The following is a 42,863-nucleotide window of genomic DNA, read 5'->3' as shown; positions in this document are numbered from 1 at the left end:
CTCTTTCCCCCCCCCCCCCCGGGGGGGGGGCGGGGGTGGGGGCACGCGCGCGCTCCATGGGCCGCGGGGTTGGATGGGGGCCGGTGCGTGCCCCCACCCCAACCCTCCCCCGGTGGGGGAGGGAGCAGAGAGATGAACCTCTCCGCCCCCTTCGTCCGCCGCCCCGTCGGCACCGTCCTGCTCACGGTCTGGATCGCGCTGGCCGGCATCGCCGCGTTCTTCAAGCTGCCGGTCGCCTCGCTGCCGCAGGTCGACTTTCCCGTCATCACGGTCAGCGCCAACCTCCCCGGCGCCAGCCCGGAGACGATGGCGACGAGCGTCGCGCAGCCGCTGGAGCGGCGGCTGGGCGTGATCGCGGGCGTCAACGAGATGACGTCCAGCAGCGGCGTCGGCTCGACCCGCATCAACCTGCAGTTCGACCTCAACCGCAACATCGATTCGGCCGCGCGCGAAGTGCAGGCCGCCATCAACGCGTCGCGCGCCGACCTGCCGGCCAACCTGCGAAGCAACCCCACCTACCGCAAGGCCAACCCGGCGGCCGCGCCGGTGTTGATCCTCGCGCTGACCTCGCCGCGCCGCACGCCCGGCCAGATCTACGACGCGGTCTCCAACGTCGTGCAGCAGAAGATCGCCCAGGTGCAGGGCGTCGGCGACGTGGAGCTGGGCGGCGGCTCGCAGCCGGCGGTGCGGGTGGAACTGAATCCCTTCGCGCTCACCAGGTACGGCATCGCCACCGAGGACGTGCGCGCCGCACTGCAGGCCGGCAGCGCCAACCGGCCCAAGGGCGACGTGCAGGATGCGAGCGGCCGCCGATTGCAGATCTACACCAGCACCGGCAGCAGCGCTCCAGGCGCCGACGGGCTGATCGCCATCGGGGCGGGCCGCCTTTCGGCCGCCGACTACCGAGGCCTGGTGGTGGCCTGGCGCGATGGAGCGGCGGTACGGCTGGGCGACATCGCGACGGTCAGCGACAGCGTGGAGAACGTCAACACCATCGGCCTGTTCAACGGCGAGCCCGCGGTGGTGGTGCCGATCACGCTGCAGCCCGGCGCCAACGTGATCAAGACCGTCGACGCGGTGAAGGCCCTGCTGCCCGAACTGCAGGAGGCGCTGCCGCCGGACATCCGGCTGGTGCTGGCTTCGGACCGAACGACCTCGATCCGCACCTCGCTGCACGAGGTGGAGCTGACGCTGGCGATCGCCATCGCGCTGGTCGTGCTGGTGGTCAGCGTGTTCCTGCGCAGCGCGCGGGCCACTTTCATTCCCGCCGTGGCCACCGTGGTCTCCTTGCTGGGCACCTTCGGCGTGATGCTGCTGATGGGCTTCTCGCTCAACAACCTGAGCCTGATGGCGCTGACGGTCGCCACCGGTTTCGTGGTGGACGACGCCATCGTGGTGCTGGAGAACATCAGCCGCCACCTGGAGCGCGGCATGAACCGCTTCCAGGCGGCGCTGCTGGGCGCGCGCGAGGTCGGCTTCACGGTGCTGTCGATCAGCCTGTCGCTGGTGGCGGTGTTCATCCCGCTGCTGTTCATGGGCGGGCAGGTCGGTCGGCTGTTCCGCGAGTTCGCGGTCACGCTGTCGGCGGCCGTGATGATCTCGCTGCTGATCTCGCTGACCACCACGCCGATGCTGTGCGCCTGGCTGCTGAAGCCGCACGACGCGTCCGGCAAGCCGCCCGGCCGCCTCGCACGTTGGGCCGAGCGCAGCTACGACGCGATGCACCGCACGTACGCCTGGACCCTGGACTGGGCGCTGCAGGCGCGCTGGATGGTGCTGGCCATCCTGCTGGTCGTGATCGGGCTGAACGCCTACCTGTTCGTGAAGATCCCCAAGGGCTTCTTCCCGCAGCAGGACACCGGCCAGATCACGGGCGGCCTGCGCGCCGACCAGAGCATCTCGTTCCAGGCCATGCAGGAGAAGCTGCGCCAGCTGGTGGACATCATCCGCGCCGATCCCGCAGTGGACACGGTGGTGGGCTTCACCGGCGGCGGCCGTGCGGGCGGCGGCTTCATGTTCGTCACGTTGAAGCCCGCTTCCGAGCGCGCGCAGGGCGAGCGGGCGCAGGCGGTGATCGCGCGGTTGCGGCCGCAGCTGCAGAAGAACGTCCCGGGCGTGAGCCTGTTCCTCAACCCGGTGCAGGACCTGCGCATGGGCGGCCGGCAGAGCAGCTCGACCTACCAGTACACGCTCAAGAGCGACAACGTCGAGGACCTCAAGCGCTGGGCCACGCGGCTGGCCGACTCGATGAAACGGCAGCCGGCGCTGGTGGATGTGGACACCGACCAGCAGGAGAACAGCGTGGAGCTGTTCGTCGAAGTCGACAAGGACAGCGCTTCGCGCCTGGGCATCACCTCGCGCGACGTCGACAACGCGCTGTACAACGCCTTCGGCCAGCGGCAGGTGGCCACGATCTATGGCGAGCTGAACCAGTACCGCGTGATCCTGGGCGTGGCGCAGCGCTACATCCTCAGCCCGCTCGCGCTGCGCGACGTCTACGTGCCGGCGCGCAATGCGGTCGCGTCCCCGGCGGCGACCGGCAGCACGGCTTCGGCCGGCACGACCACGACGGCGACCAGCACTACCATCAACCCCGCACTGCGCGACCAGGCGACGGGGCAGGCGCTGAGCGGGTCGGCGCGGAACATGGTGCCGCTGTCGGCCATCGCGAAGGTGGTCGAGCGGCCCACCGCCACGTCGCTGAACCACCAGGACGCGGAACTGGCGACCACGATCTCGTACAACCTGGCCGAAGGCAGCACCATCGTCGAAGGGCAGGCGGCGGTGAAGGCGGCGGAGGCCGCGATCGCGATGCCGACGAATGTGCGGGGCAGCTTCCAGGGCACTGCGCGCGCGGCGCAGGAGTCGCAGTCGCAGCAGCCGCTGCTGATCCTGGCGGCGATCGTCGTGATCTACCTCGTGCTGGGCGTGCTGTACGAGAGCCTGGTGCATCCGATCACCGTGCTCTCCACGCTGCCCTCGGCCGGGGTGGGCGCGGTGCTCGGGCTGATGCTGTTCCGCCTGGAGCTGTCGATCATGGCGCTGATCGGGCTGTTCCTCCTGATCGGCATCGTGAAGAAGAACGCGATCATGATCATCGACTTCGCCCTCGACGCCGAGCGCTCGCGCGGGCTGTCGCCGGTGGCGGCGGTGCGAGAGGCGTGCCTGCTGCGCTTCCGGCCGATCCTCATGACCACGCTGGCTGCCGCGCTGGGCGCGCTGCCGCTGGCGATCGGTTTCGGCGAGGGCGCGGAGCTGCGCCGGCCGCTGGGGATCGCCATCGTCGGCGGGCTGATCGCCAGCCAGCTGCTCACATTGCTCACGACGCCGGTGGTGTACCTGCTGCTGGACAAGCTGCGGCGCAGAAGCCCGCACGAGCGCGCGCTGGCGCGCAGCCACGTGCCGGAGGCGGCGTGAGCATGCGGCCACCCCAACCCTCCCCCGGAAGGGAGGGAGCAAGACAGCCCTCATCCTGCCCTCGCGCGTCGCCATGACTCGATCGTTGCTCCTCAAACCCCTCTGCCTGGCCATCTGCCTCGCGCTCACCGCCTGCGCGTCCATCGGCCCGCGCTACGACACCCCGCCCGTCGTCGACACGCCCGTCGCCTTCAAGCAAGGCCAGGGCGAATGGGTTCGCGCCGCGCCGGCCGATACCCTGGAGCGCGGCCCGTGGTGGCAGCTGTTCAACGACCCCGTCCTCAGCGACCTGGCCGCGCGGGTCGAGGTGTCCAACCAGAACGTGGCTGCGGCCGCAGCCGCGTATGCCCAGGCGCGGGCCCTCGTCGCGCAGCAGCGGGCCACGTTGTTCCCCGTCGTCGGCCTCGACGCCAGCGCCAATCGCAGCGGTACGCGCGGTGGCGGCACGACGACCACGACCACGTCGACCGGCGCGACCGTCGTCACCGGATCCGGCGGGGGCAGCACGCGCAGCAGCTACCAGTTCGACATCGGCGCGAGCTGGGAGCCCGATGTGTGGGGGCGCCTCTCGCGAAGCGTCGCCGGCGCACGCGCGGGCGAGCAGGCCAGCCTCGCGGACCTGGCAGCCGCGCGTCTGGCCGCGCAGGGCGAGGTGGCGGCCAACTACTTCGGCCTGCGCGAAGCCGACGCGCAGCGGCACCTGCTGTCGCAAACCGTCGCCGGCTACGAGCGGGTGCTGCAGATCACCAACAACCGCTACAACGCCGGCATCGCCGCGCGCACCGACGTGCTGCAGGCGCAGACCCAGCTGGCCAACGCGCGCGCCGACCTGCTGACGGTGGAGCGGCAGCGCGCGCAGCTCGAACACGCGATCGCGGTGCTGGTCGGGCAGGCGCCCGCCAGCTTCTCGCTGAAGGCCGAGCCGAACTGGCCGATCACCGTGCCCGACGTGCCGCTGTCGGTGCCCTCGACCCTGCTGCAGCGCCGGCCCGACATCGCGTCCGCCGAGCGCCGCGTGGCGCAGGCCAACGAGGAGATCGGTATCGCGCAGAGCGCCTGGTTCCCCAGCCTTCGCCTGAGCGGCTCGCTGGGCGCGGGCGCGGCGAGCATCGGCGACCTGTTCAGCGCCTCCTCGCTGGTGTGGGCGCTCGGCGCTTCGGTGGCTCAGACGATCTTCAACGCCGGCGCGACCGGCGCGCAGGTCGACGCCGCGCGGGCCGGTTTCGAGGAAGCGGTGGCGCGGTATCGCCAGACCGTGCTGACCGCCTTCCAGAACGTCGAGGACCAGCTGGCCGGCGTGCGCGTGCTGTCGCAGCAGGTCACGCTGCGCGAGGAAGCCTCGCGCGCGGCCGACCTGGTGGAGCAGCAGGTGCTCAACCGCTACCAGGCGGGGCAGGTGGGCTTCACCGAGGTGGTCAATGCGCAGGCGACCGCGCAGAACGCCCGCCGCGCGCTGGTGCAGCTGCAGTCCGACCGGCAGGCGGCGGCGGTGGCGTTGATCCAGTCGTTGGGGGGTGGTTGGACCGGGCTGGAGACGACGGCCGGCCGCTGATCAGGCCTGGTGCTTTCCCAGCAGCGACAGCATCCCCGCTTCCAGTCCTTCCATGCGGCTGGCGAGGTTGGGCGCGGAATCCTTGGCCACCTTCATGTAGCGCTCGAACGCGGCGAGCACCGCCTTGCGGTCGGGATGGTGCATCAGCGCGCTGGCCAGGGCGGCCTGCAGCACCTGCACCTGCGCCACGAGGGCGAACTGGTTCTCCTTGAGCGCGTCGACGTTCTGGCCCATCTCGGCCAGTGTTTGCTGGAGGTCCTGGATTTCCATCCGGCCAATGTAGCAGGCGGGTGCCGCTACTGAGCCTGGGCGGTGCCGGGCCTGCCGGCGGAGGGCACGGAGGAGATGCTGCGCGAAGGGATGAGCCTCAAACCGCTGCCTTCGCCTGCCGGTCGGGCCGTGTTTTGCGCGGCCGGCTGGGGGAGCGGATGCGACAGCGGCTGCGCGCGCTTGGCGGTGGGCGCAGGGGCTTGTCGCGCTCGCAGCCCGGCCAGCACGGCCAGGCCGGACACCACCACGACGGCGACGCCCGTCAAGACCCACTTCAGCCGATAGCGCTTGCGGTCGCCGGGCAGCACGACGCGCCCCGGCTTGCGAGGCGCGGGCTTCGGCGCGTCGAGGCGTTCGTCGTAGCGGGCCCGCCGGTCGGGGTCGGACAGCACCTCGTAGGCCTGGTTGATGCGGGCCATGGCGGCGCCGTCGGCCCCGGCGCGGTCGGGATGGTGCTCCCGGGCGAGCCGCCGGTAGGCCGAGCGCACGTCCTCGAACGACGCGGTGCGGGGCAGATGCAGCTCGTCGTAGAAAGTGGAGTGAAGCTCTCCGGCCATGGGGCGGGACGATACCACCGCAGGGCTCGGCTGCCCATGAGTTCGACCCCCGAGCGCGGGGCTTCGACGGGCTCAGCCCGCACGGTCGCCAGGCGGCGGCGTCTTCGGCTCGTAGTCGCAATACGCCCGCACGGCGCAGCGCCAGCACTGCGGCAATCGCGCCACACAGACGTAGCGCCCGTGCAGGATCAGCCAGTGGTGCGCGTCGTGCAGGTACTTGGCCGGCACGCGTTCGAGCAGCTTGTGCTCCACCTCGAGCGGGTCCTTGCCGGGCGCCAGCCCGGTGCGGTTGCTCACCCGGAAGATGTGCGTGTCGACGGCCATCGTCGCCTCGCCGAACGCCACGTTCAGCACCACGTTGGCCGTCTTGCGGCCCACGCCGGGCAGCGCCTCCAGCGCATCCCGCGTGCGCGGCACCTCGCCGCCGTGCTGGTCGACGAGGATGCGGCAGGTGGCCAGCAGGTTGCGTGCCTTGGTGCGGTACAGCCCGATGGTCCGGATGGACTCCTCCAGCCGCTCCAGCCCCAGGTCCAGGATGGCCTGCGGCGTGCCCGCCACCGGGAACAGCCGCCTGGTCGCCTTGTTGACGCCCGCGTCGGTCGCCTGCGCCGACAGCAGGACGGCCGCGAGCAGCTCGAACACGCTCGTGTACTCGAGCTCGGTTTCGGGCGACGGGTTGGCCGCCTGCAGGGTGGCGAAGAAGGGCTCGACGTCCTGGTCTCTCACGGGGCGGGAGTGTAGGGCTGCGGCAGGATGCCGCTTGCCAGGGAGCGGCCCGACGAAGACCGGGATCCCCGCCCGGCGGCCGACATGCGTCAAGTCCTTGATGGCGTGTGGGCCATCGCGCGCGCGCCCCGCGTCGGCCCGTTGCTGCGTTCACGCTAACCCGTATCTCAAGGAAAGTGCGGATACGGTTCACGTGCCCCGGGGGTAATGTCTTCGTGTTCGCATGCCAACAGGAGACATGAGTTGAACCGCTTCCTCAAAACCCTGCTAGCGGCCTCGCTGGCCGCAGTGTCCTTCGGCTCCGCCGCCCAGGGCGCGTTCCCCGAGCGCCAGGTCTCGCTGGTCGTGCCCTTCGCCGCCGGCGGGCCCACTGACGTGGTGGCCCGCATGATCGCCATCCCGATGGGCAAACACCTGGGGCAGACCGTGGTGGTGGAGAACGCGGTCGGCGCCGGCGGCACCATCGCGGCCACGAAGGTGGCGCGCGCACAGCCCAACGGCTACACCATCTTCCTGCACCACATGGGCATGTCCACCGCGCCGGCCCTCTACAAGAAGCTGCAGTTCGACCCGCTCAAGGACTTCGAGTACATCGGCCAGGTGGTCGACGTGCCCATGACCCTGCTGGCGCGCAAGGACTTCCCGGCCAACACCTTCCAGGAACTGCAGGCCCACCTCAAGCGGGAAGGCAACAAGGTCTCGCTGGCCAACGCCGGCCTGGGCGCGGTGTCGCACCTGTGCGGCCTCTTGTTCATGAGCGCTATGGGCGTGGAGCTGACCACGGTTCCGTTCAGCGGCACCGGCCCCGCGATGAACGCGCTGCTGGGAAGCCAGGTCGACCTGCTGTGCGACCAGACCACGCAGACCGTGCCCCTGATCAAGGACCAGCGCGTCAAGGTCTATGGCGTCACCGTGCCCAAGCGGCTGGACGTGCTGCCCAACGTGCCCACGCTCGACGAGCAGGGCCTGAAAGGCTTCGAGGTCAAGGTGTGGCACGGCATGTATGCGCCCAAGGGCACGCCGCAGCCGGTGATCGAGAAGCTCAATGCGGCCCTGCGCGTCGCGATGCAGGATCCCGAGGTCAAGAAGCGCCTGACCGACCTGAGCTCCGACATCGTTCCGATGGACAAGATCACCCCGGCCGGTCTGCGCACGCACCTGGAGGCGGAGATCGCCAAGTGGGGACCGGTGATCCGCAAGGCGGGCGTGTACGCCGACTGACGCTTCGTTCACCCAAACCGTCATCCCCGCGCAGGCGGGGGTCCAGAGGCCGCAAGGAAAGCCCTGGATCCCTGCCTCCGCGGGGATGACGCCTTCAAGGAGGTTTTCCCATGCTCGAACTCAGCACGGTCCGCATCGCCAAGGACCCCGCCAACCCGCGCATCGCGCGCCTGCTGCTCAATCGTCCCGAGCGCCTGAACGCCATCAACGAGGACACGCCGCGCGACATCCGCAAGGCCGTCGAGTGGGCCAACGCAGACGAGGAAGTCCACGTCATCGTGGTCGAAGGCGCCGGCAAGGGCTTCTGCGGCGGCTACGACCTCACCTTCTTCGGCCAGGGAGAAACGGACCATCCCTGCCAGCAGGAGCGCTTCCCCTGGGACCCGATGGTCGACTACGCCTACATGAAGGGCAACACCGAGGACTTCATGGCGCTATGGCGCAGCCCCAAGCCGACGATCGCCAAGGTGCACGGTTACGCGGCGGCGGGCGGCAGCGACATCGCCCTGTGCTGCGACCTGCTGGTGATGGCCGAGGACGCGCGCATCGGCTACATGCCCACGCGGGTCTGGGGCTGCCCGACCACCGCGATGTGGACCTTCCGCCTCGGGCCCACGCGGGCCAAACAGCTCATGTTCACCGGCGACACCATCGACGGCCGCACCGCCGCGCAGTGGGGGCTGGCCAACGAGTGCGTGCCGGCCGACCAGCTGGACGCCGCCACCATGAAGCTGGCCGCGCGCATCACCGGCGTGCCCCGCGGGCACCTGGCCATGCACAAGATGGTGGTCAACCACGTGATGCTCACCATGGGGCTGGAGCAGACCCAGCAGCTGGCGACCGTGTTCGACGGGATCACACGCCACAACCCGGAAGGCATGTGGTTCCGGCGGTACGCGCAAACAGAAGGCTTCAAGGCCGCCGTGCAATGGCGCGACAGCGGCAAGCCGATCCCGGAAGGCGACGAGGCACGCGAACTGGTCCGGCGGATGGACCAGAAGCGCAACAGCGGCTAGCTCCCTCTCCCTCTCGGAGAGGGTTGGGGTGAGGGCACGCGCGCAGCCGGTGCAGCCCCGCGGCCCGGTTCCCCCGCCTACTCATCCGTTTGCATGCAACCACCCCACCATAATCCCTCCATGAGCACACGCCGCACCCTCCTGCTGGCCGCCTCGGCGGCCGCCGTCGCGCCGTCGTGGGCGCAGAGCGCCTATCCGAACAAGCCGATCCGCCTCGTCGTGCCGTTCCCGGCGGGCGGGGCCACCGACATCTTCGCCCGCGCGGTCTCGGCCAAGCTGGGCGAGCGCCTGGGCGCCGCCGTCGTCGTGGACAACAAGCCCGGCGCGGGCGGCTCCATCGGTTCGGACATCGTCGCCAAGGCGGCGCCGGACGGCTACACGCTGCTGCTGGCCACCAGCAGCACGCACAGCATCGGGCCCAGCTTCGCCACGGCCAGGCTGCCGTACGACGCGGTGGCCGACTTCACGCCGATCTCGCACGTGGGCAGCGCGCCCAGCATCATGCTGGTGCCCAATTCCGCGCCCGCGAAGAACGTGAAGGAGTGGGTCGACTACGCGCGCAAGAACCCGGGCAGGCTCAATTACGCGAGCAGCGGCAACGGCACCATCGTCCACCTCGGCGCCGAGTACTTCAAGGCGCAGGCCGGCCTGTTCCTGGTGCACATCCCCTATCGCGGCACGGCACTGGCGATCCCCGACCTGATGAGCGGCAAGATCGACGTGCTGTTCGATTCGCTGCCCAGCGGCCTGCCGCACGTGCGCGAAGGGCGGCTCAAGGCGCTGGGCATCACCAGCGCGAAACGTTCGCCGCTGCTGCCCGACCTGCCCGCCATCTCCGAGACCGTGCCGGGCTACGAGACCGTCACCTGGTTCGGCCTGTACGGCCCCAGGGGCCTGCCCGCCGACATCGTGGCGCGCGTGAACACCGGCATCAACCAGGCGCTGCAGGACGCCGAGGTGAAGGACCGCCTCGCCCGCCTGGGCATCGAGCCGGCCGGCGGCACGCCGCAGCAGTTCGCCACCATGGCCGCGGCCGACCGCGCCAAGTGGAAGAAGATCATCGACGAGCGCAAGCTGACGGCCGACTGAGACACACCATGCATTTCGATTTCCACAACCCCTATCCGACCACCCGCATCCCCGTCTTCGCGCGCAACGTGGTCTCCACCTCGCACCCGCTTGCGGCGCAGGCGGGGCTGCGCATCCTCTGGCAGGGCGGCAACGCCGTCGATGCGGCCATCGCCGCGGCGGCCGCGATGACGGTCTGCGAGCCGGTGAGCAACGGCATCGGCAGCGACGCTTTCGCCATCCTGTGGGACGGCAAGCAGCTCCACGGCCTCAATGGTTCCGGCCGCGCGCCCGCCACCTGGACGCCCGCCTACTTCAAGAAGAAGCACGGTGACGGCGCGAAGACCCCGCCCAAGCGCGGGCCCGATTCGATCACCGTGCCGGGCGCGGTCGGCTCCTGGGTGGCGTTGTCCGAGCGCTTCGGCAAGCTGCCCTTCGGCGACGTGCTGGCCCCCGCCATCGAGATCGCCGAGCGCGGCTACCTGCTGCCCATCGTCGTGCAGCAGAAGTGGGAAGCGGCCATCCCCGAGCTCGGGCGCAATCCCGGTTTCGCGCAGGCGTTCCTGCCCTGGGGCCGCGCGCCGCGCGTGGGCGAGCTGTTCCGCTTCCCCGCCGCCGCGCGCGGCCTGCGCAGGATCGCGGACACCACGGGCGCCGCGTTCTACGGCGGCGAGATCGCGCACGCCATCGAGCGCTTCGCCGGCGAGCATGGCGGCACCATCACCGCCAAGGACTTCGCGGCCTACCAGCCCGAATGGGTGACGCCGCTCGCGCGCAACTACCGCGGCCACACGCTGCACGAGATCCCGCCCAACGGGCAGGGCATCGCCGCCCAGATCGCGCTCGGCATCCTGGAGAAGTTCGATCTCGCCGGCATGAAGGTGGACGGCGCCGATTCGCAGCACCTGCAGATCGAAGCCATGAAGCTCGCCTTCGCCGACGTCTACAAGTACGTCGCCGAGCCCTCGGCCATGACCGTGACGCCCGAGCAGATGCTGGACGACGGCTACCTGGCTTCGCGCGCGAAGCTGATCGACATGAAGAAGGCGCAGGACTTCGGCGCCGGCACCCCGGCCAAGGGCGGCACGATCTACCTGACCGCTGCCGACGAGGACGGGATGATGGTCAGCTTCATCCAGAGCAACTACATGGGCTTCGGCTCCGGCGTGGTCGAACCCGAGTTCGGCATCAGCCTGCAGAACCGCGGCCACGGCTTCAGCCTGGAGCCGGGCCCCAACCAGGTCGCGCCGGGCAAGCGGCCGTTCCACACCATCATCCCGGCGTTCCTCACCCGGAACGGGCAACCTGTGATGTCGTTCGGCGTGATGGGGGCGAACATGCAGCCGCAGGGCCACATGCAGACCGTCGTTCGCATGCTCGATTACGGCCAGAACCCGCAGGCCGCGTGCGACGCGCCGCGCTGGCGCTACAACCACGGGCTGGAGATCAACGTGGAGCGGCAGATGGACCCGGCCACGGTGCAGGAGCTCACCTCGCGCGGACACCGCATCGAGGTGATCCGCGACAGCTACCAGGACTTCGGCGCCGGCCAGTTCATCTGGCGCGCGGGCGACCCGAAGGTGGAAGGCTACGTCGCCGCTTCCGATTCCCGCCGCGACGGCCTGGCAGCCGGCTTCTGACGGTTTTCCTCCCTCTCCCCCTGGGAGGGGGCTGGGGTGAGGGCTCTCCCTCCCGGCGAATCAGTCCCGCGCGTGTCGCGCCAGCGTGCCGACCTGCTGCGCAAACTGCCGCGCCGCCTCCGCCTGCCCATACAAACGCCGCCACCGGAACAGGTCGATGAAGCCGTTGCCGCCCAGTGCGCTGGTGGCGATCTTCACGCTCTCGTACATCGCGTCGTCCAGCTCGCCCGCATGGGCGCGGACGGCGAGGAAGGGGACGGAGTTGAGCGCCGGGCGCGCCTTCATGTAGCGCAGGAGGTCGTACAGGCGCCCGTCGTCGAAGTGGCAGCCGCACAGCACCAGCGGGGTGTCGGCCGAGACCGCCGACTTGGCCTGCGCCAAGGTCTCGGCGGCGAGCAGGGTGAAGGGGGTTTCCGCCAGCGTGCCGCGTACCAGCTCGACGCCGGGGCCGCTGTCGGCCACCACGATCGGCAATGCAGGTACTGCGGGGCTGGACATGTGCGGGACATTGTAATGTCCTTGGCTGATCCTGGCGATGCTCATCCGACGCAGATCCGCGCTGCGCGCCGCATTGCGTGCCTCGCAGCGGGCGCCTAGCGCTTCGTGGGATTCTCCTGCGCGGGCTCGCGCGGCGGCGGGGCCGTGCCGTGCGACAGCGAGCCGTGGGCGTCCGCGTACGCCTTCGTGAACTCGGCGCCCAGCAGGAAGATCTGCGCCGCGTAGTAGACCCAGGCCAGCAGCAGCACCAGCGCCCCGGCTGCTTCGAACGACTCGGTCATGCCGCTCTTGCCGATGTACAGCCCGATCAGGAACTTGCCCACCTCGAACAGGATGGCCGTCACGAACGCGCCGACCCAGACGTCGCGCCAGCCCACGGGCGTCGAGGGCATCAGCTTGAAGATCATCGCGAACAGCACGGTCAGGATGGCGATCGAGACGGCGATGTTCAGCAGGTGCAGCAGCGTTTCCCAGCCCGGCATCAGCCCACCGGCCCACTGACCGAAAGCCGCGAGCATGGCGCTGACCACCAGCGAGACCATGAGCAGGAAGGCCACGCCCAGTATCAGCCCGAAGGACAGCAGCCGCGCGCGCAGCAGGCCGAAGATGCCCGAGGGCTTCTTCGATTCGGGCACCTTCCAGATGCGGTCCAGCGCGCTTTGCAGTTCCGCGAACACGGTGGTGGCGCCCACCAGCAGCACGAAGAAGCTGATGAGGCCGGCGACCAGGCCGCGGTCCGTGTCGCTGGCGCTGGCGATCAGGCCTTCGACCATCTCCGCGCCGCCCGCGCCCATCAGGCCGGAGAGCTGGTCGGAAATCATGCCCTGCACGGCCTCGCGGCCGAACACGCCGCCCGCGATCGCGATCACGATCACCAGCAGCGGGGCGAGCGAGAACACCGTGTAGTACGAGATCGCCGCGCCCATGGAGGGCGCGTAGTCGTTGGACCAGTTCTTCACGGACTGGACCGCCAGCCGCCACAGTTGCATCGGATTGGTCACGGTTCTGCTTCGCGCTGAGAGGCTCCTACTCTGCGCTGCCGCGGCTGCGCCGCGGGTAAGAATTGGTCGACAACCGCTATGCGAAAGCCGTCAACGACGGGACGGCAGCGGCCGCCCTCAACGCGACCGCAGGGTCCGGTCGAACAGGGCGAACAGCCGTTCCCAGTGCCGCTCCGCCGAAGGGCGGTGGTAGATGCCCTCGCGCCGCGGAAAGACGAAGCCGTGCTCGGCGCCCGGGTACCACTCGAGCCGGTAGCGCATGTGGCCGGCCTTCATCGCTTCCTCGAGGCGGGCGATCGTGTCGGGCGGCGCCCACTTGTCGGTCTCGGCGCAGGCGACGTAGGTCTCGCAGCGGATGCGGTCGGTCATGCGGTGCGGCGAATCCTCCTCTTCCGTGACCATCTGGGCCGGATGGAACGCCGCGATGGCCTGGATGCGCTCGGGAAAGGCCGCGGCCGCCGCGAACACGAAGGGACCGCTCATGCAGTAGCCGGTGGCGCCGATGCGGCCGGCGTTCGCCTCCGGCTGCGTGTCGACGAAGCGGATCATCGCTTCGGTGTCGCGCACCATGAGCGCGTTGGAGAGGCTGTGCATCAGCTCGAACATCGGCGCCATCGCCTCGGGCGTGCGCGCCTTGAGCCAGAAGTCGCGGCTGCGGCGGTAGTACAGGTTGGGCAGCACCACGTAGTAGCCGACGCTCGCCAGGCGACGCGCCATGTCGCGCAGCTCTTCGCGCCAGCCGTGCGCGTCCATGTAGAAGAGCACGACCGGATGCGGCCCGCCTTCGTCGGGATGCACGATGAACGTGTTCATCGCGCCGTCGGCGGTGGGGATGTCCAGTTCCTTCTCGATCATCGCGTCTCCTCAGGCCGCCGGGCCGGGCACGAACACGTCGGCGTGGAAGCGGTGCGGATCCAGCCCGCGGTCCTCCACGCAGGCCTTGCGCACCGCCGTCACCATGGCGGGCGCGCCGCAGCAGTACGCGTCGTGGTCGGCAAGGGCGGTGAACAGGGACCGGACCGCCTCGTCCGCGCGGCCGTTGAAGCCGCCCACCGCCTGTGCGCCCGCAGCATCTTCGACGGCAGGAACGAAGCGGAAGCCCGGCAGCGACTTCTTCCAGCGCTCCACCGCCGGCATCAGGTAGAGCCCGTCGGTCGTGCGCGCGCCCCACACCAGCGTGACTTCGCGGCGCGCGCCCTTCTTCATGAGGTCGTCGATCAGCGACTTCACCGGGGCGAAGCCGGTGCCCCCGGCCACGCACAGCAGCGGCCCGGTGGCCTCCTCGTGGATCTCCACGTCGCCGAACGGCAGCTGCACCTCCAGCAGGTCGCCGGACTTGAGATTCGGCACGAGCTGCGTGAACTGGCCGCCCGCGACGTGCCGGATGTGCAGCTGCAGCATGTCGCTCTCGTGCGGCGGGTTGGCCATGGAGTAGGAGCGCCGGCTGCCGTCCGGCAGCGTGACCTGCAGGTACTGCCCGGCACGGAACTTCGCGCGCTGGCCCGCGGGCAGGCGAAGCTGCAGCACGTTGACGTCGGGCGCGGCCAGCGTGTTGCGGAACACCTTGACCGTGTAGGTCTTGCGCGCGGAAGGGTCGACCCGGTGCCAGGTCTCCGGCGCGATCTCCAGGTTCTCCAGCGGCAGGCATTGGCAGAACAGGTGCTGGCCGGCCTCGATCGCGGCGCCCGGTGGCGGGCATTCCACGCTGCCCGCCGTCACGCGGCCGGCGCAGTTGCCGCAGATGCCCTTGCGGCAGGAGTAGGGCATCTCGATGCCGGACTTGAGCGCGGCGTCCAGGACGTTCTGTCCGGGCTCGCAGGGGAACTGCACGTCGGTGCCGGCGATGCGGATGTCGTAGGGCATTCGGTTTCAGCTGTTGGGCGCGAAGCGCCGTGTCACAGCGGCAGCGCCAGCAAGGTGTCGGTCACCGTGCTGTCGCACACCACGACCCGTTCGGCCAGCAGCAGGCGATTGCCCTGCAAGACGAAGCGGTCGCGGTATTCGCCGGTGGCGAACAGCCCGGTCTCGCCGCTGTGCATGATGCGCGACACCATGAACGGCGTGCGCGCCACCGCGCCGCCGCCGTCGGCCGACTCCACCAGCGGCATGCCGAGAAGGTGCCGGTAGCGGTGCCGCTCGTAGATGTTGGCCTCGCGCAGCGCGGCGATGCGGTCCTCCAGCATGGCGCGCGAGTCGGCGTAGACGATGCCGGCGGGCAGCTTCTCGCGCTCGTTCTCCACGTGGGTGATGCGGTAGTGGCAGCGCTCGGTGAAGAACGACGGCCAGCGTTCCAGCTCGTCGCTGTCGATGGCGTGCGCGTACGCCGCATGGAAGGCGCAGATGGCCAGGACGTCCACCATGCTCACGCTCCCATGTGGTGGCGCCAGGCTTTCCAGAAGCCGCGCACGGAAGTTTCGGTGGCGCGGCCCTCGCTGGAGCCGGTGGCCTCGCCGCCCATTTCCACCACCGCCTCCAGTTCGCGCGCGCCGGCGATGCCGCGCTGCACGAAGCCGCCGACGGCGCCGTCTTCCATCGAGATGAAACCGGCCGGCCCCACCAGGTTCAACTGGTTCAGGCGCACCGTGCGCTGCTCGGGCGTGTCGTCGGCGTAGCCGATGTAGGTCCAGTTCAATTCCGACCGGCCTTCGCCCTTGGGCAGCACCTGGCGCACGGCCAGGCAGTTCTGGATCTGCTGCAGCACGAAGCCGGGGAACACGGAGAGGATCTGCAGCGTGACGCCGTCGTCGAACTCCTGGAAGCCGGCCAGCACGCTGGGGTCCTTGAGCCGGTACTGGGCATCGTCCGAGCGCAGGCCCTGCTCGCGGTAGGAAGAGTCGGCCGCGGCGGGATCGATCATGGAATAGCTCACGTGGTGGCCGCCGCTCTCGTCGACGATCACGCCGCCCTTCTGCGACAGGCGATTGAGCTCGAAGGTCGTGAAGAACAGGTGCAGCAGGCTGGCGTGGTAGCTGTCCTTGACGTTCTCGACGTACAGCTTCCAGTTGTTGGGCAGCGCCTGGGTGAAGCGGCCGATGACCTCCACCGGCTTGTGCAGCACGCGCTCGATGCGCTGGCAGATCTCGTCGCCGAGGTACTCCTCCAGCGGCGGCACGTCCTCGCTGAAGCTGCCGAACACCAGGCCGCAATAGCGCGCCACCATCAGCTTGCGCGGGCCGTGCTCCTCCTTGCAGAAGGAGGCGGGCATGCCGCCCTGGCCCTTGACGCCCTTCTCGAAGGCGACGCCGACCAGGTCGCCCTGGCGGTTGTAGCTCCAGGCGTGGTAGACGCACTGGAAGTTCTCCACCTTGCCGGACTTCTCCAGCGCCAGCAGCGCGCCGCGGTGCGCGCAGCGGTTCTCGAAGGCGTAGATCTCGCCGTCGTCGTCCTTGACCACCACCACCGGCGTCTCGCCGGCGAAGGTGGTGCGGAAGCTCCCGTCCTCGGGCAGCTCCGCCTCCAGGCAAAGGTAGTTCCAGGTGGCGCCGCGGAAGATGCGCTCCTGTTCCTGCTGCGCCAGCGCGGGTCCGCTGTAGACGCCGTAGGGGATCCGGGTGAAGCCCGGCCCCCGCCATTCGATCGTGCTTTCCTGCATCACTCCACCGTCACGTTCGCTGCCTTGATCACCTTGTTCCACTTCTCCGACTCGGAGCGGACGAAGCGGCCGGTTTCCTCGGGCGACCAGCCGCGCGGCTGCGCGCCCTGGTCGAGGAACTTCTGCCGGATATCCGGCAGCGCCAATGCGCCGGACACCGCCTTGTGCATGTAGGCCACCGCGTCCGCGGGCGTGCCCGGCGGCGCCACCATGGTGAAGAACGTGACCGCGTTCATCGCTGGCAGCTTCTGCTCGGCGAAGGTGGGCACGTTGGGCAGCGCCTGCGAGCGCTGCTGGTCGGCCACCGCCAGCACCTTGATCTTGCCGCCGGTGTGGAACTGGGCCGAGGAGCTGATGTTGTCGAAGAACACGTCGACGTTGCTGCCGACGAGATCGACCAATGCCGGCGCCGTGCCCTTGTAGGGAACATGGACCATCTCGGTCCCGGTGAGCTGCATGAACAGGCTGGCCGTCAGGTGCGAGGTGGAACCGTTGCCCTGCGACGCGTAACTCACCTTGCCCGGGTTGGCCTTCAGGTAGGCCAGGAACTCCTCGAAGTTCTTCGCGGGCACCTTGTTGCTGACGGCCAGCACGTTGGGCACCGTGGCCAGCACCGTCACCGGCACCCACTTCGTGGGGTCGAACTGCAGCGACTTGTACAGGTGGTGGTTGATCGCGATCGGCCCCGGCGGGGAGACCAGGTAGGTGGTGCCGTCCGGCTCGGCGCGTGCGACCTCCGCCGCGCCGATGTTGCCGCCGGCGCCGGACTTGTTCTCCACGACGATGCCGTTCGGGAACTGGCTGCGGATCTTCTCGGTGATCAGCCGCGGCAGCACGTCGGCCGTGCCGCCGGCGGGGAAGGGCACGATCAGCCGTACCGACCTGGCGGGCTGCGCGAAGGCCGGCAGCCCGAGCGGGGCGAGGGCGCCGCCCGCGGTGAGCGCGAGTGCCTGCCGGCGCGTGAAGCGTTGGGTCATGGGCGATGTCTCCTGTTGGGCCGCTCGTTCCGCGGGTGCGGCCAGTGTCCGCCTGCGTACCAGGGCGCGGCAAGCGGAAATTGCGCGATGCGCAAAATACGCGGATGCGCAAAACCGCTGCGATCACGACTCGGCAGCTCACGCCCGCCGCCGGTGACAAGAGCTTCGTCACGGCGCTGCAGAAGGGCCTGGATGTGCTGACCTGCTTCAACCGCGAGGCGTCGCGGCTCACCTTGTCCGAAGTGGCCCGGCTCGCCGGCAGCACCCCGGCATCGGCCCGCCGCTCGCTGCACACCTTGCATGCGCTCGGTTACCTGGACAGCGACGGCAAGCGGTTCTGGGCCGCGCCCCGCGCACTTCTGGTCGCGCACTCGTACCTGGCGTCGCGGCCCATTCCGCAACTGGCCCAGCCGCTGCTCGATGCGCTGGCCGAGCGCACGCGGCAGTCGGCGACGTTCGGCACGCTGCTGGGCGACGACGCGCTGATCGTGGCGCGCTCGACCGCCCGGCGCAGCCTCTCCACGGGCCTCGCCATCGGCTCGCGCCTGCCGGGCTACTGCTCGGCGCTCGGCCGTGCGCTGCTGGCCAGCCTGCCCGCCGAGGAGGCGCGGCGCCGCATCGAGCTGATGCCGAAGGCGCCGCTCACCGAGCGAACCATCTGGCGCTCGCGCGAGGTGCTCGCGCTGATCGATCGCGGTCGCGAAGAAGGATGGACCCAGAGCGACGGCGAACTGGAGATCGGCGTGCGCTCCATCGCCGTCCCGGCGTTCGACCGCGAGGGCCGCGCCGTCGGCGCGATCAGCATGGCCGTGCGCGCCGAACGCATGTCGATGGCGGAGTTCCGCGAGGAGATGCTGCCCGTGCTGCGCAAGGCGCGCGACTCGCTGGCGCAGCGGTTGCCCAGGGAGTAGGCCGACGGTAGTCCCCTGCCTACACCGGCTGGCTCCGCCGGCCACTCCCCATGCGCCGCGGCCGGGTCTATCAAGAAGGCAGTACAGCGACAAAGGAGTACCTCATGCACACCGCCATCTGCTCGTTCGAGCACCGCGACGTCGCCGAGCGCGCCCGCGACCGGCTGCTGCAGTCCGGCTTCGACCGCCGCGACGTGCACCTCCAGCACCGCGGCCCGACCGATTCCGACTCCATGGGCGAGGACCCGCGGGCCTGGGAAGGCACGGACCGGGAGATCGCCGCCAGCCGCGACATGGTCGACAAGGTCGCCGGCTTCTTCGTCCGCATGTTCGGCGGCGAACGCGATCGCGGGGACCACGAGGTCTACGCGAACGCCGTGGACCGCGGCTGCACCGTGCTCGTGGTCGACACCGAGGACGAAGCCGAGGCCGCGAGAGCACGCGCCTTGCTGCACGACCTGCAGGCGGCCGACCTGAACGTCTACCACCGCCCCGGGCAGCAGCCCGTGCGCGAGATCGTCGACCGGCCGCTGCCCGGCAGCAGCGGCGGCGTGCAGGGGAGTTACTCGGACCGCAGCAGCGCCTTCGATCCTGCGCCCGAGCGGACAGCGGAGGCGGCCCGCGAACGCGCCGTGGCCTCCAGTGCGTCCGTCGACAAGGCCCAGGCGCCTTCCGCCGGCCGTGACTGGACCGAGAGCCCCGGGGCCGAAGCGGATCGCGAACGCGCAAAGGCGGACAGCCGGCGGGCGGAGGACGACGCAGTGGGGCTGCGGTACGCGGACAAGGGGTACGCGGACAAGGACAAGCCGGAATAGAAGCGGTTCCGCGCGTCGAGTGCACGCGCCGCGGCCGGGAAGCGGATGACGCCACAATAGGCGGCAAACGACTCCCTGCCGACCCATGCCCCTCCCATTCGCATCCCGCCTCGACAACGTCGAAACCTCGGCCATCCGCGAGCTGTTCAAGCTGCTGGGCAAGCCGGGCATCATCTCCTTCGCCGGCGGGTTTCCGGACAGCGCGATGTTCGACGTCGACGGGCTGCGCGAGGCCAGCCAGAAGGCGCTGGCCGAAGAACCGGGTGGTGCGCTGCAGTACGGCGCGACCGAAGGGTACGAGCCGCTGCGCGCGCAGCTCGCCGCCTTCGAGAAGGGCAAGGGCGTGCAGGGCCTGGAGCCGCAGCAGCTGATCGTCACCACCGGCAGCCAGCAGGCGCTGGACCTGGTGGGCAAGACGCTGGTCGGGCCCGGTGACAAGGTCATCGTCGAAGGCCCGACCTTCCTGGCCACGATCCAGTGCTTCCGCCTCTATGGCGCCGACCTGGTGTCCGCGCCGATCGACTCGCAAGGCGTGCAGGTGGACCGGCTCGAAGCGCTGATCCGCGAGCACAAGCCCAAGTTCGTCTACCTGATCCCCACCTTCGGCAACCCGAGCGGCGCGCTGCTCTCGCTGGAGCGGCGGCGCAAGGTGCTGGAGCTGGCGGTGAAGTACCAGACGCTGGTCGTGGAAGACGATCCCTACGGCGATCTCTACTTCACTGCGCAGCCGCCGCCGCCTTCGCTGCTGGCCCTGAGCCACGAGGTGCCGGGCTCGCGCGAGTGGCTGGCGCACTGCGGCAGCATGAGCAAGGTGCTCTCGCCGGGCCTGCGCGTCGGCTGGCTCGTCGCGCCGGCCGAGCTGCTGGCCAAGGCCACGATGTGCAAGCAGTTCAGCGACGCGCACACCAGCACCTTCGCGCAGGCGACCGCGGCGCAATACCTCAAGAGCGGGCGCATGCCCGACACGTTGAAGCGCGTACGGCGCGTGTATGCCGAGCGTGCGCAGGCGATGGGCGATTCGCTCAAGCGCGAACTCGGCGACGCCATCGAGTTCACGCAGCCCCAGGGCGGCCTGTTCTTCTGGGCGCGGCTGACCGGCGCGGGCGGGAAGATCAGCGATGCGGGCGAGTTCGCGAAACGCGCGATCGAGAAGGGCGTGGCCTTCGTTCCCGGCGCGCCGTTCTTCGCGAAGGAACCGGATCGCGCGGCCCTGCGGCTGTCGTTCGCGACGGCCGACGTGGAAAAGATCCGCGAAGGTGTCGCACGCCTGGGCACCGCGCTGGCTTCCTGATCCGCGGGCGCATCGGTCCCATGAATTCGACACTCGACCGGGTGAAGCAAGGCTTCCGCGAAGGCCGGCATGCGCAGGCCATCGCCGAGTGCGAGGCCTTGTGCCGGCAAGAGCCGTCCAACCTCGCGGCGCGCAGGCTGTGCGCCAAGATGCACGCCCTCACCGGCAACTACACGCGCGCGCTGGAGCTCTTTCGTGCGCTGCGCAATCCGGACAGGGAAGACGGCGAGATCCTCTTCAACATCGGCGCTTGCGAGAAGGAACTGAAGCGCTTCGATGAAGCCGCGGCCACGTTCGCGACCTACACGGACAAGTTCCCGAACGATGCCGGCGGCTGGGCCAACCTCGCGGACTGCAAGTTCCAGCTGAACGAGTTCGACGAAGGGCTGCGCCTGGCCCGCAAGGCCATCGGCGCAGATCCTTCGCTGGCGCCGGAACTCGCCCGCTCGCGGGTGCAGCGCGGCGATTCGTTGCAAGGCGAGGGGCGGCTGCTGGAGGCTGCAGCCGACTACAAGGCCGCGCTGGCGATCGCGCCCGGTGACGCGGCGACGCTGAAGAAGGCGACGACCTGCCTGCTCGAATCGAACCGCGGGCCCGAGGCCATCGAGCTGTGTCGCGATGTCTTGCGCGCGGACCCGGACAGCCTCACCGCGAAGCTAGGGGCCGAGTGGCTCCTGAGCCAGATGGTTCCGATCTGGCACGTGCCCATGATGAACGAGCAGGAGCGCAACGGGGCGTTCCACGCCGCGCTGCAATCGGCCGTCTCGTCCCAGGACACGGTGCTGGAGATCGGCACGGGCTCGGGTCTGCTGGCGATGATGGCCGCGAGGCTCGGCGCGAAGAAGGTGTTCACCTGCGAGGCCGTGCCGCTGGTGGCCGACACCGCCACCAGGATCGTGGAGCGCAACGGCTACGCGGACCGGGTCACGGTCTTGGCCAAGCCTTCGCAGGCCGTGCAGCTCGGGCAGGACCTGCCGGGCAAGGCCGACGTCCTGGTGCACGAGATCTTCTCGAGCGAACTGCTCGGCGAGAACGTGCTCTCCGCGATCGAAGATGCCAAGGTCCGCCTGCTCAAGCCCGGCGGAAAGATCCTGCCGGCGGCGGCCAGCATCATGGTTGCGCTGGTGACCGGTGAAGACCTCGCGAAAAACCTTCACGTCGCCGAATCCTTCGGCTTCGACTTGAGCCAGTTCAACGCGATCCAGCCGAGGAAGCGGCCGCTCTATCGCGAGGATCTCGCGCCAGCCCTCATGAGCGAGCCGGTCGAAGCCTTCCGCTTCGATTTCCTGAAGCAGACGAGCTTTCCCGCCGAGAAGAAGCGCATCCAGGTGGCCGTGACGCAAGCCGGCGTGTGCCACGGACTCATCCAGTGGATCCGGCTCGACTTCGGCAACGGCATCGTCTACGAGAACCATCCCTCCGCGCGCAAGCCGGTGTCCAACTGGCAGCACACGATCTACGCGTTCGAAGCGCCCGTGCGCCTGGAGGCGGGCTCGCGGATTGCGATCAATGCGTGGCACGACCGCTCTCGGCCGTGGTTCGAACGGGCCGCCGAACCGGCTCGCTGACCGATGCGGCGGGCAGGCCAGGAATCACCCATGACGAAGGAGACAAGCATGACCACCACCCGACGCAAGCTGCTGGCCTGGGCCGGCGCTCTGGCCACCGGGCTCTCTTGCAGCCTGGCCGCGGCCCAAACCTTTCCGGCCAAACCGATCACGATCGTGGTGCCCAACCCGCCCGGCGGGCTGGTGGACGGCTCGGCCCGGTTGCTGGGTGATCCGCTCTCGCGCGTGCTCGGCCAGCCGGTGGTGATCGACAACCGCGGCGGCGCCAGCGGCAACGTGGCTTACGGCAATGTGGCGCGCGCCGCACCCGACGGCTATACGCTGCTGGCCTCGTACTCGGCGTACCACGTGGGCAACCCATCGCTCTTCCCCAAGATGCCGTGGTCGCAGAAGGACCTGGCGCCGGTGGCCCTGATCACGGCGGCCACCAACGCGATCGCGGTCCATCCCTCCGTGCCGGCCAACAACCTGCAGGAGTTCATCGCGTACCTGAAGAAGAACCCCGGGCGATTGAGCTATGCGTCGCAGGGCAACGGCTCGCTGTCGCACGTGGGCACCGAGATGTTCAAGATGCAGACCGGCACCAGCATGGTCCACATCCCGTACCGCGGCTCCGGACCCGCGATCCAGGACGTGCTCTCGGGCCAGGTGCAGGTGTTCATGACCACGCCGCCCTCGGTGATGGGTCACATCCAGGCCGGCAAGTTGAAGGGCTTGGCGGTGACCAGCAAGGCGCGCCATCCGGGCCTGCCGCAGGTGCCCACCACCACCGAAGCCGGCCTCAAGGGCTTCGAACTGGAAGCGTGGGTGGCCATCTTCGCGCCGGCGGGCACGCCGCCGGACGTGGTCAACAGGCTGACCACCGCGATCAAGCAGTCGCTCGAGCAGCCCGAGACGCGCACGCGCGCCACGACCGCGGGCATCGAACTGCGCTACCTGCCGCCTTCGGAACTCGCGGCGCTGGTGGACCGCGAGACGGCGTTCTGGGCCAAGACGATCCAGACCGCGAAGATCACGGCCGAATAGCGGACGGGCTCACACGTCACGGCGTTCGTGCCGCGACCGCGAATCGGCCGGCGCCTGTTCGCGGTCTTCCATGCCGTACCGCCGCACCACTTGCGCGACGCTCAGCCGGTAGTCGGCGAAAGCCTGTTCGCGGCCGAACTGCTGCACCAGCCGGTGCGCCTCCAGGTTGCGCCAGCGGGCCACGGCTTCCTCGTCGCGCCAGAAGCTCAGGGACAGCAGCTTGCGCGGATCGGCCAGGCTCTGGAACCGCTCGATCGAGATGAAGCCGTCCACCTGCTCCAGCAGCGGCCGCAGCCCGGCGGCGGCGTCCAGGTAGTCCTGCTGCCGTCCATCCCGCGGCAGCACCTCGAAGATCACCGCGATCATGAGGCGCTCCCGGCCGGCCGCTGGTCCAGCGTCTGCGGCACCGCTTCGCAGAAGCTGCGCTCCTCGCGCAGGATGAAGCGCTGTGCCTGCGCCCGCGCGAAGTTCTCGCGGCCTTCTGGGTCGGCGCGCAGGCGCGCCCGGTAGGCCTCGTACGCGGCCAGGCTGTCGAAGCCGATCAGGCCCCAGGCGATGTCGTTCGTGCCCTCGTGCGGCAGGAAGTAGCCCAGCAGGTGCCCGCCGCAGCGCGGGATGATCCGGCCCCACGCCTGCGCGTAGGCGCGGAAGGCCTCGCGCTGGAAGGGGTCGACCTGGTAGCGGATGAAGCAGGTGATCTGCATTCGGGGTCTCCGTTTTGTTCGCGAACCGCCATCGTGCCCGGTCTGTGCGCCCGACACTTCGCCGCGGAACGAATCATCGCGGCCGCGGCCGGTGCACACTGGCCGCATGAACACCAACCAGCTCGCCCGCATCGCCGCCCTGGTGGGCGAGCCGGCCCGCGCGGGCATGCTGCTGGCGCTGATGGACGGGCGTTCGCTCACCGCGCACGAGCTCGCCACCGCCGCGCGAATCACGCCGGCCACGGCCAGCCGGCACCTGGGGCTGATGGTGGAAGGCGGGCTGCTGCGCGTCAACCGCCAGGGCCGCCACCGCTACCACCAGCTGGCTTCTGCGGAAGTCGCGCGCGTGCTGGAAGGCTTGATGCAACTGGCCGTCGCGCAGCAATCGGCGGTGGCTCCGCTGGTGGGGCCGCGCGATGCTGCGCTGCGCTTCGCGCGCACCTGCTACGACCACCTCGCGGGCCGCCTGGCCGTTGCGATCGCCGACCGTCTGGTGGAAGAGCGCGCCGTGCTGCTGGAAGGCGAGACCGCGGTGGTGACCGATCGGGCCGCGGCGGCGCTCGCCAGCCTGGGCTTGCAAGACGTCGCCCTTCGCGAGCAGGGATCGGCAAAGCGCCCGCCCTGCCGGCCGTGCCTGGACTGGGGCGAGCGGCGCATGCATCTGGCCGGCCGCCTCGGCGCGATGCTGTGCGCGCATTGCCTGCAACAAGGCTGGCTGTTGCAGCAGCCCAGGTCGCGCGCTCTCGGCTTGTCGCCGCGCGGAGCGACGGCCTTGCGCGACTGGTTCGGCGCGCAGCGTTGGCAGGAGTTGAGCGAGCCTGCCTCGTTGGCGGCGACGCGCTGACGTCCGCGCTTTGCGCGTCGCGCTGCGCGACCAGCGCAAAAAGCCGCACAGAAGAGTCTCGCGAACCGATTGCAATGCAATTAGTGAAGCTCGATACGCGGTTACTTGAATTCTCATCCCGATTGGCGCACCATCCGCCCTTCGCAAGCCGAAGGCCGCCTGATGTCCCTCGTTTCACAGCTGCAGTCCCTGCTGGGCCAGGATGCCGTGCTCACTGCGGAGCCCGATGTCGCCGCTTATGTGGAGGACTGGCGCGGTCGCTACCGGGGCCGCGCCGCTTGCGTGGTGCTGCCGTCCAGCACTGCCCAGGTCTCGGCCGTGATGAAGGCGTGCCACGAGGCCCGGGTGCCGGTCGTGCCCCAGGGCGGCAACACCAGCCTGTGCGAAGGGGCGGTGCCGCGCAATGACGCGGAGCCCGCCGTCGTGGTCAGCCTCGCGCGGATGCGCCGCATCCGCACCATCGACGAGGCCAACAATTCGATGGTGGTCGACGCGGGCTGCGTCCTCGCGGCCATCCAGCAGGCGGCGGCGGAGCGGGGGCGGCTCTACCCGGTGAGCCTGGGGGCCGAGGGCTCCTGCCAGATCGGCGGCAACATCGCGACCAACGCCGGCGGCACCGGCGTCCTGCGCTACGGCAACACGCGCGACAACGTCCTCGGCCTCGAAGTCGTGCTGCCCGACGGCCGCGTCTGGGACGGCCTGTACGCCCTTCGCAAGAACAACACCGGCTTGGACCTCAAGCACCTGTTCATCGGCTCCGAAGGCACGCTGGGCGTGATCACCGGCGCCACGCTGAAGCTGCACCCGCTGCCGACTGCGCACGCCGTGGCTTGGATCGCGGTGGCCTCGCCGCAGGCGGCGCTGGACGTCCTGGGCCTGTTCCAGCAGCGCTGCGGTGGCGTGCTGTCGGCCTACGAGATGATCAACGACGTGCAGCTGAAGATCGTGGTCGACCACGTGCCCGGCCGGCGCGCGCCGCTGCCGGTGTCGCACGCCTGGCACGTTTTGGTCGAGCTGGCCGACACCGGTGGCGAAGATGTCCTGCACGAAGCGCTCCAGCAGGTGCTGGAGCAGGGCTCCGAGGCCGGCCTGGTGCACGACGCGGTGGTCGCCACCAGCGGCGCCCAGCGCGCGGCGTTCTGGGAAGTGCGGCACAGCGTCTCGGAAGGCAACAAGAAGGCCGGAATGGGCATCAATACCGACTGCGCCGTGCCCGTCTCGGCCGTGCCCGCGTTCATCGAACGCGCCACGCAGGCGGCCCATGCCGTCGTGCCGGGCGCGCCGATCATCATCGTGGCCCACCTCGGCGACGGCAACGTCCACTTCATCCCGCAGGCCAGCTTCGAGCAATGGCGCTCCTGGCCCGACGCCGACGCGGTGGCGCACCAGGTCAAGCACGCCGTCAACGAAGTCGCGCACTCGCTGGGCGGCACCTTCAGTGCCGAGCACGGCGTCGGCCAGGTGCTCACGCAGGAGATGGCGCTGTTCAAGCCCGCGGTCGAGATCGACCTGATGCGCGGCATCAAGGCGCTGCTCGATCCCCAACAGCTTCTCAACCCCGGCCGCCTGCTACCGGCCGCGTCCAACCCGCCGCGCTAAGCGGTCCACCAGGAGACCTTCATGAACCAGACCCTCCACAACCCTTCTCGGCGGCGAGCCCTCCAGGCGGCAGCAGTCGGCATCGGGGCGCTCGGCGCGCCCGCGGTGCTGCAGTACGCACGGGCGCAGTCCAAGCGCATCGTGGTGCGCGACGACGGCGGCATCTACACCAAGGCGTACGGCGCCGTGTACTACAAGCCGTTCACCGAGAAGACGGGCATCGAGGTCGTGGGCGTGCAGGCCAACGCGGAGCCGGTGGCGCAGATCCGCAGCATGGTGGAGACGAAGAACTACACCTGGGACATGGCCAAGATCAGCCAGCCCGCCATCCTGCTGCTGACGCAAGGCGGCAAGGTCTACCTGGAGAAGCACGGCCTCGAGGAGGACCCGGCGGTCAAGACGATCCCGGCGCACTTCATGTCGCCGTACGGCGTCGGCACCAACGTGTACAGCACCGTGCTGGCCTACCGCACCGATGCCTTCAAGGGCCGCAAGGCGCCCAACTCCTGGGCCGACTTCTGGAACGTGAAGGACTTCCCCGGCCGCCGCGCGCTGCGCAAGCACCCGTTCGACACGCTGGAGGAGGCCTCGATGGCCTCGGGTGTGCCCACCTCGCAGCTGTACCCGCTGAACCTGGACAAGGCATTCGCGTCGCTCGACCAGATCAAGCCCAAGGTCGATGTGTGGTGGAACTCCGGCGCGCAGTGCGAGCAGATGCTCAAGTCCGGCGAAGTGGACATGATCGCCACCTGGGTCTCGCGTCCGCAAGCCGCGATGGCCGACGGCGCGCCGGTGGCCATCGCATGGGGCCAGAACCTCTGGGGCGTGGACAACTGGTCGATCCTGGCCGGCACGCCGAACGCGAACGCCTGCCGCGAGTTCATCAAGTTCGCTTCCGATCCCAAGCGCATGGCTTCGCTGACGGAGTACTTCCCCGCAGGCGTGACGCAGCCCGAAGCCTTCAAGCACATCAAGGCCGACATCGCGAAGAACTGCCCGACCCACCCGGACAACATCAAGAGCGGCGTGCAGATCGATGCGAAGTACTGGCTCGAGAACCAGGCCGCCGTCACCGAGAAGTTCAACGCCTGGGTCCTGAAGTGACCTGAAGGGGAGGAGAGGAACCCGCCATGCCGACACCCAAGCTCGCGATCACCGGCCTGACCAAGCGCTACGGCTCCTTCGCGGCGCTGGCGCCCACCGATCTGCAGGTGGCGCAGGGCGAGTTCCTCACGCTGCTCGGGCCTTCGGGCTCGGGCAAGACCACCTTGCTGAGCCTGATCGCCGGGCTGTCCGTGCCCGATGGCGGGCAGCTCCTGATCAACGGCCAGGACGTCACGTACGGCGCGCCGTACGAGCGCGACATCGGCATGGTGTTCCAGAACTACGCGCTGTTCCCGCACATGACGATCGCGGAGAACATCGCCTTTCCGCTGAAGATGCGCAAGGTGGACGGCGCCACGGCGGCGAAGCGCGCCGCGCAGGCGCTGGAGCTGGTGCGGCTGCCGCATGTCGCCACGCGCTTCCCGCGCGAGCTCTCCGGCGGCCAGCAGCAGCGCATCGCGCTGGCCCGCTGCCTGGTGTACCAGCCGTCCATCGTGCTGATGGACGAGCCGCTCGGCGCGCTGGACAAGAAGCTGCGCGACCAGATGCAGCTGGAGATCAAGCGCATCCACCGCGAGACGGGCACCACGGTCGTCTACGTCACGCACGACCAGGAAGAGGCGATGACGATGTCCGACCGCATCTGCCTGATGAACGCCGGGCGCATCGAGCAGCTCGGCACGCCGTCCGACCTGTACTTCCGTCCGCGCACGCTGTTCGTGGCGGACTTCCTCGGCGAGTCCAACCTGTTCGCCGGCACGGTGACCGGTGTCTCGGGCATGGATGTGGAGGTTGCCCTGGCCGACGGCGGCACCCGCGCGAAGGCCGTCGCGCACGGACCGATCGCGCCGGGCGCCAAGGTGCGCGTGATGGTGCGTCCGCAGAACGTGACGGTGGGCAATGGCGAAGGCGTGCTGCGCGGCACCGTGCTGGACAGCATGATCACCGGCAGCCTGACCAAGCTCTATGTCACGGCGCCGGCGGCCGGCGACGAGCCGGTGGTGCTGTCCTATCCAACGTCGGCCGCGGCCTCGCGCCACGCCATCGGCAGCCAGGTGCACCTGGGCTGGGCCGGGGGCGACGCCGTCGCGGTTCCGGAGCAGGCATGACGTCGATCGCCGCTCCAGCGCCGGCGGTCCCGGCCGCGCGCCGCCGGCCCGAGTGGGTGCGACCGATGCTGCTGGCGGCGCCGCTGGTGCTGGTGTTCGTCGTGCTGCTGGTCTACCCGGTCGGCCAGCTCCTGCTGCTGAGCATCTACAGCGACGGCGCATTCACGCTGGCCAAGTACCGGCAGCTGTTCGCGTCCTCGGTGTACGTCAACGTGATGCTGATCACGTTGAAGATCTCGCTGTGGACCACGCTGCTGTCCGTGGTGGCCGGCTATCCGGTCGCCTACCTGATCTCCTCGCTGGAGAAGGACCGCAAGGCCGGCTGGGTGTTCTGGGTGCTGCTGTCGTTCTGGACCAGCTTCCTGGTGCGCGCATTCGCCTGGATCGTGATGCTGGGCCGCAATGGCGTCGTCAACCAGCTGCTGACCGCCACGGGGCTGCAGGAGACGCCGTCCAACCTGCTGTACAGCATGGGCGCCGTGCTGGTCGGCATGGTGCATGCGCTGATGCCGCTGGCCGTGCTCACGATGCTCTCCGTGATGGAGAACATCGACCGCAACCTGCCTCGTGCGGCGCTGACGCTGGGCGCCCGGCCGGGCACCGCGTTCTGGCGCATCTACTTCCCGCTCTCCATGCCCGGCGTCGCCGCCGGCGCGATCATGGTCTTCGTGACGGCGGTCGGCTTCTTCATCGTGCCGGCGCTGCTGGGCGGCCGGCGCGAGACCATGATCACGCAGCTGATCATCGAGCAGGTGCTGCAGACCATGAACTGGGGCTTCGCGGGAGCGATCTCGGTGCTGCTGCTGGTGGTCACGCTCGCGGTGTTCGTGCTGTATGACCGGCTGCTCGGGCTGTCGTCGATGACCGGCGAATCGGTCCAGAAGACCACCACCCGGCGCGGGCCGCTGCACCACGTGGGCGATGCGGTGCTCGGTGGGTTGGGATCGGTGAGCGACTGGCTCATCGCGCTGATGCCGCGCAGGCGGCGCGAAGTCCAGCCGGGTCGCTCCTTCCCGCTGCGCACGGTGGCCGTGCTGGTGCTGTTCTTCCTCAGCGTGCCGGCGCTGCTGATGATCCCGCTGTCGTTCGCCGGCAAGTCGGGCCTGAACTGGCCGCCCACCGGATTCACGCTGGCGCACTACAAGGACCTGATCGCTTCGCCCCTGTGGATGCAGGCGGCGCTGCGCTCGCTGATCGTGGGCCTGGGCGCGGCCACGGCGGCCATGCTGATCGGCACGCCCGCGGCCTTCCTGCTGGTGCGCTCGCGCATGCGCGGCAAGTCGCTGCTGCTGGCCTTCGTGCTGTCGCCCATCATCATCCCGCGCATGATCATCGCAGTGGGCATGTTCTATTTCTTCGCCCGCGTCGGCCTGGTCGGCACCTCGGTGGGCCTGATGATCGGCCACACCGTCATCGCCGTGCCTTACGTCGTGATGACCATGATGGCCGTGCTGCGCAACTACGACACGAGGCTGGACCTCGCCGCCCAGAGCCTGGGCGCGACGCCCTGGCAGACGCTGCGCCACGTGACCTTCCCGATCCTGGCAGCGGGCCTGTTCTCGTCCTTCCTGTTCGCCTTCGCCACGTCTTTCGACGAGCTCACGATCTCGCTGTTCGCCTCGGGCGGGCTCAGCGCCACCTTGCCCAAGCAGTTCTGGGACGAGGTGACGCTGCAGATCTCGCCGGTGATCGCTGCCGTCTCCACCTGCCTCTTCGCCTTCGTCGGCGCCCTGATCGCGCTGGCCGAGTGGCTGCGGCGCCGGGCCGCCCGCCAGACCCCATGACCATGACCCAAAGACTCACCGCCGCCCGCCTGCGCGGCATCTTCCCCGCCATCCCCACGCCGGTGACGGCGGAAGACCGCATCGACGAGGCCGCCACGCGCCAGCTGATGGCCTACCTGCTCGAGCAGGGCATCGACGGCGTCGTGCCGCTGGGCGGCACCGGAGAATACGGCGCACTGCCTCGTGAGGAGAGGGTGCGGATGGCCGGCGTCTGCGCCGAAGCCGCGGGCGGGCGCATCCCGGTGGTGGCGGGCATCCTCGATCCCGGCTTCCACGACGCGCTGTCCGCCGGCAAAGCCTTCGCCGCCGCGGGCGTCGACGCGCTGATGGTGCTCACGCCCTACTACACGACGCCGACGCAGCGCGGCATCCGCGACTACTTCCTGCGCTATGCCGACGCCTCGCCGGTGCCGGTGATGATCTACGAGATCCCGTACCGCACGCGCATCGCGATCGCGCCAGAGGTGCTGCACGAGCTCTCGCGGCATGACAACATCATCGGCATGAAGGCCTGCAACACGGACATGTACCACTTCCTCAAGGTAGTGGCCGGCGTGGACGAGAGCTTCAGCGTCTTCAGCGGCGAGGACACGCTGTTCCCGCTGCACATGGCGGGCGGCGCGAAGGGCGGCATCGTCGTCACCGCCAGCGTGCTGCCGCGCACCTGGCGCAAGCTTTACGAGCTGGGAAAGTCCGGGCGCACCGCTGACGCGATGGCGATGCACCGCAAGCTGATCCCGCTGCTGGACATGGCGTTCGCGGAGACCAACCCCGGCCCGCTGAAGTCGGTGCTGGACCTGGTGGGCGTGAGCGCGCCGCGCGTGCTCGATCCGCTGCTGGCCCCGGCCTCCGAGCTGCAGCAGCGCCTGCGCTCCGAGCTGGGCGCCTGCCTGCGCGCCGAGGCGCAGCTCGCCTGAGCTCATGGCCAGCGCACGCCTTTCGCCCAGCAAGACGCCGCCCGCCGCCGGCCCGCGCAAGGCGACGCGGGCGGAACGCTCGTCACTCTTCGTCGGCTCGGTGGAGAAGGCCTTCCAGGTGCTGGAAGCCTTCAAGGGCACGCAGCGCATGATGACGATGGCGGAGATCGCCCGCGCGGCCGGGCTCGACCGCAGCGCCACTCAGCGGCTGGTGCACACCATGGAGCAGCTGGGGTACCTGCGCCGGCCGCCCGATTCGCCGCTGTACGGCCTGGCTTCCAAGGTGCTGCGCCTGTCGTACAACTACCTGCGCTCGCGCGACCTGATCGAGCGGGCGTCGCCCTACCTGCTGGAGATCAGCCGCACGCTGGGCGAGACGTCCAACCTGCAGGAGCTGGATGGGCACGAGATCGTTTTCCTGGCGCGCTTTCCGGGCAAGCACCTGGTCAACGTCGACTTTGCCGTGGGGTATCGCCTGCCCGCGGCGTTCACGGCATCGGGCCGCGCGATGTTGTCCCGGCTGGATGAAGCGCAGCGCAAGGAGCTCCTGCTGGCCACGCCGCGGGAACCAATCACGCCGTTCACGGAAACGGACCCGAAGCTGCTGCTGGAGCGGATCGACGAGGCCGCGAAGCAGGGCTACTCGGCGGTGATGAACCAGACGATGGTGGGGGACATCTCCGTGGCGGCGGCGATCACCGACCACCACGGCGTGCCGATCGGCGCCATCAACATCTCGGTGCCGACGACCCGCTGGACCCTGGACAAGGCGGCGGAGCAGCTCGCCCCGCATGTGCAGCTGGCGGCCACCTCGATCTCGCAGACCAAGATCGCGCAGCCCTGACCGCGCTCAGCGCGGCGCGGCAGGTCAGAGCACGACGACGAGCAGCAGCGCGACCAGCAGGATCAGGATGATGTCGCGGTCGCTGAAGGCGCCACCCGCGGGCATCGCGTCGATGCGCTGCGCCAGGGCGTGAACTTCCTGCGGCGTCATCGCGTCGACGCGCGCGCTGGCGTTCAGGCCGTCGACGCCCAGCGCGCGCAGCTTGTCCTGCAGGGCGGTGGTGTCGAGGAAGTGCTTGACCTTCTCCCGTTCGAGTTCCGCCAGCGTCGCGGGCTGCTGCGAGAGCACGGCCTCGGGCCCCAGCATTTCCGCGCGGGCGAAGGAAGCCTGCAGCGCCAGGATGGCGATCAGGCTCCAGAAGATGCGGCGAACGAGGTTGGACACTGGCTGCATGGTTTGACTCTTCTCAGTGAGGTGGGAACCTGACTATATCGACGCCACTTCCACCCGTGGCCTGCCTTTCGGATGAGCTGCAGGCGGCGCGGTGCGCTCAGTCGACCTTGATGTTGGCCTTGCGGATCACCTCGCCCCAGAGCTGGTAGTCGTCGTTGATCATCTTCTGGAACACCGCCGGCGCGCCGCCGATCTTCTCGGCGCCGAGGCCGGCGAGCCGCTGCTTGAACTCGGGCGCGTCCATCGCCTCGTTGAGCGCCTGGTTCAGCCTGGCAATCACGGCGTCGGGCGTGCCGGTGCGCACGACGATGCCGAACCACGAGTAGAGCTCGAATCCCTTGATGCCCTGTTCGTCCAGCGTGGGCACGTCGGGGAACTGGGGCGAGCGCTTCAGCGCCGTGACGCCCAGCGAACGCAGGCGCCCCGACTTGAGCAGCTGCCCGACCGAGAACTCGATGTCGAAGTGCACCGGCACCTCGCCGGCCACCACGGCCGTGTTGGCCGGCGCCGAGCCACGGTAGGGGATGTGCGTCATGGGCGCGCCGGTCAGCTGCTTGAAACGTTCCGCGCCGAGGTGGGGCATCGTGCCGGAGCCGCCCGAGGCGTAGTTCAGCTTGCCGTCCTGCTGCTTGGCCAGGGCGACCAGGTCCTGGATGCCCTTGGCCTGGAAGCCCGGCGTCACCGCCACCTGGTGCGGGCTGCGGAAGACACCGGCCACCGCGCGGAAGTCCTTCATGGGATCGAAGTTCATCTGCGGGTAGAGCCACTTGCCCGTCGCGATCACGTTGCTGGCCATCAGCAGGGTGTGGCCGTCGGCCGGCTGCCCGAGCACGGCTTCGCTGCCGACGATGGCGCCGGCGCCCGGCCGGTTCTCGACCACGACCGGCTGGCCCAGCACCTTGCCCAGGCCTTCGGCGATCGACCGCGCAGTGGTGTCGGACGGCCCGCCCGCCGGGAAGGGCACCACCAGCCGGATCGGCTTGGAAGGGAAGTCCTGCGCCCATGCGGCGGGCGCGCCGCATGCCGCGCCGAGGGCGAGCAGGGCGGCGACAGCGGTGCGTCGGTTCATGTCTTGCATCGCCGTTCTCCTGGGCTGTTGTTCGAGGTGGTGTTCCGGCGTGTGGTGTCAGGCCGCGCGCGCGACGATGGGCGTGTCGTTCGCCGCGGCCGCCATCGCGTCGTCCGACGACACCAGCGCCTTCTGGTTGCGAAGCACCTGCCGCACCTTCTCGGGCGCCGGCTCCTGCAGGCTCGCCTCGCCGCGCGAGGCCAGCGCGGCATAGACGCCCGCCGCATGGCCGAGGCACATGGCGGTGCCCATGTGGCGTGCGCCGCCGTTGGCCTCTCGCGTGGCGGAGATCGCGCGGCCGGTGACGACCAGGCCCTCCATCTCCTGCGGCAGCTGGCAGGCCAGCGGGATCTCGAAGGGAGCGGGCGGCATCCACAGGTCGACGCCGGTGCCGCCGGCCTCGTGCAGGTCCATCGGGCCGGCGCCGAGCGCCACCGCGTCCGCGAACCGCCGGCCTCCGACGATGTCTTCCGTCGTCAGGGTGTGGCGCCCAACGATGCGCCGCGTCTCCCGGATGCCCACCCGTTCGGCGATGCCGCCCAGCAGCGATCGCTCGAAGCCCGGCACGCGCTCCTGCAGGAAGCTGACGATGGACTTGATCTGCTGGCGGCCGGTCTGCTCGGCGCGCGTCAGGTCGCGCGGGTCCAGCGCATCGATGCCGTGGATGCGGCTCATGAGGCACACCGCGTCCAGCTCGCCCGGCGTGCTGCAGAACGACAGGCTTTCCCACGCGAGCCGGCCTTCCTTGAGGCCTTCCAGTGCGATGGCGCGTTTCTGCTCGCGCGGCATGGCGCGGAAGGTGCGCACGTCCACGTTGGACATGCGGAAGACCAGCGTGCAGGGCTGGCGCTTGTGCTGCAGTTCGGGCTCTTCGCCGACGCACGGCACGCCGGCCGCGGAGGCGACGACCGCGTCGCCGGTCGCATCGACCAGCATGGCCGAGCGCAGCGCGCCGCGGCCGCCGACGTTCTCCACCACCAGGCCTTGCACGCGCCTGCCTTCGACGAGGGCGCGCACGACGCGAGAATGCAGGTACACGTCGACGCCGGCTTCGCTCGCCATCTCGTCGGCGACGATCTTCACCACCTCCGGGTTGAATGGGAAGTTGGTGATGGTCACCGGATTGGCGCTGGCCTCCGCCAGCGTGTAGCGGCGAAAGCCCTCGCTGCCGCCTGCGGCCTGCACGCGCTGCGTGAGTTCGAAGCCGATGCCGCCCACGCAGCGCACGCTGCCGTTGAACAGGCCGATCCACTGCGCCACCATGCCCGACGTGCCGGTGCCGCCCAGGCAACCGGCGCGCTCGACGACCGCAGTGCGGGCGCCGCAGCGCGCAGCCGCGACCGCTGCGATCAGTCCGGAAGCGCCGCCGCCGGCGACGATCACGTCGTACTCGCCGAGCACCGGCGTGGTGAGGGTTTCGGTGATCGCGGGTCGGTCCATGGGGATCCTCCGCCGGCCCGGAGATCCGCCCGGGCCTGCGCTGGTCGCAACTCGCCGTCAGGCCGGGTGGGCCGCCATCAGTTCGGACTTGCGCTGCTCGAGACGGTCGGCCAGCTGGAACAGGTCCAGTCCCTGGGCCTTGCGGGCCTTCGGGAACATCTTCTCCCGTTCGTCGTTGACGTGGTGCAGCACGGCGTCTTCCAGCTCCAGCATCACGCGGTCGTCCGGCTGCGGATTGCCTTCGACCTTCGCGATCAGCTCGCGCGCTTCCTGGTGCTCGCGGTTCGATTCCTGGATGAGGCTCTCGTCGCCGGTGGCCTGCTGGAAGGCCGGATAGAAGATCTCTTCCTCGATCTGCGTATGCACGGTCAGCTCGTGGCAGATCTGCTGGGCGAGCATGCGCTTCTCGTTGGGCTGGTGCGCGGCCTTGAACTGCTGGAACAGCCGGGCCACCTTGTTGTGGTCGTCGTCGAGCAGGGTGCAGGCGTCCTGTTGGGCCATGGGGTTTTCTCCTTGGGTGGGTGACGCGACACCGTATGCCGCGCAGCCGGCGAAAAGGAGTGGAGGCCGTCGCGGCTTGCCGTAATCGCGTGCCTACGTAGACTGTCCCGCATCGAAGACTTGCCTGGAGTGGCCCATGCCTGTCCGCACCTTCAACGCCGGCCGCCTGCGCAAGGCCGACTACGACCCGGCGTCACAACAGCTGGACCTGCACTTCGACAACGGCAACGTGCTGGCCTACAAGCACGTGCCGCAGGAGGTGTTCCGGCGGCTGTGCAGTGCGCCGAATGCGGCGACCTACTGGGAGGACCGGATCGCGGAGGAATATCCGAAGGGGACGCCGCGGTCCGGCCCATCGCAAGGCGGTGGCGGCAAGAGCCTCGGCGACCTGTTCGGTGGGGACGAGCCGGCGCAGTGACTGCTCTGTATCGGCCGGATGCAATTGCTTCGGGTTGAGCGACATGGATACGCCCAGCGCTTCCATGATGGCAGGCACATCTTCGGAGAACCCGATATGAATCTGCTTCGCCTGTGCGCATTCGTCCTGCTGCCCGCGACGCTCGCCGCGTGTGCAGCGCGTCCCGTGGTGGTCACCACGCCGGCTCCGGTCGTGCAGGCGCCGCCGCCGGTGGTGATGGGCGCGCCACCCGCTGCGGGGGCTCCGATCACGCTGGAGATTCCGCCTGGGTACTACCCTGCGCCGGGAACTTGCCGGGTCTGGGTGCCGGGCGTGCCCGCCAGCCAGCAGTCGGCGCCGGCGTCCTGCGCCAGCCTGCAGAACAGCGTGCCCGCAGGCGCTGTGCTGCTGCGGGGTTGAGTCGGGTGCGATTCGCGGTCGGCGCGGACCGCGAGAGGGCTCAGCGGCGCGAGGGCGGCCGCGGGCCGTCGTTCCTGCGCTCGGGCAGGTGCCGGAACATGATCCGGCCTTTGCTCAGGTCGTACGGCGACATCTCGAGCGTGACGTCGTCGCCCGCGATGATGCGGATGCGGTGCTTCTTCATCTTGCCGCCGGTGTAGGCCACGAGTTCATGCCCGTTGGTCAGCACGACGCGGCAGCGCGAGTCAGGAAGGATTTCGGCCACTCGGCCGCGCATTTCGATGAGATCTTCTTTCGCCAATGGATTCCTTTGGCATGCCTAGGCACGCATTCGGTGTTCAAGCAGGGATGGCGCCGCGGCGAACCGCGGCGCCAGGCGAACTGAAGTCGGGCGCACCGGCGCGAAGCCGGCCGCCCTGGCGAGATCAGTAGCCGCGCGAGCCGCCGAAGCCGCCGCTGCGGGGAGCGCGCGGCTCCATCGGGCGCGCTTCGTTGACGACGAGGCCGCGGCCGCCGAGCTGGTGGCCGTTCATGCCTTCGATGGCCGCCTTGGCTTCAGCCGGGTTGGACATCTCGACGAAGCCGAAACCCTTGGAGCGGCCGCTGTCGCGGTCGGTGACGATCTTTGCGCTGCTGACGGCGCCGAACTGGCTGAACGCCTGTTCCATGTCGCTGTCGCTGAAGGTGTAGGGCAGGTTGCCCACGTAGAGTTTGTTGCCCATAAGGACTCCATGAAAAGTGAGGGATCCACGATGGAGCCGGGATGCAATCACAAACTCATGGGGTCGTTCGGGAAGGCGAGGCAGACTGGTCACCGCAGGAAAAAGCGCCTCGAGAGGCGCTCCCGCATTATGAGGCCGTGCGCCTGCAAAAAGACGCGCCCCAACGTAAAGATGGCGAATTGATCCGGCCCGGCCCCGCGCTTTTGCGCGGCCTGCCTGCGTTCCTCAGGAACGCTGCGACGGTTGCGGACGCGCGTCCATCACCTGCGCCCAGCGGCCCCAGGCCGCATCGGTGTCGGCGCGAGCGTCCATCCACGCCTTGAACTCCGGCGTGCCGAGAGCGTCATCCGCCGTGCCGCGCGCCGACGCCGCGGCATGCATGCTGTCGAAGCGAGTCTCGGCCGCAGCTTCCAGGGCCTCGATGCGCAGCGCGGCGGCTTCCACCAGCGCCAGTTCTTCCGTCCAGAAATTCATCGGGCCTCCCGCCAAAGGGCGCGAGTATGGGGCATGGCGAATACCCCTTCGCCGCGACGAGAGGCCGCGCGGTGCGCTCAGTGCTGCGTGACCGTGCCGCGCCAGGCCCCGGTTTCCTGCCCGCGCTCTTCCACCAGCTGCTTGAAGCGCTTCAGGTTGCCCTTGGTGGTGAGCTTGACGCCGCCGAGCGCGTCGCCGACCTTCTCGGCCGCCGTCTCGGGCTGGTAGTCCATCTGCAGCATCACCCGGGTGCGGTTGTCGGCGATCTTGTGGAAAGTGACGACGCCCGCATTCGTCACGCCGTCCGTGCTGCGCCAGGCAATGCGCTCGTCGGGGATCTGCTCGGTGATCTCGGCGTCCCACTCCTTGACCTTGCCGGCCACCACGGCGCGCCAGTGCAGGTGCGTGTCGTCGACCTGCTTGACCTGTTCGACGCTGGTCATGAACCGCGGGAACTGCTCGAACTGCGTCCACTGGTTGTACGCGGTGCTCACCGGCACGTTCAGGTCGATCGATTCCTCGACGGTCGACGCGCCCGACGTGCGTCCGCGCATCTGGTTCGTCAGGAAGACGCCGCCGGCGACGAAGCCCACCGCGGCCAGCGCGATGCTGGCCAGGGGCAGCTCGCGGGCGGACTCGCGCAACTCGATATCGACTTCATCCAGGGGCGAGCGCTCGCGCCTGAGCAGGCGAGCCAGGAGCAGACCACCTGCTACGTACGCGGCGATTCGGGGGAGATTGGCTTGCATGTGTGCTTGTCCTTGGGTTCGCTGGAAAGAGAAGCGCGATGCTGGCAAGCCGCCGCGGCGCGCGTGGCAACAGAGTGCAAAGGCCAACCCGGCCATGCCGGCGGGGGCACGGTCGCGCACCGCCCGGCGCACGGATGGCTGGGCATCCGCAGGTCGCAGCGGCTGCGTCGAGAAAATTACAAGGCGATGCGCAAATCGGGCCGCTCTGCCGGCGTCACTCCAGCGGCGCCGGACGGCTGATGCGGCCCTGCTCGAGGTACGGCGCCAGGCTTTCGGTGCCTTCGCCGCTACGCTGGCCGGCGGGTGGCAATTCGCTGATCTGGCGCCGCCGCAGGCGGGCCAGCAGGCCGCGAACCAGGCCGCTGGGCGGGCGGGCCGGTTCCTGGGATGTGGGCGGCGCGATGGTTCGTTTTTTCTTCACGTTCCGGCTCCCCTCTGTAGCAGGCGATCGCACGAATGGCTCAGCTTCGTTGAGCATCCGGCCGATTTCAACCAACGCATGCAACAGCGGTAACCCAGCCGTAACGCTGCTGAGCTAGTCGACCGCCGGCTCGCTGGAACGCAGCCACGTGTACGACACACCGATGCCGACGGTGCTGCCGGTCGTCTGGCGCACCAGCGGGCTCGACCGGTTGGCGGCGCCCGCGACGGTGTCGATCCGCCCGAAAGCGAAGACGGTCCAGTCGCGGCCGAAGTCGCGCGAGATCGACGCGCCCAGCCGCCACGCGAGCAGGCCGCCATCCGCCTGGTAAGCCGGCCGCGTGGGAGTGGCGAACTGCGGCGCCACCTCGTAGAAGGTGCGTGCAAGGCGCTGGTCGGAGATCACCGCGCTCAGGCTGGTCGCGACGCTCCAGCCGGGTGCGGGCCGCTGCGACCACACGATGCCGGGCTGGAACACGGCGCCCCGGTACTCGAGGCTGTCGCTGAGGTCGAATACGCCTCGCAAGGGCAGATCCAGCCGCCAGCGGCCGCCCTGCGGCGTGCCGCCCAGGTGCCACTTCAATCGCGGGCCGAACTCCACCAGCGTGCCCAGGTTCGGCATGCCGCGCCTCGCCGGGTCCTGGTCGGCATCGGAACCGAAGGCGAACGCCGCGCTGATGTCGAACTCGTAGCGGGGCGTGCGCACCGGCCGCACGCCGACGCCTTCGTTGTCCGCCCGCAGGAAGCGGCCGCGGTACACCAGGAAGGGAAGGGCAATCCCGCGCCGCACCTGCTGGTCGGAGCCGGGATAAGCCTGCTGCCAGGCGCCCACCGCCACGCCGCCGATCTCCCAGAGCGAACGCGGAGACGACGCCTCCTGCGCGTGCGCGACGCCGATGAAGGCCAGGCAGGCAAGTGCGGCGGTGCTTCGAATCGGCGGGTGTCGTGAAGTGGCGAGGTTCATGCGGGAGTGGCTGAGCAAAAAACCGATGTTTCTAGCGCATTTCGCGCGGCAGGGGAGCCCTTGCATGAAAAACGCATCCAGAACGGGCAGGCCCCGACCTGTTCAGCGTGCTCAGGCTGCACGCGCTCGCGGCTCTTGCTATGGTGCGGCCATGCGCCCGCTTGCCCGCCTGCTGTTCGCCACCTGGCTGTGCTTCGTCGCGATGGCCAGCTTGGCCGCGGACGCGTGGACGGAACTCGCCAAACCCGGCGCCATCGTGCTGTTCCGCCACGCCACGGCGCCGGGCGTGGGGGATCCGCAGAACTTCCGGCTCGACGACTGCAGCACGCAGCGCAACCTGAACGAACAGGGCCGCGCCGAGTCGCGCCGCCTCGGCGAGCAGTTCCGGCAGCGAGGCGTCGCAATCGGCGCGGTGCTGTCCTCGCAGTGGTGCCGCACGCGCGAGACGGCGCGGCTGGCCTTCGGCGATCGCGTGCGCGATGAGCCGGCATTCAATTCCTTCTTCGGCCGGGCTGCGGACGATCGCAGCGCGCAGACCGAGCGCGCGCGCCGCATCCTGCGCGAGTGGAAGGGGCCGGGCGTGCTGGTGGTCGTGACGCACCAGGTGAACATCACCGGGCTCACCGATCACGGCGCGATGTCGGCCGAAGGCGTGGTGGTGGAGCCGACGGCGAAAGGCCCGTTCCGCGTCGTGGCCAACCTGCAGCCCTGATGACCGGCGGCCGGTCCGCGTTCGAGGCAAGGTCCGCGCGGCAGGACGCGCAGGCCACGGCCGAGGTCGAGCCGCCGCCACGCATCCTGCCGGTGATCGTGCTCTCGCAGTTCGCCGGCACTTCGCTGTGGTTCGCCGTCAATGCCGTGATGCCGGACCTGCAGGCGGCCTGGGGCCTGCCGGCTGCCGCGGTGGGCACGCTGTCTTCGTCCGTGCAGCTCGGGTTCGTGGCCGGCACGCTGGTGTTCGCGCTAGCGATGGTGGCGGACCGCTTTCCGCCCACCCGGGTCTTCCTCGCTTGTTCGTTGCTGGGCGCCGTCGCCAATGCGGCCATGCTGCTCGCGGCGGGCAGCTTGCCCGTGCTGGTGGCGCTGCGCTTCGTCGTGGGCTTCCTGCTCGCGGGTGTCTACCCCGTGGGCATGAAGATCGCGGCCGCGTGGTTCCGCCAGCGGCTGGGCGCCGTGCTCGGCGTGTTGATCGGCGCACTGGTGCTCGGGACGGCGCTGCCGCACGGCCTGCGCGCGCTCGCCTCCCTTGGCGCGCAAGGGCAGGTGCCCTGGCAGGCGGTGGTGCTGGCCGTATCGGTGCTGGCGACGCTCGGCGGCATCGCGACCGCGCTGCTGGTGCCCGACCGTCCGGCGCCTGCGGGCCCGCGCATCACGCCGCGTGCGCTCGGCGCGATCTGGAGCGATCGCCGCCTGCGCGCCTCGGTGTTCGGCTACTTCGGCCACATGTGGGAGCTCTACGCCTTCATCGTGCTGGTGCCTGCGATCGCCGCGACGCGGATCGCGGACACGGGCTCCATCAGCGCGCTGTCTTTCTGGGCCATCGCCGCCGGCTTCGTCGGATGCGTGGGCGGCGGACTTGTCGTGCGCCGCTGGGGCAGCGCGTGGATCGCGGAAACCCAGCTCGGCACGAGCGCAGCGTGCTGCCTGATCGCGCCGCTGATGCTGGTGGCGCCGTTGCCGCTGTTCGTCGCGTGGCTGCTGCTGTGGGGCGCGACGGTGGCGGGCGACTCGCCGCAGTTCTCCGCGCTGACCGGACAGAACGCGCCGCCGGCGGCCGTGGGCAGCGTCCTGACCTTCACCAACTGCATCGGCTTCGCGATCTCGGTGGTCAGCATCGAGCTGTTCGTCGCCGCGGCCCAGGCTCGGCCGCTGGCGCAGGTGCTGCCCTGGCTCGCGCTCGGCCCGCTCGCGGGCCTCTGGATGATGCGGCCGCTGCTGCGGCGCGGCGCCTGAGCGTCAGAACACCTCGTTGAGCAGGTACACGGCGTTGTCCAGCAGCTTGTGCCCGATGCTGCGCCGCTGCCAGTCCTCGAGCTGGATCTCGTTCGCGCGCGCGGCATAGCGCTCGAACAGCGCATCGAGCTCGCGCGCCAGCGGCGGATGAAGCAGGCCGAGCGTGATCTCGTCGTTGGTGTCGAAGGAGCGGTCGTCGAAGTTCGTCGAGCCCACCGCGCACCACTTGCCGTCGATCGTCATCGCCTTCTGGTGCAGCAGCGTGTGCGGGTACTCGAACAGGCGCACGCCGCACCGCAGCAGCTTCTCGAAGTTGCGGTGGGCCACGTGCTGCACCAGCGGGTTGTCCGTGCCTTCGGTCGAGGGCATCAGCACGCGGACGTCGACCCCGCGCTTGACGGCCTGGCCGAGCGCGTCGATCGCTTCCTCCTCCGGGATGAAATAGGGGTTCTGGATCCAGAGGCGCTCGCGCGCCATGCACAGCACGGCGTGGTGCAGGATCTTCACCGCGGGCGCGGAGTTCTCCGGCTTGGCGGAGGCGGCGTGCATCACCACGTCGCCCGCGGGCTCCAGCGGCGGGAACACATCGTCGCCCACGAACAGCTCGCCGGTCTCGCCGGTCCAGTTCTCGCTGAACGCCGACTGGATGGTGTGCACGATCGGGCCGCGCACGTGCAGGCTCAGGTCCGCGAAGTGCTTGTGGTCCTCGCCGTCGCCCAGCCAGTCATCCGTGACGCAGTGGCCGCCGACGAAGGCCTCGCGGCCGTCGAGCACCACGATCTTGCGGTGGTCGCGGTCGGCCATGACGCCGAGGTTGTAGATGCTCCTGCGATGGAAGAAGTGCAGGTTCACGCCGGCCTCCTTCATCACGCGGCGTTCCTCGTCGCCGAGGAGGCGGCCGCCGGTCGCATCCAGCAGCACCCGCACCCTGAGGCCCGCGCGCGCACGCTCCGCGAGGGCGTGCGACATGCGGCGGCCCAGTTCGCCTTCCTTCCACAGGAACGTCTCGAAATGGACCGTCTCGCGCGCCTGGCCCATGCGCTCGATCAGCACGTCGAAGTAGTGCCCGTTTCGCAGCAGCGTGACTGCGTTGCCCGGGGTCGGCGTGCCGAACGAAATGCCGGCGAGGGACGGCAGCATCTCCTCGATCGCGCCGTCGGTTTCGAGCTTCAGGTGCGGGTTGCGATGGCGCCGCGACGACCAGAGCGCCAGGGCCAGCACGGTCGAGAGGACCGCGAGCGCGATGATCCAGAACGTCGCGCTCACGGCGCGGCTCTCCGGGGCGGGGTGCGTTGGGGCATGCCCGACGA

The 42,863-nt window shown here is 69.5% G+C and carries 45 protein-coding genes; 22 read left to right on the top strand and 23 right to left on the bottom strand.

The window, feature by feature from the left end:
- Nucleotides 1–132 precede the first annotated feature (132 nt).
- A complete protein-coding gene (locus EZ313_RS23110) occupies nucleotides 133–3,417 on the top strand; it encodes an efflux RND transporter permease subunit (protein WP_135265666.1) in 3,285 nt (1,094 codons plus the stop codon).
- 73 nt (nucleotides 3,418–3,490) lie between these two features.
- Nucleotides 3,491–4,969 carry an efflux transporter outer membrane subunit gene (locus EZ313_RS23105; RefSeq protein ID WP_135265665.1) on the top strand — a complete coding sequence of 493 codons (1,479 nt, stop codon included), beginning with the start codon at nucleotides 3,491–3,493 and terminating at the stop codon, nucleotides 4,967–4,969.
- Here the strand turns inward: EZ313_RS23105 and EZ313_RS23100 are convergent, their stop codons facing one another.
- The 3 genes from EZ313_RS23100 to nth form a co-directional block, all read right to left on the bottom strand.
- Nucleotides 4,970–5,239: a hypothetical protein gene (locus EZ313_RS23100; protein ID WP_135265664.1), complete on the bottom strand. Its 270-nt coding sequence runs from the start codon at nucleotides 5,237–5,239 to the stop codon at nucleotides 4,970–4,972. It lies immediately after the preceding gene.
- A 26-nt stretch (nucleotides 5,240–5,265) separates the two neighbouring features.
- Nucleotides 5,266–5,796 carry a J domain-containing protein gene (locus EZ313_RS23095; RefSeq protein ID WP_135265663.1) on the bottom strand — a complete coding sequence of 177 codons (531 nt, stop codon included), beginning with the start codon at nucleotides 5,794–5,796 and terminating at the stop codon, nucleotides 5,266–5,268.
- Nucleotides 5,797–5,868: 72 nt separating this feature from the next.
- The gene (nth, locus tag EZ313_RS23090) at nucleotides 5,869–6,522 is read right to left on the bottom strand and encodes an endonuclease III (protein ID WP_135265662.1); all 654 of its coding nucleotides are present in this window, start codon (nucleotides 6,520–6,522) and stop codon (nucleotides 5,869–5,871) included.
- Between the two features lie 243 nt (nucleotides 6,523–6,765).
- Here nth and EZ313_RS23085 point away from each other — a divergent pair, with 243 nt between their 5' ends.
- The 4 genes from EZ313_RS23085 to EZ313_RS23070 all read left to right on the top strand — a co-directional run bounded on the left by EZ313_RS23085 (nucleotide 6,766) and on the right by EZ313_RS23070 (nucleotide 11,467).
- On the top strand, nucleotides 6,766–7,743 hold the full coding sequence (locus tag EZ313_RS23085) for a tripartite tricarboxylate transporter substrate binding protein BugD (protein ID WP_420849337.1): 978 nt from the start codon (nucleotides 6,766–6,768) through the stop codon (nucleotides 7,741–7,743).
- A gap of 110 nt (nucleotides 7,744–7,853) precedes the next feature.
- On the top strand, nucleotides 7,854–8,759 hold the full coding sequence (locus tag EZ313_RS23080; RefSeq protein ID WP_135265660.1) for a crotonase/enoyl-CoA hydratase family protein: 906 nt from the start codon (nucleotides 7,854–7,856) through the stop codon (nucleotides 8,757–8,759).
- Nucleotides 8,760–8,879: 120 nt separating this feature from the next.
- Nucleotides 8,880–9,848: a tripartite tricarboxylate transporter substrate binding protein gene (locus EZ313_RS23075; protein ID WP_135265659.1), complete on the top strand. Its 969-nt coding sequence runs from the start codon at nucleotides 8,880–8,882 to the stop codon at nucleotides 9,846–9,848.
- A gap of 8 nt (nucleotides 9,849–9,856) precedes the next feature.
- Nucleotides 9,857–11,467: a gamma-glutamyltransferase family protein gene (locus tag EZ313_RS23070; RefSeq protein WP_135265658.1), complete on the top strand. Its 1,611-nt coding sequence runs from the start codon at nucleotides 9,857–9,859 to the stop codon at nucleotides 11,465–11,467.
- A 60-nt stretch (nucleotides 11,468–11,527) separates the two neighbouring features.
- Here the strand turns inward: EZ313_RS23070 and EZ313_RS23065 are convergent, their stop codons facing one another.
- The 7 genes from EZ313_RS23065 to EZ313_RS23035 all read right to left on the bottom strand — a co-directional run bounded on the left by EZ313_RS23065 (nucleotide 11,528) and on the right by EZ313_RS23035 (nucleotide 17,535).
- Nucleotides 11,528–11,965 carry a hypothetical protein gene (locus tag EZ313_RS23065; protein WP_135265657.1) on the bottom strand — a complete coding sequence of 146 codons (438 nt, stop codon included), beginning with the start codon at nucleotides 11,963–11,965 and terminating at the stop codon, nucleotides 11,528–11,530.
- A 95-nt stretch (nucleotides 11,966–12,060) separates the two neighbouring features.
- Nucleotides 12,061–12,966, bottom strand: a complete 906-nt coding sequence (locus EZ313_RS23060; RefSeq protein WP_240788756.1) for a YihY/virulence factor BrkB family protein — start codon at nucleotides 12,964–12,966, stop codon at nucleotides 12,061–12,063.
- A gap of 117 nt (nucleotides 12,967–13,083) precedes the next feature.
- Entirely contained in the window at nucleotides 13,084–13,821 is a 738-nt protein-coding gene (locus EZ313_RS23055; protein ID WP_135265656.1) for a dienelactone hydrolase family protein, read from the bottom strand.
- Between the two features lie 9 nt (nucleotides 13,822–13,830).
- Nucleotides 13,831–14,829, bottom strand: a complete 999-nt coding sequence (locus EZ313_RS23050; protein ID WP_135265655.1) for a 2Fe-2S iron-sulfur cluster-binding protein — start codon at nucleotides 14,827–14,829, stop codon at nucleotides 13,831–13,833.
- Between the two features lie 32 nt (nucleotides 14,830–14,861).
- Complete coding sequence (locus EZ313_RS23045; protein ID WP_135265654.1) at nucleotides 14,862–15,326, bottom strand: aromatic-ring-hydroxylating dioxygenase subunit beta; 465 nt, start codon at nucleotides 15,324–15,326, stop codon at nucleotides 14,862–14,864.
- A gap of 2 nt (nucleotides 15,327–15,328) precedes the next feature.
- Complete coding sequence (locus EZ313_RS23040) at nucleotides 15,329–16,558, bottom strand: aromatic ring-hydroxylating dioxygenase subunit alpha (protein ID WP_135265653.1); 1,230 nt, start codon at nucleotides 16,556–16,558, stop codon at nucleotides 15,329–15,331.
- The gene (locus EZ313_RS23035; RefSeq protein WP_135265652.1) at nucleotides 16,558–17,535 is read right to left on the bottom strand and encodes a Bug family tripartite tricarboxylate transporter substrate binding protein; all 978 of its coding nucleotides are present in this window, start codon (nucleotides 17,533–17,535) and stop codon (nucleotides 16,558–16,560) included. The genes EZ313_RS23040 and EZ313_RS23035 overlap by 1 nt, the downstream gene beginning before the upstream one ends.
- A 104-nt stretch (nucleotides 17,536–17,639) precedes the next feature.
- On the opposite strand from EZ313_RS23035, the gene EZ313_RS23030 reads away from it, so the two are divergent.
- From EZ313_RS23030 to EZ313_RS23010, 5 genes are all read left to right on the top strand, one after another.
- A complete protein-coding gene (locus EZ313_RS23030) occupies nucleotides 17,640–18,446 on the top strand; it encodes an IclR family transcriptional regulator domain-containing protein (RefSeq protein WP_135265651.1) in 807 nt (268 codons plus the stop codon).
- Between the two features lie 104 nt (nucleotides 18,447–18,550).
- Nucleotides 18,551–19,261: a hypothetical protein gene (locus EZ313_RS23025; RefSeq protein ID WP_135265650.1), complete on the top strand. Its 711-nt coding sequence runs from the start codon at nucleotides 18,551–18,553 to the stop codon at nucleotides 19,259–19,261.
- An 85-nt stretch (nucleotides 19,262–19,346) separates the two neighbouring features.
- Nucleotides 19,347–20,552: an aminotransferase-like domain-containing protein gene (locus EZ313_RS23020; protein WP_135265649.1), complete on the top strand. Its 1,206-nt coding sequence runs from the start codon at nucleotides 19,347–19,349 to the stop codon at nucleotides 20,550–20,552.
- Nucleotides 20,553–20,572: 20 nt separating this feature from the next.
- Nucleotides 20,573–22,120, top strand: a complete 1,548-nt coding sequence (locus EZ313_RS23015) for a protein arginine N-methyltransferase (RefSeq protein ID WP_135265648.1) — start codon at nucleotides 20,573–20,575, stop codon at nucleotides 22,118–22,120.
- A 48-nt stretch (nucleotides 22,121–22,168) separates the two neighbouring features.
- Entirely contained in the window at nucleotides 22,169–23,146 is a 978-nt protein-coding gene (locus tag EZ313_RS23010; protein WP_135265647.1) for a Bug family tripartite tricarboxylate transporter substrate binding protein, read from the top strand.
- A 9-nt stretch (nucleotides 23,147–23,155) separates the two neighbouring features.
- Here EZ313_RS23010 and EZ313_RS23005 read toward each other — a convergent pair whose 3' ends face one another.
- A complete protein-coding gene (locus EZ313_RS23005) occupies nucleotides 23,156–23,512 on the bottom strand; it encodes an antibiotic biosynthesis monooxygenase family protein (protein WP_135265646.1) in 357 nt (118 codons plus the stop codon).
- Nucleotides 23,509–23,850 carry an NIPSNAP family protein gene (locus EZ313_RS23000; protein ID WP_135265645.1) on the bottom strand — a complete coding sequence of 114 codons (342 nt, stop codon included), beginning with the start codon at nucleotides 23,848–23,850 and terminating at the stop codon, nucleotides 23,509–23,511. The genes EZ313_RS23005 and EZ313_RS23000 overlap by 4 nt, the downstream gene beginning before the upstream one ends.
- A 106-nt stretch (nucleotides 23,851–23,956) precedes the next feature.
- Between EZ313_RS23000 and EZ313_RS22995 the strand changes: the two genes are divergently transcribed.
- The 7 genes from EZ313_RS22995 (at nucleotide 23,957) to EZ313_RS22965 (ending at nucleotide 32,051) form a co-directional block, all read left to right on the top strand.
- Nucleotides 23,957–24,694 (top strand): ArsR/SmtB family transcription factor, encoded by a 738-nt coding sequence (locus EZ313_RS22995; protein ID WP_135265644.1) that lies wholly within the window; start codon nucleotides 23,957–23,959, stop codon nucleotides 24,692–24,694.
- A gap of 162 nt (nucleotides 24,695–24,856) precedes the next feature.
- Nucleotides 24,857–26,293 (top strand): FAD-binding oxidoreductase, encoded by a 1,437-nt coding sequence (locus EZ313_RS22990; protein ID WP_135265643.1) that lies wholly within the window; start codon nucleotides 24,857–24,859, stop codon nucleotides 26,291–26,293.
- Between the two features lie 21 nt (nucleotides 26,294–26,314).
- Nucleotides 26,315–27,397 (top strand): ABC transporter substrate-binding protein, encoded by a 1,083-nt coding sequence (locus EZ313_RS22985; protein ID WP_135265642.1) that lies wholly within the window; start codon nucleotides 26,315–26,317, stop codon nucleotides 27,395–27,397.
- Nucleotides 27,398–27,423: 26 nt separating this feature from the next.
- Entirely contained in the window at nucleotides 27,424–28,506 is a 1,083-nt protein-coding gene (locus EZ313_RS22980; protein WP_135265641.1) for an ABC transporter ATP-binding protein, read from the top strand.
- Entirely contained in the window at nucleotides 28,503–30,290 is a 1,788-nt protein-coding gene (locus tag EZ313_RS22975; RefSeq protein WP_135265640.1) for an ABC transporter permease subunit, read from the top strand. The genes EZ313_RS22980 and EZ313_RS22975 overlap by 4 nt, the downstream gene beginning before the upstream one ends.
- Nucleotides 30,291–30,292: 2 nt before the next feature.
- Nucleotides 30,293–31,207, top strand: coding sequence for a 4-hydroxy-tetrahydrodipicolinate synthase (dapA, locus tag EZ313_RS22970; RefSeq protein WP_135265688.1), 915 nt, complete (start codon nucleotides 30,293–30,295; stop codon nucleotides 31,205–31,207).
- A 4-nt stretch (nucleotides 31,208–31,211) separates the two neighbouring features.
- Entirely contained in the window at nucleotides 31,212–32,051 is an 840-nt protein-coding gene (locus tag EZ313_RS22965; protein WP_135265639.1) for an IclR family transcriptional regulator, read from the top strand.
- A gap of 24 nt (nucleotides 32,052–32,075) precedes the next feature.
- On the opposite strand, the gene EZ313_RS22960 is transcribed toward EZ313_RS22965, so the two are convergent.
- The 4 genes from EZ313_RS22960 to EZ313_RS22945 form a co-directional block, all read right to left on the bottom strand.
- Nucleotides 32,076–32,444, bottom strand: coding sequence for a PA2779 family protein (locus EZ313_RS22960; RefSeq protein WP_135265638.1), 369 nt, complete (start codon nucleotides 32,442–32,444; stop codon nucleotides 32,076–32,078).
- A 97-nt stretch (nucleotides 32,445–32,541) separates the two neighbouring features.
- Nucleotides 32,542–33,513 (bottom strand): Bug family tripartite tricarboxylate transporter substrate binding protein, encoded by a 972-nt coding sequence (locus EZ313_RS22955; protein ID WP_205960467.1) that lies wholly within the window; start codon nucleotides 33,511–33,513, stop codon nucleotides 32,542–32,544.
- A gap of 57 nt (nucleotides 33,514–33,570) precedes the next feature.
- Nucleotides 33,571–34,953, bottom strand: a complete 1,383-nt coding sequence (locus EZ313_RS22950) for an FAD-dependent oxidoreductase (protein ID WP_135265636.1) — start codon at nucleotides 34,951–34,953, stop codon at nucleotides 33,571–33,573.
- A gap of 57 nt (nucleotides 34,954–35,010) precedes the next feature.
- Nucleotides 35,011–35,454: a hemerythrin domain-containing protein gene (locus EZ313_RS22945; protein WP_135265635.1), complete on the bottom strand. Its 444-nt coding sequence runs from the start codon at nucleotides 35,452–35,454 to the stop codon at nucleotides 35,011–35,013.
- 136 nt (nucleotides 35,455–35,590) lie between these two features.
- Here EZ313_RS22945 and EZ313_RS22940 point away from each other — a divergent pair, with 136 nt between their 5' ends.
- On the top strand, nucleotides 35,591–35,872 hold the full coding sequence (locus EZ313_RS22940) for a KTSC domain-containing protein (RefSeq protein ID WP_135265634.1): 282 nt from the start codon (nucleotides 35,591–35,593) through the stop codon (nucleotides 35,870–35,872).
- Nucleotides 35,873–35,968: 96 nt separating this feature from the next.
- Nucleotides 35,969–36,271 carry a hypothetical protein gene (locus tag EZ313_RS22935; RefSeq protein ID WP_135265633.1) on the top strand — a complete coding sequence of 101 codons (303 nt, stop codon included), beginning with the start codon at nucleotides 35,969–35,971 and terminating at the stop codon, nucleotides 36,269–36,271.
- Between the two features lie 40 nt (nucleotides 36,272–36,311).
- Here the strand turns inward: EZ313_RS22935 and infA are convergent, their stop codons facing one another.
- The 6 genes from infA to EZ313_RS22905 form a co-directional block, all read right to left on the bottom strand.
- A complete protein-coding gene (gene infA / locus EZ313_RS22930; protein ID WP_135265632.1) occupies nucleotides 36,312–36,572 on the bottom strand; it encodes a translation initiation factor IF-1 in 261 nt (86 codons plus the stop codon).
- Between the two features lie 124 nt (nucleotides 36,573–36,696).
- Complete coding sequence (locus EZ313_RS22925) at nucleotides 36,697–36,993, bottom strand: RNA recognition motif domain-containing protein (RefSeq protein WP_135265631.1); 297 nt, start codon at nucleotides 36,991–36,993, stop codon at nucleotides 36,697–36,699.
- 225 nt (nucleotides 36,994–37,218) lie between these two features.
- Nucleotides 37,219–37,467: a hypothetical protein gene (locus tag EZ313_RS22920; RefSeq protein WP_135265630.1), complete on the bottom strand. Its 249-nt coding sequence runs from the start codon at nucleotides 37,465–37,467 to the stop codon at nucleotides 37,219–37,221.
- Between the two features lie 77 nt (nucleotides 37,468–37,544).
- Complete coding sequence (locus EZ313_RS22915) at nucleotides 37,545–38,216, bottom strand: SRPBCC family protein (protein ID WP_240788755.1); 672 nt, start codon at nucleotides 38,214–38,216, stop codon at nucleotides 37,545–37,547.
- A gap of 214 nt (nucleotides 38,217–38,430) precedes the next feature.
- The gene (locus EZ313_RS22910) at nucleotides 38,431–38,637 is read right to left on the bottom strand and encodes a hypothetical protein (protein ID WP_135265629.1); all 207 of its coding nucleotides are present in this window, start codon (nucleotides 38,635–38,637) and stop codon (nucleotides 38,431–38,433) included.
- Nucleotides 38,638–38,751: 114 nt separating this feature from the next.
- On the bottom strand, nucleotides 38,752–39,600 hold the full coding sequence (locus tag EZ313_RS22905; protein WP_167772709.1) for a MipA/OmpV family protein: 849 nt from the start codon (nucleotides 39,598–39,600) through the stop codon (nucleotides 38,752–38,754).
- Nucleotides 39,601–39,751: 151 nt separating this feature from the next.
- On the opposite strand from EZ313_RS22905, the gene EZ313_RS22900 reads away from it, so the two are divergent.
- Together EZ313_RS22900 and EZ313_RS22895 are read left to right on the top strand one after the other, a co-directional pair.
- Nucleotides 39,752–40,312 carry a histidine phosphatase family protein gene (locus EZ313_RS22900; RefSeq protein WP_135265627.1) on the top strand — a complete coding sequence of 187 codons (561 nt, stop codon included), beginning with the start codon at nucleotides 39,752–39,754 and terminating at the stop codon, nucleotides 40,310–40,312.
- Nucleotides 40,312–41,553: an MFS transporter gene (locus tag EZ313_RS22895; protein ID WP_135265626.1), complete on the top strand. Its 1,242-nt coding sequence runs from the start codon at nucleotides 40,312–40,314 to the stop codon at nucleotides 41,551–41,553. The genes EZ313_RS22900 and EZ313_RS22895 overlap by 1 nt, the downstream gene beginning before the upstream one ends.
- 3 nt (nucleotides 41,554–41,556) lie before the next feature.
- Here EZ313_RS22895 and EZ313_RS22890 read toward each other — a convergent pair whose 3' ends face one another.
- A complete protein-coding gene (locus tag EZ313_RS22890) occupies nucleotides 41,557–42,819 on the bottom strand; it encodes a phospholipase D-like domain-containing protein (protein ID WP_135265625.1) in 1,263 nt (420 codons plus the stop codon).
- Between the last annotated feature and the right edge of the window lie 44 nt (nucleotides 42,820–42,863).

It is taken from the genome of Ramlibacter henchirensis, assembly GCF_004682015.1.
Lineage (GTDB): Bacteria > Pseudomonadota > Gammaproteobacteria > Burkholderiales > Burkholderiaceae_C > Ramlibacter > Ramlibacter henchirensis.
The sequence above is the reverse complement of the archived record's forward strand: the minus strand, read 5'-3'. Positions and strand labels throughout refer to the sequence as shown.

Coding starts and splice junctions, on each gene's coding strand:
- EZ313_RS23030 (WP_135265651.1), top strand. CDS start 17,640: ATGCGCAAAACCGCTGCGATCACGACTCGGCAGCTCACGCCCGCCGCC.
- EZ313_RS22920 (WP_135265630.1), bottom strand. CDS start 37,467: ATGAATTTCTGGACGGAAGAACTGGCGCTGGTGGAAGCCGCCGCGCTG.
- EZ313_RS22935 (WP_135265633.1), top strand. CDS start 35,969: ATGAATCTGCTTCGCCTGTGCGCATTCGTCCTGCTGCCCGCGACGCTC.
- EZ313_RS22945 (WP_135265635.1), bottom strand. CDS start 35,454: ATGGCCCAACAGGACGCCTGCACCCTGCTCGACGACGACCACAACAAG.
- EZ313_RS23020 (WP_135265649.1), top strand. CDS start 19,347: ATGCCCCTCCCATTCGCATCCCGCCTCGACAACGTCGAAACCTCGGCC.
- EZ313_RS22950 (WP_135265636.1), bottom strand. CDS start 34,953: ATGGACCGACCCGCGATCACCGAAACCCTCACCACGCCGGTGCTCGGC.
- EZ313_RS23050 (WP_135265655.1), bottom strand. CDS start 14,829: ATGCCCTACGACATCCGCATCGCCGGCACCGACGTGCAGTTCCCCTGC.
- EZ313_RS22905 (WP_167772709.1), bottom strand. CDS start 39,600: ATGAACCTCGCCACTTCACGACACCCGCCGATTCGAAGCACCGCCGCA.
- EZ313_RS23015 (WP_135265648.1), top strand. CDS start 20,573: ATGAATTCGACACTCGACCGGGTGAAGCAAGGCTTCCGCGAAGGCCGG.
- EZ313_RS23105 (WP_135265665.1), top strand. CDS start 3,491: ATGACTCGATCGTTGCTCCTCAAACCCCTCTGCCTGGCCATCTGCCTC.
- EZ313_RS22995 (WP_135265644.1), top strand. CDS start 23,957: ATGAACACCAACCAGCTCGCCCGCATCGCCGCCCTGGTGGGCGAGCCG.
- EZ313_RS23025 (WP_135265650.1), top strand. CDS start 18,551: ATGCACACCGCCATCTGCTCGTTCGAGCACCGCGACGTCGCCGAGCGC.
- EZ313_RS23100 (WP_135265664.1), bottom strand. CDS start 5,239: ATGGAAATCCAGGACCTCCAGCAAACACTGGCCGAGATGGGCCAGAAC.
- dapA (WP_135265688.1), top strand. CDS start 30,293: ATGACCCAAAGACTCACCGCCGCCCGCCTGCGCGGCATCTTCCCCGCC.
- EZ313_RS22985 (WP_135265642.1), top strand. CDS start 26,315: ATGAACCAGACCCTCCACAACCCTTCTCGGCGGCGAGCCCTCCAGGCG.
- EZ313_RS22925 (WP_135265631.1), bottom strand. CDS start 36,993: ATGGGCAACAAACTCTACGTGGGCAACCTGCCCTACACCTTCAGCGAC.
- EZ313_RS22940 (WP_135265634.1), top strand. CDS start 35,591: ATGCCTGTCCGCACCTTCAACGCCGGCCGCCTGCGCAAGGCCGACTAC.
- EZ313_RS23000 (WP_135265645.1), bottom strand. CDS start 23,850: ATGCAGATCACCTGCTTCATCCGCTACCAGGTCGACCCCTTCCAGCGC.
- EZ313_RS22990 (WP_135265643.1), top strand. CDS start 24,857: ATGTCCCTCGTTTCACAGCTGCAGTCCCTGCTGGGCCAGGATGCCGTG.
- EZ313_RS22980 (WP_135265641.1), top strand. CDS start 27,424: ATGCCGACACCCAAGCTCGCGATCACCGGCCTGACCAAGCGCTACGGC.
- EZ313_RS22955 (WP_205960467.1), bottom strand. CDS start 33,513: ATGAACCGACGCACCGCTGTCGCCGCCCTGCTCGCCCTCGGCGCGGCA.
- EZ313_RS23045 (WP_135265654.1), bottom strand. CDS start 15,326: ATGGTGGACGTCCTGGCCATCTGCGCCTTCCATGCGGCGTACGCGCAC.
- EZ313_RS23035 (WP_135265652.1), bottom strand. CDS start 17,535: ATGACCCAACGCTTCACGCGCCGGCAGGCACTCGCGCTCACCGCGGGC.
- EZ313_RS22975 (WP_135265640.1), top strand. CDS start 28,503: ATGACGTCGATCGCCGCTCCAGCGCCGGCGGTCCCGGCCGCGCGCCGC.
- EZ313_RS23005 (WP_135265646.1), bottom strand. CDS start 23,512: ATGATCGCGGTGATCTTCGAGGTGCTGCCGCGGGATGGACGGCAGCAG.
- EZ313_RS23065 (WP_135265657.1), bottom strand. CDS start 11,965: ATGTCCAGCCCCGCAGTACCTGCATTGCCGATCGTGGTGGCCGACAGC.
- EZ313_RS22965 (WP_135265639.1), top strand. CDS start 31,212: ATGGCCAGCGCACGCCTTTCGCCCAGCAAGACGCCGCCCGCCGCCGGC.
- EZ313_RS22900 (WP_135265627.1), top strand. CDS start 39,752: ATGCGCCCGCTTGCCCGCCTGCTGTTCGCCACCTGGCTGTGCTTCGTC.
- EZ313_RS23095 (WP_135265663.1), bottom strand. CDS start 5,796: ATGGCCGGAGAGCTTCACTCCACTTTCTACGACGAGCTGCATCTGCCC.
- EZ313_RS22895 (WP_135265626.1), top strand. CDS start 40,312: ATGACCGGCGGCCGGTCCGCGTTCGAGGCAAGGTCCGCGCGGCAGGAC.
- EZ313_RS23010 (WP_135265647.1), top strand. CDS start 22,169: ATGACCACCACCCGACGCAAGCTGCTGGCCTGGGCCGGCGCTCTGGCC.
- EZ313_RS23040 (WP_135265653.1), bottom strand. CDS start 16,558: ATGCAGGAAAGCACGATCGAATGGCGGGGGCCGGGCTTCACCCGGATC.
- EZ313_RS22915 (WP_240788755.1), bottom strand. CDS start 38,216: ATGCAAGCCAATCTCCCCCGAATCGCCGCGTACGTAGCAGGTGGTCTG.
- EZ313_RS23110 (WP_135265666.1), top strand. CDS start 133: ATGAACCTCTCCGCCCCCTTCGTCCGCCGCCCCGTCGGCACCGTCCTG.
- EZ313_RS23055 (WP_135265656.1), bottom strand. CDS start 13,821: ATGATCGAGAAGGAACTGGACATCCCCACCGCCGACGGCGCGATGAAC.
- EZ313_RS23070 (WP_135265658.1), top strand. CDS start 9,857: ATGCATTTCGATTTCCACAACCCCTATCCGACCACCCGCATCCCCGTC.
- EZ313_RS22960 (WP_135265638.1), bottom strand. CDS start 32,444: ATGCAGCCAGTGTCCAACCTCGTTCGCCGCATCTTCTGGAGCCTGATC.
- EZ313_RS23075 (WP_135265659.1), top strand. CDS start 8,880: ATGAGCACACGCCGCACCCTCCTGCTGGCCGCCTCGGCGGCCGCCGTC.
- EZ313_RS23080 (WP_135265660.1), top strand. CDS start 7,854: ATGCTCGAACTCAGCACGGTCCGCATCGCCAAGGACCCCGCCAACCCG.